This is a genomic window from Cellulomonas sp. NPDC089187 (assembly GCF_040685135.1).
GTDB lineage: Bacteria > Actinomycetota > Actinomycetes > Actinomycetales > Cellulomonadaceae > Cellulomonas.
Genome location: NZ_JBFBHI010000004.1, coordinates 339826 through 397496, shown reverse-complemented (window position 1 = coordinate 397496; position 57671 = coordinate 339826). Strand labels below are relative to the sequence as shown.

Sequence of the window (57671 nt, the reverse complement as noted above, 5' to 3'; positions counted from 1 at the left end):
CCGCCAGCCGCGCAGCCGGGTCGTCCAGTGCTGCCAGCGCCCGGGCCAGCGGGGTGTCCGAGCCGAGCACCTCGGCCCGCACCTCCACCGCCAGTGCGCCCTGCGCCGGGGCGGGGACCATCACATCCATCGGCAGCGCCTCGCTGATCGCGTCCAGTCGTCCCAGTCGGGACAGTCCGGCGCGGGCCAGCACCACGGCGTCCAGATCGGCGGCCTCGCCCAGCGCCCTGGCCAACCGGGTGTCGACATTCCCGCGGATGTCGACCACCCGCAGGTCCGGTCGGGCGGCGAGCAGCTGCGCGGCGCGACGCGGGGAGCCGGTGCCGACGCTCGCCCCCTCCGGCAGGGTGGCCAGGGTCAGACCGTCCCGGGCACACAGCGCATCGCGCGGGTCCTCGCGCGGCGGCACGGCGGCGATCACCAGGCCGTCAGCGGCGGCGGTGGGCAGGTCCTTGAAGGAGTGCACCGCGACATCGCAGCGGTCGCCCAGCAGGGCGTCACGCAGCGCGGTGACGAACACTCCGGTGCCGCCCAGGCTGGTCAGCGACCCGGTGAGGCGATCTCCGTCGGTGCGGATGCGCACCAGCTCATGCGGCCCGGCACCCAACCGGGTCAGGGCGTCCGCCACATGGCCGGTCTGGGTGAGGGCGAGCTGGGACGCACGGGTTCCGACCCGGAGCGAGGGGGGCATGACGCCAGTCTCGGTCACCGGCTGCTCCTTGTCGAAGCCGCTGCCGGGCCCGGGTCGGGCAGCTCGGTGAGGTCCGCGGCGGCCTGTCGGGCATCCGGGATCACCGACGCCAGACCGTTCCCGGCCACCCAGGCACCGGCCACTGCCAGACCCGGCACCTGCACCACGGCGGCCCGGACTCGGCGCACGGTCTCCCGGTGTGCGGCGCTGGGCACCGGCAGCCCTTGACGCCAGGTCACCCGGGCCGAGGCGCGCAGCGCGGAGCGGTCCAGCGGCACGCCGAGGATCGCGCTCGCGTCGCGCAGCGCCAGATCGGTCAGGCCGTCCAGGTCGGCAGGGACCGCGGGGGCACCCTCACCGGCGCGGCCGTAGGACAGTCGCACCACATGCCGTCCCGGCCCGGCGGCGCGCGCCAGCCAGCCCCACTTGGCGGTGGCATGGGTCAGGGCCTTGGCCTGGATACCGGGCACGTCCTTGGCGACCAGCACGCCGGTTCCGCGCGGGTGATCGTCCAGCTCCGGGGCGTTCAGCACCAGGGTGGCCAGCACGATGTCCGCCCCGGGGTCGGTGTGCAGCCCGGCCAGCTCCGGTGCCACGTCGGTCAGCAGGTCGGTGGCAGCGGGGGTGGCCACCACCAGACGCGGTGCGGTCAACGTGCCCGCGGCGGTCTGCACCCGGAACCGTGCGGCACCGGCGGCCCGCCGCACCCCGGTCACTGTGGACTCGCAGCGCAGCTCGCCGCCGTTGAGGCGCAGATCCTCGGCCAGGGCGTCGACCAGCACATGCAGCCCACCCGCCAGGCTGTTCACCGCGGACCCGGCGGGGGCATTCGCCCGCAGTGCGCGGACAGCCGCACTCAGCGCGCCCTCGGTGCGGACGGCGGCGACCAGTCCGGGGGCGACCGCATCGGCGGCGATCGAGTCCGGCTCGGCGGCATGCACCCCGGCGACCACCGGCCGCACCAGACGGTCCAGCACCCGACGCCCCATCCGGGCGCGCACCAGGTCGCCCAGCGTGGTCACCTCACCCGCGGGCCGCAGACCGTGACGTGCGGGCAGCACCCGGTCCATCGCGGCGCGCAGCGACCCGGCCCAGCCTAGAGTGCGGCGTACGTCGGCGGCGAAGGGATGTGCCGGGATGCCCAACAGCCCGGTGCGGGGCAGCGGACCGGCGCCCCGGGGCAGTCGCACCCAGGCCCCGTAGGGCTCCGGGTGGACGACGCGGCCGGTCAGCCCGAGTTCACCGGCCAGATCCGCCACCACACCGCCGCGGGTGGCGAAGGACTCCGCCCCGGCGTCCAGCATCAGCCCGTCGACCTCATGGCGACCCACCAGCCCGCCCGGGCTCCGCCAGCCCTCCAGCACCACGGTGCGCAGTCCGCTCTGCGCCAGATCACGGGCGGCGACCAGTCCGGCCACCCCGCCCCCGACCACGATCGCGTCCCAGTCATCGGCGGTCTGCGTCATCTGCGTGCTCCCTCTCGTGCCATGCACCCCGCGTCGTCATCGTCGAGGAGCCCGGGCCACTCTCCCGCGTCGGTGCGCCGGTCGGGAGGGACCCAGGGCCTGTCAGTCCTCGATGCTGTGGATCAGCGAGACGACCCGGGTGAGGACATCCGGATCGGTGGTGGGCGGCACCCCGTGGCCCAGGTTCACCACGTGACCCGGGGCGACCGCGCCGCGGGCGACGACATCGCGGACGTGCGCCTCCAGCACCGGCCACGGTGCGGCCAGCAGCGCGGGGTCGATGTTGCCCTGCACCGGCACCCGACCATCCAGCCGGCGGACCGCCTCGTCCAGCGCGATCCGGTCGTCCACCCCGACCACGTCGGCACCGACATCGCGCATCGCGGCCAGCAGCTCACCGGTCCCGGTGCCGAAGTGCACCCGCGGCACCCCCAGGTCGGCGACGTGGCTCAGTGTCCGGTGCGAGGCCGGAGCCACCGAGCGCAGGTAGTTGTCCAGCGACAGCGACCCGGCCCAGGAGTCGAAGAGCTGCACCGCACTCGCCCCGGCCAGCACCTGTGCCCGCAGGAACCGGCCCGCGACATCCGCCGCCCACGCGGTCAGCCGGGCCCAGGTCTGCGGGTCACCGTGCATCAGCGCGCGCGCCGCCAGGTGATCGCGGGAGGGTCGGCCCTCGACCAGGTACGCCGCCAACGTGAACGGTGCCCCAGCGAACCCGATCAGCGGGGTCGACCCCAGCTCGGCGACCGTGAGTCGCACCGCCTCGGTGATTGGTGCCAGGGCGTCCTCGTCCAGGGACTCCGCGGGGTGTTCGGTCACCAGCCGGTCCACCTCGGCGGCGGTGCGGTGGGCGGTGCCGAACACCGGGCCGACCCCGGGTTCGATCCGCACGTCCACCCCGGCCAGCTTCAACGGCACCACGATGTCGGAGAAGAAGATCCCGGCGTCGACGTCGTGTCGGCGCACCGGTTGCAGGGTGATCTCCGCGGCCAGCGGCGGGGTCAGGCAGGCCTCCAGCATCGCGGTGCCAGCGCGGGACTCCCGGTACTCCGGCAGTGAGCGCCCGGCCTGACGCATGAACCAGACCGGACGACGACGCGGCGTGCGCGCGCGGTAGGCGTCGATCAGGGGGGAGGTGGCGGTCCGGCCGTCAACCAGCGGATGGGTCGAGGGCAGCCCGGTCCCGTCGGGGAGGCTGGGCAGGGGACGTGACGGAGTCGACAGCGCGGAGATTGGTCCGGTCCTTTCCTGGAGTGATTCAATCGTAGCCGTGGTGCTGCTCTCCCTGGCGGCGAGCCATCACGACCTCGATCTGTCCGTGCTGGAGCGGCTGTCCGCTGACGCGCATGCGGTGGGTCGGGACGTCGTGAGTGGACTCGCGCCCATCTCCGGTGCAGTGGTCCTGGCGACCTGCAACCGGTTCGAGCTGTACCTGGATGTCGACGACACCGCCGATCCGGAGGTGGTCGACGGGGCTGCTGCCGCTGCCACCCGGGTGGTCGCCGAGCGCTCCGGATATCCCACCGAGCGGGTCGCCGAGGTGCTCAGCCCGGTCGCCGGGACCGCAGTGGCCGAGCACCTGTTCTCCGTCGCCTCCGGGCTGGAGTCCATGGTGGTGGGGGAGCGGGAGATCGCCGGGCAGGTGCGTCGCGCGCTGACCTCCGCCCGCCGGGACGGCACCACCACCTCCGCACTGGAAGGGCTGTTCCAGGCCGCGTCGCGCACCTCCCGCACGGTGGGCTCGCAGACCGGACTCGGTGCGGCGGGACGCTCCGTGGTCGGGGTGGCGCTCGATCTGGTCGAGCCCACGCTGCCGGACTGGTCCACGGTGCGCTGCCTGCTGATCGGCACCGGCTCCTACGCTGGGGCCAGCCTCGCGGCGGTCAAGGCCCGGGGCTGCACCGACATCACCGTCTACTCCGCCAGCGGCCGGGCCGGGCAGTTCGCCGCCGACCGCGGGGTGGATGCCGCCACCAGTGACCTGGCCGGGGCGCTGGCCGGGATTGATCTGGTGGTCGCCTGTTCCGGTGCGGCTGGGTCGCTGCTGGACGCCGACACCGTGCGCCGGGCCACCGCCGGTCCGCTAGCCGTGGTCGACCTGGCGTTGCAGCACGATGTCGACCCGGAGGTCGGCACCCTGCCCGGTGTGACCCTGGTCGGTCTGGCCACCGTTGCGGAGCACGCCCCGGAGGGCACCTCGGACACCGTGGTGGCCGCCCGTCGGATCGTCGCCCAGGAGGTCCGGACCTTCGAGGCGGATCTGCGCACCCGGGACTGGGACCCGCCGGTGGTGGCCGAGCGTCGCCGGGTGATGGGCGAGTTGGCCACGGTCAGCGCCGCCCTGTCCCCAGGGTCCGCCCGGGCGCTGCGTCGCCGGGTCCGCACTGCCCTGCACAAGCCCACCGTCCGGGCCCGCACCGCCGCCCGGGTCGGGGACACCGCGACCTACGCCGCCGGGTTGGCGGAGTTGGCGGCGATCGACGTGCCGTCCCTGGTCAGCGGGGCGGGCGCGGGGGCAGCGGTTCTGGGCTGAGCCCGACCGCGTTCAGCGCTCCAGTCGACCGACCAGCTCCGCCGCCAGCCCGGTGTAGCTCCCCGGGGTCAGCTCGGCCAGCCGGGCTGCGACCTCCTCCGGCAACCCCAGTCCGGCGATGAACTCCCGCATGTCCGCCGCGGTGAGTCGACGACCCCGGGTCAGCTCCTTGAGCCGCTCGTAGGGGTTCTCCATCCCGGTCACCCCGGCCACCGCGGCGGCGCGCATGGCGGACTGCACCGGCTCGCCGAGCACCTCCCAGTTCTGGTCCAGCTCGGCGGCCAGCAGCTCGTGGTTCACCGACAGCGCCGCCAGTCCGCGCCGCACGTTGTCCACCGCGAGCAGTGAGTGCCCGAAGGCCGGGCCGATGTTCCGCTGGGTGGTGGAGTCGGTGAGGTCACGCTGCAACCGGCTGGTGACCAGCGTCGCGGACAGGGTGTCCAACAGCGCGCAGGACAGCTCCAGGTTGGCCTCGGCGTTCTCGAACCGGATCGGGTTCACCTTGTGCGGCATGGTCGACGATCCGGTCGCACCGGCCACCGGGATCTGCACGAACACCCCGCGGGAGATGTAGGTCCACACGTCAGTGGCCAGGTTGTGCAGCACTCGGTTGAACCGGGCGATGTCTGCGTAGAGCTCGGCCTGCCAGTCGTGCGACTCGATCTGGGTGGTCAGCGGGTTCCAGGTCAGGCCCAGGTGCTCCACGAACGTCCGGGACACCTCCGGCCAGTCCGCGCCCGGCACCGCGACCACATGCGCGCCGTAGGTGCCGGTCGCCCCGTTGAGCTTGCCCAGGTATTCGGCGTGCTCGATCCGGCGCAGCTGCCGACCCAGCCGGTGGGCCAGCACCGCCAGCTCCTTGCCGAGGGTGGTCGGGGTGGCGGGCTGGCCGTGGGTGAGCGCCAGCATCGGCACCTCAGCGTGCTCGCGGGCCAGCTCGGCCACCTGGTCGACCAGGGCGCTGGCGGCAGGCAGCCACACCTGACGGACCGCGCCCTGCACCATCAGCGCGTAGGACAGGTTGTTGATGTCCTCGCTGGTGCAGCAGAAGTGCACCAGCTCGCCGAGGGCGGGCAGTGCGGTGCCCTCCGCTGCGACCAGTCGCCGCTTGAGGAAGTACTCCACTGCCTTCACGTCGTGCACGGTGGTGCGCTCGATCTCGGCCAGCTCGGCGATCTCCGCTGCCCCGAAGTCCGTGACCACCGCGCGTAGGTAGGCCCGCTCGTCGTCGCTGAGCACGGGGGCACCGGGCACCACCTGGTGCGTGGTCAGGTGGATCAGCCACTCGACCTCGACGTGGATCCGCTCCCGGTTCAGCGCCCCCTCGGACAGGTGGTCGACCAGCGGGGCGACGGTGGGGCGGTACCGGCCGTCCAGCGGGCCGAGGGCAAGGGCCGGGGTGACCGACGCGAGGCTGACGCGGGGCGCGGGGGACTCCTGTGGCATGCCCGCATCCTTCCACGACCGGACGAACGGACGATTTCCCCCAGATTCCTCAGACTGCCTCTCCGAGAGTCGATCAGCACGACACAGCACACCTGGGGGGATGTCGAGATGGTGGGTCTTCTGACCCGGCGGGCGGATGCCGGGAAAGCGCTTGACCAGGGCACGGATGTGGGCCGGGAATTGCGCGCCCTCGACGAGGTGGTGCGCACCCTGGAACGTCAGGCGTCGACCAGCGGCACCCGCGCACTGTTGGACGTGATCCGGATTGGTCTGGGCTTTGACTACGCGTCGCTGTGGCGGCGGGATGCCGCGCGCGGGGTGCTGGTGTTCGGTGAGCAGTGCGGGGAGCTGTCCGCCGAGCTGACCCGAATGTCGCCCTCGTTCTCGATGCCCCAGGGGGTGGGGCTGTGCGGCCTGGCCTGGCAGCAGGACAGTGTGCTGCCGGTGGCCGATCTGCAGGAGCACCCGCCGAACTGCGCCCGGGGCGAGGTCTTCCTGTCCGCCGGTGCGCGCGGGGCGATGACGATGCCGCTGTGGCGGGACGGGCAGGTGATCGCGGTGATCGAGTTGCTGTCCCGGGACCGGCGCGGTGAGGGCCCGGAACAGGTGGCGGTGCTGGACATCCTGGCGCGCACCGTGTCGCAGGCGTTGACTGCCCGGCATGCCGCCCGGGAGATCGAGCAGGTCGCTTTGGACCAGCGCGCCGTGACCACCTCGGTGACCAAGGTCGGCGCGTGCCACGACGAGGAGACTGCGCTGCGCACCGCCCTGGACACCGTCCGGGAGGAGTTCGGCTGGGAGTACGGGTCGTACTGGGCGGTGGACCGGCAGGCGCGGGTGCTGCGGTTCGTGGTGGAGTCCGGCAGTGCGGGGGAGGAGTTCCGTGCGGTCACCCTGGCGGCGAGCTTCGCGGAGGGGGTCGGGCTGGCCGGTCGTGCCTGGCGCAGCCGTGATCTGGTGTTCGTCAAGGACCTCGGAGAGCTCAGCGACTGTGTGCGGGCACCCGCTGCTCAGCGTGCCGGGGTGCGCTCCGGGGTGTGCCTGCCGGTGATCGTCGGGGACGAGGTGGTGGGCACGATGGACTTCTTCACCACCGAGACCATCGAGCTGAGTGAGAGCCGACGTGGGTCGCTGCGCAATGTGGTGCGGCTGGTCTCGCAGCGGCTGGACATCCTGCGGGCCGCCAGTCGGGACCGGGTGGCCGCCGAGGCGCTGCTGAGCAGTGTGGCGAGGCTGTCCGAGAGCGCGGGGGAGGCGTTGGCGGTGGCGGAGGAGGCGGTGACCCAGACCGCGGCGATGGCCGACCAGGTTCGGGTGCTGGAGGCGTCCTCGGCGGCGGTGGGTGACGTGATCCGGGTGATCTCCACCATCGCGGACCAGACCAACCTGCTGGCCCTGAACGCCACCATCGAGGCGGCGCGGGCCGGTCAGGCCGGTCGTGGATTCGCCGTGGTGGCCACCGAGGTGAAGGAGCTGGCCGGGGGCACCTCCGCCGCGACCAGCCGGGTGGAGCAGCAGGTGGCCGACATCCAGGCGAACACCACCGCGGTGGCCGCCGGGATCGAGTCGGTCAGCAGCACGATCCGGCGGATGGACGAGGTCCAGGCCCGGATCGGCGAGGTGCTGGACGAGCAGCGCGAGATGGCGCGGGCGTTCCAGACCTCATGACGACTCCCGGTGGGCGGGTGTTCAGGGGGAACCCGCCCACCGGGAGTCGGTCAGTCCTTGCGGGACTCCGGGATCAGCACCGACAGCACAAAGCTGACGACGGACACGATCAGCGCGCCGATCACGGCAGTGCCGAAGGAGTCGATCCGCAGACCCCAGTCGGTCTGCTCGGTGATCCACGCGGTGAGCATCAGCATCAGGGCGTTCACCACCAGGGTGAACAGCCCCAGGGTGAGGATGTAGAGCGGGATGCTGATCACCTGCACGATCGGCTTGACGATGGCGTTCACGATCCCGAACACCAGCGCCACCAACAAGATGATCCCGATCCGCCCACCGGTGGTGGTGGCGCCGATGATCTCCATCCCGGACAGCAGGATCTCGGCCAGCCAGAGAGCCACACCGCTGATCAGCACGCGCACGACGAATCTCATGACCCGATGGTGCCATTCTGTGGGGTGTGAAGCACGTGCGATTGCGTCCCGCCCTGTCCACTCTGCCGCCTTACGTGCCCGGCGCTCGGGTGCCGGTCGGGGCGGCCGCCTTCAAGCTCTCCTCCAATGAGAACCCGTACCCGCCGCTGCCCTCGGTGGTGGCGGCGATCGCGGATGGGGCGGTGGATGTGAACCGTTACCCGGATATGTACGCCACCGAGCTGACCGAGGCAGTGGCCGCGCATCTGGGTGTCCAGCCGGATCAGGTGGTGGCGGGCACCGGGTCGGTGGCGGTGCTGAGCCACATCCTGTCCGCGTTCTGCGATGCCGGGGACCAGGTGGTGTACCCGTGGCGGTCCTTCGAGGCGTATCCCATCGCGGTGACCCTGGCCGGTGCGCAGTCGGTGCAGGTGCCGGTGCAGGCCGACGGTCGGCTCGATCTGCCGGCGATGGCTGCGGCGGTGACCGACCGGACCCGGGTGGTGCTGGTCTGCACCCCGAACAACCCGACCGGACCTGCGGTGCGCGCCGATGAGCTGGAGACGTTCCTGGCCGCCGTCCCGTCGGATGTGCTGGTGGTGCTGGACGAGGCCTATGTGGAGTTCGTGCGTGACCCGCAGGCCCCCGACGGTCCGACCGTGCTGGCCGCACACCCGAATGTGGTGCTGCTGCGCACCTTCTCCAAGGCGTACGGCCTGGCCGGGTTGCGGGTGGGCTTCGCGGTGGCCGATGCCCGACTGGCCGCGGGGATCCGGTCCGCGTCGACGCCCTTCGGGGTGTCGCATCTGGCGCAGTTGGCCGGGGTGGCCTCGCTGCGGGCGACCGACGAGCTGCTGGACCGGGTGGACCGGATCGTCGCCGAGCGCACCCGCCTGCTGACCGGGCTGCGGGAGCAGGGGTGGCAGGTGCCGGACTCGCAGGCGAACTTTGTTTGGTTGCCGCTGGGTGACGACGCGATGCGCTTCGCGCAGCAGGCGACGGCCGCCGGTGTGCTGGTGCGGCCGTTCGCCGGTGACGGGGTGCGGGTGAGTGTCGGCGAGCCGGAGGCCACCGATGTCGTTCTGCGGGTCACGGGCGACTTCGGTCGTTAACATCGCCTGCGTAACCGTTACGCTGCGCAGCACCGGGACGAATCGTCGGTTATGCCGATTTGCCGCTGATCGCCCCACCCTGGCTCCGTAGCAGGGGGACGGCGATGAAGGGTGATCTGGTGTCCGACGTAGTGGAGTGGCCTGCGCCACCGGACGATTTCGGCGATCCGTCCGATGCTGATCTGATCAGGCTGCTGCTGGTCGAGGATGACGACGGTGACGCGATGCTGGTCGCCGAGCATCTGGAGGACGCCGGGCTGTCCGTGCAGACCGCCCGCGCCCGTACCCTGACCGACGCGGTCGACCGGTTAGACGTTGACTGTGTGTTGCTCGACCTCGGCCTGCCGGACGCTCACGGCATGGACGCGCTACGCACGCTGTTGGAGGCCGGTGCCCCCGCCGTGGTGGTGCTGACCGGCCGCACCGACACCGACTCCGGGTTGCAGGCGGTGGCCGCCGGTGCGCAGGACTACCTGGTCAAGGGCGAGGTCGACGGTGCGCTGCTCGGCCGTTCGATCCGGTATGCCGTGCAGCGTCGACAGCTCCAGGCCGCCGACCGGGAACTCGACCGCTCCCGAATCCAGGCCGAGGAGACGGTCCGGTTTGAGCGGGCCTTGCTGCCGCGCCCGGCCATCGATGACACCCGGCTAGAGGTCCTGGTCGGCTATCGCGCGGGCCGGGCCGGAGTGCTCGGCGGTGACTTCTACGACGTGGTGCAGCTGGCGGACGGCAGTGTGCTGGCCCTGGTTGGTGATGTCTGCGGGCACGGCCCGGACGAGGCGGCGCTCGGGGCGGTGCTGCGGACCGCTTGGCGGACCCTGGTGCTGGCCGAGACCCCGGTGGACGAGCTTTTCCCCCTGCTGGAACGCGTGTTGATCTCCGAACGCGGCCGGCCGGAGATCTTCACCACCGCCTCGATGATCCGGGTCGCCCCGGACCGTCGCAGTGTGGACCTCTACCTGGCCGGACACCCGGTGCCGCTGCTGCTCGGTGAGGCCGGTGCACCGTCGACCCTGCTGCCCACCGAGCAGCGCGGACGGGCGCTCGGTATCCCGCTGACCGGAGACTGGGACGCGGCGCATCTGGACCTCGGCGACCGGTGGCGGCTGATGATGTACACCGACGGCGTGTTGGAGGCCACCATCGCCGGGCGGGGATCGCAGCGGATCGGCAAAGAGGGGCTGCTCACGGTGGTGGACGAGGCGTTGGCCGCGGCACCGACCGATCTGGTCGAGGTGGTGCTGCGCGAGGTGCGGGCACTCCACGGTGGGGAACTCGTCGATGACACCGCCGTTGTCGTGCTCGGCTGGGACGGAGCGGTCGCGCAGTGAGAGACATCACCACCCTGCGCAGTCGCCTGCTGCGGGCGTTGACCACCGGCGGCGTCGTCCTGGCCCTGATCGTCGTCGGGTCCGGCTTCGCGGTGTACCAGATGATCGACCGTCAGGCGCAGGTCGCCGACCGGTTCTTCACCATCATCACCGAGGCGGAGAGCGCCTATACCCGGCTGGTGGACGCCGAGACCGCGGTGCGCGGCTATGCGATCACCGGGTCGGAGGTGACCTTGGAGCCGTACCAGCGCGTGGACGACGCCCTGGACACCTTCGCCGGGGTGGCGGAGAACCGCTCCGGTCGGATCACACCGATGGTGCAGGAGGCCGCGCAGCGCGCCTGGGACGTGGCGACCACCTGGGACCAGGACTTCGCGCAGCCGATCATCACGCAGGTCGAGGCGGAGGGTCCGGCGTCGGTCAGCGCGGTTCAGATCACCGTCGGCCAGGTGGGATTCGACCGCACCCGGGTCGCGGTGCAGGACTATCTGGACCTGCTGCGCGAGCGCCGTGCTGTCGCCGATGCGGAGCTGGAGCGCTGGACCCAACTGGTGGTGCTCGCGCTCTCCCTGCTTGCCATCGCCGCGGTGATCGCCGCGATCCTGCTCTGGCAGACCCTGCGCCGCTGGATCACTGAGCCGCTGAACGCCCTGGCCGAGGACACGCGTGCCGTGTCCTCCGGGGATCTGCACCACCGGGTGGAGACCACCGGACCGGGGGAGATCGCCGCGCTGGCCGAGGACGTCGAGCGCATGCGGCTCGGGCTGGTCGAGCAGCTGCAGTCGATCGAGGCCTCCCGTGCGGAGGTCGCCGCCGCGCACGAGCAGCTGTCCGAGCAGGCTGAGGAGCTGCGCCGGTCCAACCGTGACCTGGAGCAGTTCGCCTACGTCGCCTCGCACGACCTGCAGGAGCCGCTGCGCAAGGTCGCGAGCTTCACCCAGCTCTTGCAGAAGCGCTATGGCGGGCAGCTCGACGAGCGCGCGGACCAGTACATCGGCTTCGCGGTGGACGGTGCCAAGCGGATGCAGGCGCTGATCCAGGACCTGCTCGGCTTCTCCCGGGTGGGCCGAATCGGTGGTGAGGTCACCGAGGTGGCGATGTCCGGTGCCCTGGACGACGCGCTGGACAACCTGGGCAGTCTGATCGAGGACGCCGGTGCCACCGTCGAGGCGGAGGACCTGCCCACGGTGAGCGGCGAGCGCGGGCTACTGGTCCAGCTGTTGCAGAACCTGGTCGGCAACGCGGTGAAGTTCCGCGACCCGGACCGCGCCCCGGTGGTGCGCGTAAGCGCCCGGCGGGTCGGCGCGGAATGGGAGTTCGAGTGCCGGGACAACGGCATCGGCATCGACCCCCAGTACGCCGAGCGGGTGTTCGTCATCTTCCAGCGACTGCACCCCAAGGACGTGTACGGCGGCACCGGCATCGGGCTGGCGCTGTGCAAGAAGATCGTCGAGTACCACGGCGGTCGGATCTGGCTCGGGGACACCGACGGCGTGGGCACCAGCATCCGCTGGACCCTGCCCGCCGCGGACCCCGTGAACGACGTGCCGGCAGTGCCCGGCCAGGAGGAGTGAGCATGGCGGGCAAGGTCATTGACGTACTGCTGGTGGAGGACGACCCGGGCGACGTCCTGATGACCCAGGAGGCCTTCGAGCACAACAAGGTCGCCAACCGGCTGTCCGTGGTGGCCGACGGGGTCAGCGCGATGGAGTTCCTGCGCAAGGAGGGTGAGCACGCCGACGCCCCCACCCCGGACCTGGTGCTCCTCGACCTCAACCTGCCCAAGATGGACGGGCGCGAGGTGCTTGAGGCGCTCAAGAGCGATGAGGCGCTGCGCCGGATCCCGGTGGTGGTGCTGACCACCTCCGAGGCCGAGGAGGACGTGGTCCGTTCCTACTCTCTGCACGCCAACGCTTACGTCACCAAGCCGGTGGACTTCGACCGATTCATCGAGGTGGTCCGGCAGATCGACGAGTTCTTTGTCGAGGTGGTCCGACTCCCGTCCCGCTGACCTCCACACGGCCATCGAGGGCCGGGTTCGTGTCGCCCGGGCGACCACCATGGACCCGGCCCTCGGGCTTTCCCCCGCGGACCTGGGGGATGCCCGGCTCGTCGCATGAGGGGGCGCGCGCCACCCTGGTGGAACGCGGTTGTGGGAACTCCACAAGCGGTCGGAGTGAGTCTTGACGGCCCCCCGGACCACGGACCTACGGTTGCGTAGCCTACGGTGGCGTAGGTTGGACGACGTCCCGGACCCGGGACGCCGACGCAGGCGAAGGAGAACCGCGTGCACGACAGCGGACCGCTGACCGACGACGGGCTCGTCCAGTTGCTCACCCCCACCGGGGAGCGGGTGGACAACCCCGACTACAGCCCGCGGGTGGCCCACCTGGACGCCGACGCGCTGCGCGGCATGTGGCGGGACATGGTGCTGGTGCGGCGCTTCGACACCGAGGCCACCTCCCTCCAGCGGCAGGGTGAGCTCGGACTGTGGGTGCAGAGCCTCGGCCAGGAGGCCGCGCAGATCGGCTCCGGTCGCGCGCTGGCCCCGCAGGACTACGTCTTCCCGTCCTACCGCGAGCACGGCGTCGCCCACACCCGCGGCCTGGACCTGACTGAACTGCTCCGGCTGTTCCGCGGTGTCGACCATGGCGGCTGGAACCCGGCCGACCACAACTTCCACCTGTACACGCTGGTGATCGGCTCGCACACCCTGCACGCCACCGGCTACGCGATGGGTGTCCAGCGCGACGGCGCGGTCGGCACCGGGGACCCTGCGCGCGACACCGCCGTGGTCACCTACTTCGGCGACGGGGCCACCAGCCAGGGCGACGTCAACGAGGCGCTGGTGTTCTCCGCGGTGAACAACGCGCCGCTGGTGCTGTTCTGCCAGAACAACCAGTGGGCGATCTCCGAGTCGACCACCCGCCAGACCCGGGTGCCGCTGTCGCACCGTGGGCTCGGCTTCGGCGTGCCCAGCGTCCGGGTCGACGGCAACGACGTCCTGGCCTGCTACGCGGTGACGGCTGAGGCGCTGGAGCGGGCCCGGTCCGGCGGTGGCCCGACCTTCATCGAGGCCTTCACCTACCGGATGGGCGCGCACACCACCTCCGACGACCCGACGCGCTACCGGTCGGCCGCCGAGGAGGACTACTGGCGTCAGCGCGACCCGATCGACCGGCTGACCGCCTACCTCACCGGCATCGGCGAGCTGCCCGAGGACTTCCGCGCCGCCGTCGCCGCCGAGGCGGACGCCCTGGGCGAGCGCACCCGGACGTTCACCCGCGGGCTCGGTCGGCCCAGCACCGGCTCGATGTTCGAGCACGTCTACGCCACCCCGCACGCCATCGTCGACGCCGAGCGTCAGTGGTTCGAACGCTACGAGTCGTCCTTCTCCGGAGGTGCCCAGTGACCGCCCAGAAGCTCACCTTCGCCAAGGCGATCAACACCGGCCTGCGCCGGGCGATGGAGCGCGACCCGAAGGTCATGCTGATGGGCGAGGACATCGGCGCCCTCGGCGGTGTGTTCCGGGTGACCGACGGTCTGGCCAAGGACTTCGGCGACGACCGGGTGGTCGACACCCCGCTCGCCGAGTCCGGCATCATCGGCACCGCCATCGGCCTGGCCTTGCGCGGCTACCGCCCGGTGTGCGAGATCCAGTTCGACGGCTTCATCTTCCCGGGCTTCGACCAGATCACCACCCAGCTGGCCAAGATGCACTACCGCTCCCGCGGGCGGCTGAACCTGCCCGTGGTGATCCGGGTGCCCTTCGGCGGCGGCATCGGCGCGGTGGAGCATCACAGCGAGTCCCCGGAGGTGCTGTTCGCGCATACCGCCGGGCTGCGCGTGGTCAGCCCGGCCACCCCGGCCGACGCGCACGTGATGATCCAGCAGGCCATCGCCAGCCCGGACCCGGTGATGTTCTTCGAGCCGAAGGGCCGCTACTGGGAAAAGGGCGAGGTCGACACCGAGTCCGACCCGCTGGCCGCCGACTCCGTGCTGGACTCCGCCCGGATTCTGCGCCCCGGCACCGATGTCACCCTGGTCGCGCACGGCCCGACCGTGACCACCGCGCTCAAGGTCGCCGACGCCGCTGCCGCAGAAGGCCGTAGCGTCGAGGTGGTCGACCTGCGGGCCATCTCCCCGCTGGACGTCACCACGGTGGCCGAGTCCGTCCGTCGCACCGGCCGCTGCGTGGTCGTGCACGAGGCCCCGGTGCTCTACGGCACCGGCGCTGAGGTCGCCGCCCGCATCACCGAGGAGTGCTTCTACCACCTGGAGGCGCCGGTGCTCCGCGTCGGTGGCTTCCACACCCCCTACCCGGTGGCCAAACTGGAGCACGAGTACCTGCCCGGCCTCGACCGGGTGCTGGACGCCGTCGACCGCGTCCTCGCCCACTGAACTGCCCGCACCACAAGGAGAACCTGTGCCGTCCTACCAGCAGTTCAACCTCCCCGACGCCGGTGAGGGCCTGACCGAGGCCGAGATCGCTGCCTGGCACGTCGCCGTCGGTGACACCGTCACGGTCAACCAGACCATCGTCGAGGTGGAGACCGCCAAGTCGCTGGTGGACCTGCCCAGCCCGTACAGCGGTGTGGTCGTCGACCTGCTGGTCAGCGAGGGTGAGACCGTCGAGGTCGGCGTGCCGATCATCGTGGTGGACACCGATCCGCAGGGTGCCGGTGCGCCTTACGTGCGCGGCGGCGCTGCGGAGTCGGCGTCGGGCCCCGCGTCTGCCGCCGACGCCGGTGCTGGGGCTGCAGTGGCGGCCGGCGCGAATGCTGACTCGGGTGTCGCCGCTGGCTCTGGTGGCGATGCCGGTGGTGCGGTGCTGGTCGGCTACGGCACAGCCGAGGCTCCGAGCCGCCGCCGGGCGCGCTTCACCTCCGCCGAGGGCGACCCCGCGGTGGGTGCGCCATCGGCTGCTGACGGGACCGCTGCGGTGACCGCCGGCTCCGCCGCAGGCGCGTCGCCCGCTGGCGTGCACACCGGTCAGGGTGCTGCCGTGGCCTCGCCCGCTGGCAGCACGGGAACGACCGCCGGGCCGGGTGCCGTCGGGTTGGGTACCGCAGGACCGGGTGCCACGCTCGCGGCCAGCACCGGTGCCATCCCCACGTCGCCGCAGCCCACCCTGCACCGCGCCCTGGCCAAGCCCCCGGTCCGCAAGCTCGCCCGCGACCTCGGCGTCGACCTGGAGTCCGTGCAGCCCACCGGCCCCGGTGGCATCGTCACCCGCGAGGACGTGCTCGCGTACTCAGCGCAGGCTGAACCCCGCGGTCTGGCCACCTACCCCGGCGACGACCAGCCCTGGCTCGCCTCCGGCACCGTGTCCGCTGATGGCCGCCAGACCCGGGTCCCGGTGAAGTCCGTCCGCAAGCGCACCGCCGAGGCGATGGTGGCCAGCGCCTTCACCGCCCCGCACGTCACCGTCTTCCACACCGTCGACGTCACCCGCACCATGAAGCTGGTCGCCCGGCTGCGTGAAGAGCGCGAGTTCGCCGACGTGCGCGTCACCCCGCTGCTGATCACCGCCAAGGCCCTGCTGCTCGCTGTCCGCCGCCACCCGGAGATCAACGCCTCCTGGGACGAGGCCGCGCAGGAGATCGTCTACAAGCACTACGTGAACCTCGGCATCGCCGCCGCCACCCCGCGCGGCCTGGTCGTCCCCAACATCAAGGACGCTCACCGAATGGGCCTGCACGAGCTGGCCGAGGGCATCGCCGGGCTCACCTCCACCGCCCGCGCCGGCAAGACCTCACCCACCGACATGTCCGACGGCACCATCACCATCACCAACGTCGGCGTCTTCGGCATCGACACCGGCACCCCGATCCTCAACCCCGGCGAGGCCGCCATCCTGGCCTTCGGTGCGATCCGGCAGCAGCCGTGGGTGCACAAGGGCAAGATCAAGCCCCGCTACGTCACCCAGCTCGCACTGAGCTTCGATCACCGGTTGGTGGACGGGGAACTCGGGTCGCGGGTGCTGGCGGATGTGGCGGCGGTGCTGGGCGACCCGGCGCAGGGGCTGGTCTGGGGCTGACCCGGGGACAGCTGGTAGACGCACAGCATCATGATCAGCCCGTCACCCTGCGTGGTGGCGGGCTGGTTTGTGTTCAGCCGTCCAATCGCGCCGCGACATCCGCCGGGAACCCGCCGGTGGCGATCGGTCCCCACCGGGTCGGCGTGACGCGGATCAGCGACTTGCCTTGCACCCGCATCGCGGCGCGGTATTCGTCCCAGTCCGGGTGCTCACCGGCGATGCAGCGGTAGTAGTCGACCAGCGCGTCCTCGGCCTCGGGCATGTGCAGCACCTCAGCGTCGCCGTCGACCTGCACCCAGGCATCGCCGAAGTCGTCGGAGAGCACGCACACCGACACCTGGGGACGGCGCTCGGCGTTCACGGCCTTGGCGCGGCCGGGGTAGGTGGAGATGACGATCCGGCCCTGGTCGTCGACGCCGCCGGACACCGGGGAGATCTGCGGGCGACCGTCCGCGCGGGCGGTGACCAGCAGCAGGTGGTGCCGAGGCCGGACGAAGTCCAGCAGGGTCGGCAGGTCGACAGGCGTGGTGGAGGCGATGCTTCGGGCCATGTTCCGACAGTAGGTGAGGGCGGCGTATGCGGCTCAGGCGACCGGCCGGGCGATCCCGAGCAGGTCGGCGGTCAACGGGGCCAGCTCCAACGCGGCGGCCTGGTCGTGGTCGACCCAGACCGCCTCCTCGATCTCCGCGGTGGCGACCGCGCCGGTGACCCCGTCCAGGGCGTACACATGCGCGGTCACGCGGTAGCCGGGCTCATTCGCCGCCGGGGCGTCCCGCACGCCGAGCGGTCGCAGGTCGGTCACGGAGACGCGCAGCGACAGTTCCTCGCCGATCTCCCGCACCAGCGCGACATCGGGGGCCTCACCGGGCTCGATCTTGCCGCCCGCCTGCATGAACGCCGTGGTGCCGCGCTTGCGGACCAGCAGGTAGCGGCCCTGCTCGTCGGTGATCAGGGCGGCGGCGATGTGCAGAACAGGGGCATCGGTCACCGGACCATTGTCGTCCCCGCGCAGCACCACGTGGTCGAGCAGACGCAGGCCGCACAGCGCCGCACCGTCGACCAGATCGGCGATGAACGGCCCGTCGCGGCAGGGGTCGTCGTCGGCATGGCGATGGGCCAACGCGAAGGTCACCGCACCGCGGCGCAGCACCTCGGCCAACACCTCCCGCACCGGCGGACGGGCGGCATGTGCATGTGCGTCGGGCAGGACGCCGGAGCCCAGCACCCGGTTGGCGCGGTCCGCGGCGATCACCACCACCCGGTCGTCCGGCACTCCGGCGAGGAGCGGACCGGCGAGTCGGCGCACATCCGCGGGGCCGCGCACCGTGCGGCGGCGGTCGGTGGACGTGCCGAACCGGCGGGCCAGTGCCAGCGCTGCCGCGACCCGGGTGGCCTTGGCCGGGCCGACGCCGGGCACCGCGGCCAGGGTGGTGCTCTGCTGTGCGGCGAGTCCGGCGAGCCCGCCGTGCCGGTCCAGCAGTTCCCGGGCGCACTCCATCACCCCCGCTCCGGGTCGGCCGGAACCGAGCAGCAACGCCACCAGCTCCACATCGGAGAGTGCATCCGGCCCCAGGCGCAGCAGGCGTTCCCGTGGCCGGTCCCACGGGTCGATATCCGCCACCAACGAGGTCATGATCCGACGCTAGGCCGCGCCCCCGCCGGTCGAGGGGTTATCCACAGAGGCTTCTGCCGAGGGTGACTTGAGCCACCTCGGCCGCCCTCGACGGCCCGCCCGGGTCATGATGGGCAGGTGAGCATCGTCAGCCGTTCTGTGGCCGCCCCGTCCCGCCCTGCCCTCCCACGTCTCGCCGCCGCGCTCGCGGTGGCCCTCTGCGGCCTTGTGCTGATGGTGTGGGGTGCCCCCCACGCCACCGCGCACAACAGCCTGATCTCCAGCGATCCAGTCGATGGGTCGACCGTCGCCACCGCGCCGGAGCAGATCACCCTGGTGTTCAACGAGGCCGCCCAGGCGCTCGGCTCGGAGATTGTCGTCACCGATCCGAACGGGGTCACGGTCAGCGAGGGCGCACCGCAGCTGGCCGACGCCACCGTGAGTCAGCCGCTGGCCGGTGACCTGCCCGCGGGGGTGTACACCGTCACCTGGCGGGTGACCTCTGCGGACGGCCATCCCATCGACGGCAGCCTCACCTTCACCGCGCAGGCCGCCACCGCCGTGGGTGTTGACCCGGGTGCGGAGGCCAGCCCCGAGGTGACCACGCAGGCCACCCAGGTGCCCGAGCCCATCTCCGAGGCGACGGTGGACGTCACCCCTGCGCCGGACGCGATGGCCCAGGATGAGGATGCCGGTCTGGCCGCCGGGGTGATCCTCGCCATTGTGGTGGGTGCGCTGGCGGTGGTCGCCGCAGTGGTCGTCATCGTGATCGAACGCCGCAAGTCGAAGGCCGCCCAGGACAAGTGAGCACCACCGCGGGGACCGCGACGCGCCCCACCTCCACCTTCGGCGTCACCCGGATCGCCGCACTGGCCGTCGCCGGCGTCGCCGCAGTGCTGATCGGCATCGCCTTCAGCGGAGCCGCCGACCCGGTGCTGCTGCGCGACCCCGGGGCGCTGGTGCGGTGGGGTCTGCCGGTGGCGAGCACGCTCAGCGAGCTGGCCGCGTCGCTCACCCTCGGTGGACTGGTCCTGCTGGCCACCGTCCTGCCTCGCCGGGCGGACACCACGGTGGTGCGCGCCGCCTCCGGGGTGACGGCCGCCGCGGCCGCCGCGTGGACGCTGATCGCGGTGGTCGAGCTGGTGCTCACCTACGCGAATGTCGCCGGACTGTCACCCACCGACCCGGCCTTCGGCGCGGAGCTCGGGCAATTCGTGACGAACTTCGAGCTGGGACGGGTGCTGCTGACCGCGGTGATCGCCGCCGGGATCGTCACCGCGCTGTCCCTGCTGGTGACCTCCCCGGTGGGGGCCGCCTGGACCGCGCTGTTGGTGCTGGTCGCCCTGTGGCAGACCGCGCAGACCGGGCACGCCGCCGGAGCCGCCTCGCATGACCTGGCGACCTCGTCGATGTTCCTGCACCTGGTGGGTGCGGCCCTGTGGATCGGGGTGCTGGCCGCGATGGCCCCGCTGGCACACCGCCTCGGCCGTGACCTGGCCCCCACGGTCGCGCGATTCAGCGTGATCGCCGGGTGGTGCTTTGCGCTGGTCGCCGTCTCCGGCATCGTCAACTCGCTGATCCGCCTGGGCAGCTGGTCGGACCTCGGCACCCGCTACGGCCTGCTGCTGCTCGCCAAGATCGGACTGTTCGGAGTGCTCGGGCTGCTCGGGTTGATGCACCGCCGCGCCGTCGTGGCCAAGCTCTCCGGCAATGACGGGCCGGTCGCCGGACTGTTCTGGCGGCTGGTGCTGGTCGAGCTCGCGGTGATGGGCGCGGTCTCCGGTGTCGCGGTGGCGCTGAGTTCTACCGCCCCGCCGGTGCCGGACGACCCGATCGCCGACCCGACCCCCGCGGAGATCGTCACCGGTCACGCCCTGCCACCCGAACCGACCACGCTGTCCTGGGTCACCCAGTGGCGCTGGGACGTGCTGCTGGCCAGCGCCGCCGTCGCCGGGATCATCACCTACCTGCGCTGGGTGATCCGGCTGCGCAGGCGCGGCGACGACTGGCCCTGGCCCCGCACGCTCAGCTGGGTCGCCGGGATGCTGGTCTTCTTCTGGACCACCTCCGGTGGACCGGCGATGTACGGGCACATCCTGTTCAGCGCCCACATGGTCCAGCACATGCTGCTGGCGATGGTGATCCCGGTGCTGCTCGCGCTGTCCGCACCGGTCACCCTCGCCCTGCGCGCCCTGCCCTCGCGCGGGTCGGCCCGGCCCGGACAGGCCCGCGGCACCGACACCTCCCGCGGGCCACGTGAGTGGCTGCTCGGACTGGTGCACAGCCGATGGGGCAGCTTCTTCGCCAACCCGCTGGTCGCCGCGGTGAACTTTGCCGGGTCGATGATCGTCTTCTACTACACCGGCATCTTCGAGTGGGCGCTGACCTCCAGCATCGGCCACTACGCGATGGTGCTGCACTTCTCCCTGGCCGGGTACCTGTTCGCCAACGCCCTAGTCGGCATCGACCCCGGCCCCAAGCGACCCGGCTACCCGCAGCGTCTGCTGCTGCTGTTCGCCACCATGGCCTTCCACGCGTTCTTCGGCGTCGCCCTGGTCACCGGCGAGGTGCTGCTGGTCCCCGACTGGTTCGGCAACCTCGGCCGTCCCTGGGGACCGAGCGCCCTGGACGACCAGCAGCGCGGTGGCGGCGTCGCCTGGGGCATCGGCGAGCTGCCCACCCTGGCGCTGGCCATCGGCGTCGCCCTGGCCTGGTCCCGCGACGACGAGCGCACCGCGCGCCGCCGGGACCGGAAGGTGGACCGAGACGGGGATGCAGAGCTGGACGCGTACAACGCGATGCTGGCGGGACTGGCGGAGCGGGACGAGCAGCCGCGCCCGTGATACACCGGTGCGCATGCCGACCCCCTTCCACGACCTCGATGCCTACATCGCCCTGCCCCGGCTCTCCGGCCTCCAGCTCTCCCCGGATGGCACCCGCCTGGTCACGACGGTGTCCACCCTCGACCCCCAGCGCACTAAGCACGTCAGCGCGCTGTGGGAGGTCGACCCATCCGGTGCCGCGCCTGCCCGCCGCCTGACCCGTTCAGCCAAGGGCGAGTCCGCCGCGCGGTTCACCGCCGACGGCGACCTGCTGTTCACCTCCGCCCGTCCGGACCCGGAGTCGACGGATGACGATGCCCCGTCGGCGCTGTGGCTGCTGCCCGCCGCCGGTGGCGAAGCCCGGGTGCTGGCGACTCGGCACGCCGGGATCGACGGGGTGCTGACCGCCGATGCCGCGCCGGTTGCCGCGATCCTGTCCGAGGTGCTGCCCTCCGCCGTTGACGAGGCGGATGACGACCGGCTGCGCAGGCTGCGCAAGGACCACAAGGTCGCGGCGATCCTGCACGACTCGTACCCGGTGCGGTACTGGGATCACGACCTCGGCCCGTCGGTGCCGCACCTGTTCACCCTCGACAGCTCGACCGAGGACCGTGCGGAGTTGCGCGACGTTACCCCGGACCCGGGGATCGGCCTGCGGCACCAGGACGCCGTGCTCAGCGCGGACGGTCGCACCGCAGTCACCAGCTGGACCGTCCCTGGCCCGAAGGGCGCGCTGCGGCAGATCCTGGTCCGGATCGACCTGAGCACCGGTGAGCGGAACACCCTGGTCGACGACCCGGCTGCGGACCTGTCCTCCGCGGCGATCTCCCCGGACGGCGCACTGGTCGCCTACCTGCGCGAGACGGTGTCCACCCCGCACCAGGCCCCACGGGTCGAGCTGTGGCTGACCGACCTGGACGCCACCGGTGAGCCGCGCCGGCTGGCCGCCGACTGGGATCGCTGGCCGGGGCACCTGACCTGGACGCGGGACGGTGCCGGGCTGTTGATCGAGGCGGATGACCTCGGTCGGGGACCGGTCTTCCACCTGGATCTGGCCACCGAGGCGATCACCCGGGTCACCGCCGACGACGCCGTGTTCACCGACCTGCAGCTCAGCCCGGACGGTCGGACGCTGTACGCGCTGCGGTCGTCCTACCTGGCCCCGGCGCACCCGGTGCGGATCGACCTGGCGGGCGCGCTGGCCTCCGGGCCGGTCGAGGCGGTGGCCCTGCCCGCCCCGGCGCCGCTGCCCGAGCTGCCCGGCACGCTCACCGAGGTCACCGCCACCGCTGAGGACGGGTCGGCGCTGCGCTCCTGGCTGGTGCTGCCGGAGGGGGCGGACGCGACCACTCCTGCACCGCTGCTGCTGTGGATCCACGGCGGTCCGCTCGGCTCCTGGAACACCTGGTCCTGGCGGTGGAACCCGTGGATCCTCGCCGCCCGAGGCTATGCGGTGCTGCTGCCCGACCCGGCGCTGTCCACCGGGTACGGCCAGGACTTCATCCAGCGTGGCTGGGGTGCCTGGGGTGCGGCACCGTTCACCGACCTGATGGCGCTGACCGACGTGGCGGTCGCCCGGTCCGACATCGACGAGACCCGCACCGCGGCGATGGGCGGGTCCTTCGGTGGGTACATGGCCAACTGGGTGGCGGGGCACACCGACCGGTTCCGCGGGATCGTCACGCATGCCAGCCTGTGGGCGCTCGACCAGTTCGGGCCGACCACGGATGACTCGTTCTACTGGGCGCGGGAGATGACCCCGCAGATGGCGCTGGACAACTCCCCCCACCTGTCGGTGGAGCAGATCGTCACCCCGATGCTGGTCATCCACGGCGACAAGGACTACCGGGTGCCGATCGGTGAAGGGCTGCGCCTGTGGTACGAGCTGCTGTCCCGCTCCGGGCTGCCTGCGGACGACCAGGGCCGGACCCCGCACCGGTTCCTGTACTTCCCGGACGAGAACCACTGGATTCTCACCCCGCAGCACGCGAAGGTCTGGTACCAGGTGGTCGAGCGCTTCCTGGCCGAGCACGTGCTGGGGCTGACCGGTGAGGAGCTGCCGACCCTGCCGGAGGAGCTGGGCTGAGGCGACCGGGGGTGCGCGGTATTCCGCCGCGCACCCCCGAGCCGTCAGTACCCGTAGCTGAAGACCAGCTCGTCGCCCGTGATCTCGATGGTCCCGCTGAAGCTCAGGTTGGAGGTCTCCGAGAACGGGTCGCCGACCGCGGTGCTGTAGGTCTCCTCCGCGTAGGTGCCCGAGGCGGTGGCCTTCCCGCCCCGTGCGGACACGGTGAAGCTGGTGTCGCTGCGCCAGCTCGGCTCGAAGCTGTAGGTGGGTGCCTCGTCCATCGTCCAGGTCAGGTCGTTGACGGTGCGCCACTCCCACGCCTGGTTCGGGCAGTTCCTCGGGGCCAGGTCGGCCTGGGCCAGGCAGCCGTTGAGGTACTCGTCCACGACCCGCTTGGCCTCGGTCTCGAACTCGGCGTTCGGGCTCAGCGCCACCTCGTCCAGCGTGGTCCAGGCATCCCCGTAGACCACGGCGGTGGCGGTGGACGACTCCATCCAGGTGCTCTCCGGCAGGGACACCGTGTACTCGCCGGGCAACACCGTCACGGTGGAGGCCTCCAACGTCACGGTTTGGCCGTTCACCACGACCTCCTCGGTGTCGTAGAGGCTGGTGCTCAGCGAGCCCAGGGGCGCGTCGATGATCCGCCACTGGTCGAAGAACACCCCGGTGCGTCCAGTCTTCTCCAGCAGCACGCTGCCGGTGACCGACCGGTCGCCCTGGGTGAACTCCACCGACACTGAGGCGGTCGAGCCGTAGGTGGTGGTGCTGCGCACGCGCATGTCCTGCGGGCGGGACTCGGCGGCCCCGTAGATCTCGTCGGTGAGCAGCGCCTGGTCCGCCGGGCTCAGATCCAGGTCCGCCATCGCGAGGGCGTCACTGGCCGAGCCCTGCTCCAGCGCATCGAAGAACTCCTGCGCCTGGGCACCGGGGCCGTACACCCGGGAGTTGATCTGCGCGATGGTGATCACACCGGCCACCAGCAGGACGACGACCGCGCCCACACTGCTGACCGCCCAGATCACCCGGCGGCGGATCTTCCGCTGACGTTCGGGGTCCATCGGCACCGCGGGCTGACCGTAGGGCGCCTGCGGGGCGAAGGTCGGCGCGGCCCCGTCGACCGGCATCGTCGGCATCGGCGCGCTGGCACCGGGCTGCTCTGCGGTGACGCCAAGCTGCTCTGCGGTGACGCCTGGCTGCCCTGCGGCGACACCGCTGTGCGCGGTGGTGACACCGGGGTGCCCGGGCGCGCTGCCGGGGAACGCGCTCTGCGGAGCCGGGCTCATGTCGGCGATCGGGCTGGCCTGCGCTGCCGGGTCCCCGCCGACGAAGGCCTCTTGGGGCGCCGAGACCGGACCAGTGAACGCGGTCGGCACCACCAGCCGCCCGAGCGAGGCCTGGGCGCGCGGTGACAGCATCCGCAGCACCGGCAGCGCCACGTACCGAGCGCCGAGCTCGACCACCATCGCCCACGCTGCCATCGCGAGGAACCACCACGGTCCGATCAGCACCAGCACGTTGACCGAACCGCCGATGCCGAACACGCCCAGGTTGCCCCCGACGCTGGCCACGCTCAGCACGGTGAGCAGCACGGCAGCCCCGGCGTACACCGCCGGAGTGACCCACACCCGCGACCAGGTCGTCACCGGTCGCCGCACCGCCAGGGTGAAGGCCGCGGCCAGCACCGACACCAGGGCGAGCAGGACGATCAGCAGCACGACCCACCAGGACAGGTTCGCGTTGAACAGCGTGCCGACCGTGGTCATGGAGCTGTTCATGCCCATGCCCCCGCCGGTTCCGCTGAGCAGCAGACCGCCGCCGAACAGCACACCGACCGCCCACAGCCACCCGTTCAGCCCGATCAACGGCAGTGCGGCCAGGCTGCGGGCATCCTGAATCCCGGCCATGACCACGGTCACGACGAACAGCACGATCGCGGGGATGAGGAGCTGCACACTGAGGGCGCTGAGCCCGGCGCGCACACCGAACCCGTGCCGGGGGCGCAGGCCGATCCGGTCCAGGTGTAGGCGACCGCGGCGACCGAGCACGTCCCCGATCGCGGAGGCGAGCGCACCGACGATCAGGGCACCGAGGAACAGGTCGACGCCGAGCCCGCTGAGGGTCATGCCCTCCAGGGACACCCGGGCGACCAGGGCGATCACGGTGGCGATCACCGCGAGGAATCCTCCGGTAAACCCGGCAGTGATCCAACGCTGGGCCGGGGTGGCGGGCATCCGCGCGAATCGACGCTGGAGCAGTGCCATCGCGGCGACGGCGGCAAGAATCACCAGCAGCATGGACAGCGACAGCATCCGGCCCGAGCCGGACGCCTCAGCACTGAAGCCCAGTGCCGACGTCGACGCCGACAGGTGCACTCCGCCGAACAGTCCCATCCCGGCCAGGATCGGCGGCCCGGCGATCACGGAGGTCCAGGGCATCCCGTCCACCACGAGCAGGCAGAGCAGGACTTGGACCAGACCGAACACCAGCGCGATCAGGTACCCAGCACCGGCCCGCGCCGCAGCGACGCCGATCAAGGAGCCCCATGCGGTCGCCGGGCGGGCGGGCAGCGCCGCGGCCGGACCGGGTGCACCGGGTGCTGCCTGCCCCGTCGAGTCACCAGACAGCGCGGCCGGGCCGCTCATGCCGGGCTGGGCGGGGTCCGGGTAGGCCGGGACGAATCCTGGCAGCGTCGGTTCACCCCATTCGGGGGAACGAGGGCCGGTGGGCGGCAATGGTGAGGACATCGACTCTCCTGATCAGGACGAACGGGAGTCGGGCACAGTCCACCCTCCCCCTTGGTGCCAGGCCGGACCTTACTGACCGAGAGGTGCCGTGAGCCGCTGACCGGGGGCTCCGGCGGCCCGACCGGGTGCCCGGCGCGCGCGATTGAGGGCATCAGAGGTGTGTCGAGGGGGTTCTCCAGGAGCGCGGAGGTTGGACAACCTGACGGTTGCGCACGTCGATGGTTGCGTGTGCCCGGTGGATGACCGGTCGGGAACGCTAGGGGACCGGATGCGGTTGACTTCTCCCGTGACCCAGTCGACCAGCCGCCTGCCCCGCGTCCGCGCCTCTGCACTCCTGGGCCGGGGGTGGCTCAACACCGGCGGTGCCCAGATCACGCTGGCCGATCTGCGCGGCAAGATCGTGTTGCTCGACTTCTGGACCTTCTGCTGCATCAACTGCCTGCACGTGCTGGACGAGCTGCGGGAGTTGGAGGAGCAGCACCGTGACGTGCTGACGATCATCGGCGTGCACTCGCCCAAGTTCGCGCACGAGGCCGACCCGGATGCGCTGGCCGCCGCCGTGGAGCGCTATGAGGTGCACCACCCGGTGCTGGACGACCCGGAGCTGGTCACCTGGTCGGCATACACCGCCCGGGCCTGGCCCACGCTGGTGGTCATCGACCCGGAGGGCTACATCGTCGCGCAGATGGCCGGTGAGGGGCATCTGAGCAACCTGACCGTGCTGGTTGAGGAGCTGATCGCCGAGCACGAGGCGAAGGGCACCCTGCACCGCGGGGGCGGCGTGTACGTGCCGCCGGAGCCGGCGGCGGGCACACTGCGGTTCCCGGCCAAGGCGGTGCAGCTGCCGTCGGGGAACTTGCTGGTCGCCGACGCCGGTCACCACTCCCTGGCGGAGCTGGCCGCTGACGGGGAGACCCTGGTGCGGCGGATCGGCACCGGTGAGCGTGGCCTAGTCGACGGTGACGCGGGCACCGCCCGGTTCTCCGAGCCCAACGGGCTGACCCTGCTGCCGCCGTCGGTGGCCGAGCAGGCGGGCTACGACGTGCTGGTCGCGGACACCGTCAACCATGCGCTGCGCGGGGTTCGCCTCGCCGACGGCACGGTGACCACGGTGGCCGGCACCGGCACGCAGTACCTGGTCGGTGAGCCCACCGTGCCCGCCCCATTGCCCGGGCAGCCGGAGCTGTGGCGGGTGGACGGTGCGCCGCGCGATCCACGCACCGTGCCGCTGTCCTCGCCGTGGGACGTGGTGTGGGTTCCGGCGACCGGCACCGCGCTGGTGGCGATGGCGGGCAATCACCAGCTGTGGGCCTTCGACCCGGTGCGCCCGGCGATCGAGCCGGTGGCGGGGACGATGAACGAGGGGTTGGAGGACGGCGACCCGGCCGGTGCGTGGTTCGCGCAGCCCTCGGGTCTGAGCCTCGGCCCGGACGGTCAGGTGTGGCTCGCCGACGCGGAGACCTCGGCACTGCGTCACCTGGACCTGCACGATGCTGACGATTCCTTCGGTGGCCCGGCTGATGCCTGGACTCCGATCACGGTCGGCACGGCGGTGGGTTCCGGCCTCTACGACTTCGGCCACCGCGACGGTGCCGCCGACCAGGCACTGCTCCAACACCCGCTCGGCGTCGCCGCGCTGCCGGACGGCTCGGTGCTGATCGCGGACACCTACAACGGGGCACTGCGCCGCTGGGCCCCGGACGGGCAGGTGTCGACGCTGGCCACCGGCCTGGCTGAGCCGAGCGGCATCGTCGTGTTGCCGGCACAGGACGGTGACCTGACCGTGCTGGTGGTCGAGTCGGCGGCGCATCGCCTGACCCGGATCGCCCTGCCGTCGACGTTGGCGGGGGAGATCCTGGACGCGGGCGCGCACCGCACCGCACGACCCGCCACCGACATTGCCCCGGGCACCCTGTCCCTGGATGTGGTGTTCACCCCGGCCGCGGGGCAGAAGTACGACGACCGCTACGGCCCGTCCACCCAACTGACGGTGTCCAGTTCCCCGCCGGAGTTGCTGCTGGATGGCGAGGGCCGGGACATTCCGCTCACCCGGACGCTGCGGATCAACCCAGAGATCACCGAAGGGGTGCTGCACATCACCGCCCGGGCCGCGTCCTGCGACGCCGACCCTGCCATCGAGTTCCCCGCCTGCCACCTGAACTCCCAGGAGTGGGGTGTACCGGTGCGGGTGGTGGCCGGTGCGGTGACACAGTTGAGCCTGCCGCTGCACGGCTGAGTCAGGCGCCGCCCAGCACCGCCAGCGATATCAGGGTGTGCAGGGTGGCATCCACCGTGCGGTCGTATTTGGGCAGGGTGCTCTCCACGGTGATCACCCACTCGCCCTCGTGCAGCTCGATCCGGCGCACATCGGGCAGGTGCGCCCCGCTGGACCCGCCCCGGGCCACCGCCGCCCACTGTTCGCCCTCCGGATTGCCGGTCAGCTCCCGGTGCACCGCCCAGGCCGATCCGCCCATCGCCTCGCTGATCGCCGGTGCCAGTGCGCACAGCCGGCCGAGCCGGTGCGACCCGGAGCGGGACAGGGCAGTGACCGCGGCGGAGACGGTACGGCCCAGCACGGTGGCCGGGTCGTCGGAGCGGTACTGCCGTGAGCGTTGCGCCGCATGCGCCCGCTTGGCGTGGTACTGCGCCGCATCGGCCCGGCGGAACAGCGACCGGGTGGTTGGACGGCTGCCCAGTGATCCCCGCACCGAGGACGCGATCCCGTAGGACAGGGACGCGCCGTGCGGCAACGGCACCTCCGCCACGGCCGACTCCATCACCCGGGCCACCGTCGCCCGCGGAGTGTCCTGGGTGACCAGGCAGAACTCGTCGCCGCCGATCCTAGCCACCGTCGACCCGGGCAGCCCCGCTCCGGCCCGCCGTAGCACCCCGGCCACCGCGCGCAGCAGATCGTCGCCCGCGTCGTGACCCAGGTCGTCGTTCACCCGCTTCAACCCGTCCACATCGCACATCACCACGCAGGTCTCCTGCCCGGAGGCCAGCGCCTGGTGGGCGGCCTCGTCGGCGACGCGCCGGGTGCTCAACCCGGTGAGGGCGTCATCGGAGACCAGGTGCCGGACCTGCTCGGCCAGATCGGTGCGGGCGATGGCGGCCCCGGCCAGCGCACCGACCAGCTCAGCGCGGGCGGCGTCATCCGGGGTGAACGGGGTGGGCCGGCGCAGCAGCACTGCGCCCCAGAGCTCGTCGTTGACCCGCACCGGTGCGACCAGCCGCGGTGGGGTGCGACCGGAGGCGGGCAGTAGCAGGGTCTCCCCGGTGCGGCGCAGCTCGCGCAGCACGTCCCCATCGAGCGCGGTGAAGTCGTCCACCGGGTCACCCGCGATCACGGCCTGGACGTCGTGTTCCCACCGCAGCACGGTGCGGGAACCGTCGACCAGGGTGCCGATCGTGTCGAGTGCGATCTGGTGGACCTCCTCCGGCACGGCGACGCCGGCCAGCCGGTGGGCCAGCAGGGCGAGCGCGCGCACGGGGTCGGTCATCGCCCCATCATCGTGGCTGAACAGGACGCGCACACCTGCGCGTCCTGCAGATCGAGGGTGCCTTAGACGAGCGCGGGTTCGCGGGTGGGCGTGCTGACCTGGTTCGGGTCTGCGCCGACCGCTCGGAGCACGAAGGCCACCGTCGACTCGATGGCCTGCTCCCGGGCGGGCTCGTCGGTGGGCAGGGTGCGGGTCAGGCAGGCGTTGACCAGCGCGACGGAGGTGCCGAGGTCCTGGGCGGGGAAGGCACCGGAGTCGATGCCGGCGGCCAGAATCCGGCGCAGCACCTGCTCCAGCATGATGACGTGCTCGCGCATGCGCTGCTGAGTACCCCGGGACAGCACCGAACGCAGGTCGGTGCCACTGACCAGGTGGTAGTCACGCTTCAGCCGGGACTGCGCGCGGATGTAGCTGCGCAGCTTCTGGGTCGGGTCGTCGATCCCGGCCAGCTCCTCCTCCAGCGCGACCACGTACTGCTCGGTCTCATGCATGATGAAGCCGAGCAGCATCGCCTCCTTGTCGGCGAAGTGGTTGTAGACCGCCGTGCGGCCGATTCCCGCCGCCGCAGCGATGTCCGCCAGCGTGATCGCATCGAACCCCCGCTCGCCCATCAGCTCGGAGAGCGCAGCGAAGAGTTTCAACCGGGTCTGCTCCCGGTGCTCGTGCAGGGATCCGCCGATGATCTTGGGCATGCTGACATTCTCGCACGAAGTGTCAGCACCCGCGTCATCCGAGGTGGCGCGCCCCGAGTGCGGCGAAGAGCTCGCGGTTGGCGCGGAACGCTTCCCGGGATTCGGCGACCACGGCGGCGCGCTGCTCGGCGGTGAGGGGGAGAGCGTCCATGCGTTCGCGGTAGACATCCTTGAACGGCTTGATCCGGTCGATCTGCGCGAAGCGGTAGAAGGAGAGAGCCTCCTCCGGGACGCCGTAGTGCCGCTGCACCATCCGCGCGATCACCTGACCGCCGGACAGGTCCCCGAGGTAGCGGGTGTACGCGTGGGCCACGTAGCCGGGCAGGCCGCCGGAGCGGATGCGTGCGACATAGGTGGTGGTGGCCGGGTGCGCGGCCATGTCCGGGCGGTCGGCCCACTCCGGTCCGACCAGTGCGGCCAGGTCGGCGGCCAGTGAGGGAGTGCGGCGCAGCTCCTCGAACACGATGCTGGCACCGATCGGGTCGGTGCTCAGCTGATCGCCAACCTCTTCCAGCGCCTGGTACACCGGCACCAGCTGGGCGGCCAGATCGGCGTAGGCCGCGGCGCTCAGCTCACCGGCGAGGAGTCGGTCGATGAAGGGCATCGACTCGGCGGCCTGGTGGTCGTCCCGGGTGCTCGCGCGCAGCAGCGCGGACAGCGGTGCACCGTCACAGGTGGGGTCGACGGTGGGTCGGGGGGCGGTGGTGGTCATCGGTGCTCCTCGGGCGGGTGGGAAGTGACGCGACGTCAGCATCGCAGAAGAACTTAGGTTTGCCTACCCTTCGGTGCGCCCTCTCTTGCGCGGCGAATCGGCCGATTCGACCGGGTGGTCCACGGCAGCCTCCCTCGTGGGACCGAGCCGGGGTGACCCGAGTGGTCGCTGCCATCGGTTCGACGCGAAAAGCTCACGGCAGGGCACCGTTTTGCCCCCAGGCCTCGTGCTCGGAGTACTCACGTACTGCGGTCGCTACCCGTGCACACCCCACCAATTCGCCCCGATTCGCCGTCCAGAGCCGGAAACGGATGATTCGCTGCGCAAACGAACCCGACCCCTGTCCGGACGTGAGCCATGACGTTTTGTCACTCCACCTTGCTCGATCACTCTCTCGACGCCATCGCGTCGCGCGAGAGCGTGGTCATCCTGGGCCGACCCCTCTCCGGCCGCACGACACTGCTGCACGCGATCGCCCAGCACCTGCGCGAGGCTGGTCACGAGCCGGTGTTCGTCCGAGGCGTGCCCGGCCTGGAATCCGCACTGTCCGCCTTGGACTTGGCGCAGGTGTCGGGCGCGCCGCCCAAGGGCCAGGAATCCCTCCTAGGGGCGGCCTACAACGCCCTGGTCGACCGACTGCGTCAGCACGACCAAGCCCTGCTGGTCGATGACCTCGATGACCTCGACGCGGCCTCGCTGGCCCTGTTGCAGCACGCCGCTGCACGCACCCGTGTGCCGGTGGTCGCCACCGGGCAGAGCCGGGGCCGGGTACGGGCGGATCTGCCGTTCCCGACCGCGCTGCGGTTGGACATGCGGCCGTTGACCTTCGAGGACTGCGCCGAGCTGATGGCCGATGTCCTCGGCGGTGCCGTCGAGTCCGCCACCGTCGCACGGTTGATGACCAAGACCGCCGGGCTGCCCGGGCTGATGGTGCGCTTCGCCTCCGCAGCCCGCCGGGCCGGCAAGCTGATCGAGCGCGGCGGCGTCTGGCAGGGCACCTCGGATCTGTGGAGCCCGGGCATCTCCCGAGTGGTCTCCGCCTTTGTGGCCGGACTCCCGGAGCCGCTGGTCACCGCAGCGACCCGACTGGCCCAGGCCGGTGCGGTCGACATCGAGAATGCCCGAACCCTGGTGGGTGAAGACGCCCTGCTGGAGCTGGAGGACCGGCGGCTGATCGAGGTCGCCGCGCCCGTGGAGGGCCACAGCTCGGTGGCGTTGAGCCCGCCGCTGCTGGCCCAATACCTCCAGCGCGAGGTCTCACCCCTGGCCCGCGCGCTGTCCACCCCGGATGAGGGCTGGGCGACCGATCTGCGTGGCCAGCTGACCGGCACCCCGTCGGTGACCCCGCTGCCCGCCAGCGAAGCCGCGCTGATCCAGGAGCGGCAGCGCGCCGAACACGCCGCCGCCCAGGCCGCGTGGGAGATCGATCGCAGCCCCGACCACGCCCGCGAGCTGCTGGACGTGATGATCAGCCGCGGCGTGGACCGCCGGGAGATCGTCGACGTGCTCGAGCGCACGGACCTGTCCGGCGCGGACGACAGCACCATCCTGCGCTACCTGGACACGGTGGCCCGGTGGCGCGCCTGGGTGGACAACGACCTGCCCGCCGCCATCGAGGCGTTGCAGGACGCTGCCGGGGACGGTGCCTCCGAGCAGGTGCGCACCGCACTGCTCACGCTGGGTCGGCATCTGGAGTCGGTCGGTGCGCAGCCGCCCACCGACGACGCGCCGCACCGTGGCGAGCGTGTGGTGCCCGATCCACTGGTCACCTCCACGCCCGACGACTCGGTCGCCCCAGCGCTCGCCGCGGTGATCGAAGGTGATGGGCCGCGTGCCTTGGCCGCGCTGGCCGACCTGCCGGAGACCACCGACGGGCACACGCTGGCGGTGCGCCGGACCCTCGAGGTGCAGGCCATCGCGCTCGGCGGCGACCTCGACGCAGTGGTGGCCAAGGCCAGCGCCTACCGCGACGCCGCGGTCACGGCTCTGGAGCCCTTCGGCATCGCGATGCACTCGCACGAGGCCGCCAAGGGGCTGTTCTTCCAGGGGCGCTACGGCGAGGCCGAGGCCGTGCTGGACGAGGCGCTGACCATCGGTGTGCCGCCGTTCCCGCACATGCCGTTGCACGTGGCCAACCTGACCATGTTCGCCGTGCTTCAGGCGCGGCGCGGTCGCTTCGACCTGGCCGAGGCCACGCAGCGGCAGGCCGAACGGTTCGGGGTGGTGCACTCCTATTCGCTGCTCGGGTCGACGGCCTGGTCGCGGGCGTACATCGATGCGCTGCGGGACGGCGACGAGACCTTGGACGCGCTGTGGGAGTCCGGTCTGGAACTGGAACGTCGCGGGTTCTTGCCCGCCGCGCTCGCGGTATGGACGCTTGCGGTGGCACCGTGGAATGCCGAGCGGCTGGTGCACATCCGCGAGGTCGCCGGTCGGGTCTCGGGTGATCTGTTCACCCCGATGATCAGCTACCACCAGGCCCTCACCGAGAACCGCTCCGAGGCGCTGGAGAAGGCCTACCAGGAGCTGCGCGCGCACGGCCGGCCGTTCTTCGCCGGGGTCGCTGCCCGGGCGATGGCCGCGGTGCATCGGCACGACGAGGTACTCGCCGAGTTCTGGCGGGCCCGTGCCAACGACTTGGCCGAGGAGGTCGGGTGCGCCGCACTTGACCTCGCACCCGGCCGCTCGCTCCGGGCGGCGGTCACGCCCCGGGAGCAGGACATCCTCCGGCTCGTGGTTGCCGGACGCAGTAATGCGGAGATCGCGGCGAGTTGCTTCCTGAGCGTTCGCACGGTCGAGAACCACGTCCATCGGATCATTCGCAAGCTCGGCGTATCCAGCCGAGCTGAACTCGGGGAGGTGTGGAAGTGAGCAGCATGGTCAAGTCGACCGAGGAGCTCATGACTCCGGCTGAGGTCGCCGCTGTTTTCGGCGTCCAGGCCAAGACGGTGGCGGCCTGGGCGCGTGCCGGACGGTTGGACGCTGTCCGGACGTTGGGCGGTCACCGTCGGTACCGGCGCTCGGATGTGGAGCAGCTGTTGGGTCCGCGTGCCCAGCAGAGCGACACCACACCGCGGGTGCCGACGCAGCGCCAGTCGCCACTGCGCTGAGCACACGGCGTGTGACGCCACCAGCATGACCGGGTACCGCAGACCCACCTCTAGCCGACGCGCAAGGCCGGACCGAGCCCCTGACGGTCCGGCCTTTCGCGTGTCCGGGGCGCGCGGCGACTACCGTGCGGCCCATGACATCAGCCGAAGAATCGAACCGTCCCTACCTGCCTGCCGAGCCGGACGAGAAGGACTGGACGTGGGTGCTGCGGGATCGATGCCCGGACTGTGGCTTCGGTGCCGCCGATGTGCGCTTCGACCAGCTCGCCGGCACCGTCCGTGACCTGATCCCGCGCTACCGGGCGGCTCTGGGGCGCCCTGCCGCCACCGTGCGACCGAGCCCCCAGGTGTGGTCGGTGCTCGAGTACGGCGCCCACGTGCGCGATGTGCACCGGGTCTTCGCCGAGCGGCTCGCGCTGATGCTGTCCCTCGACGACCCGCTATTCGCGAACTGGGACCAGGACGCGACCGCCCGCGAGGACCGGTACGACCTGCAGGACCCGGGCCAGGTTGCCGAGGAGCTCACGGACGCGGCGGAGGCCTGGGCCGCTGCGCTGGATCGGGTGCGGGCCGATCAGTGGGAGCGCACCGGGCGCCGATCGAACGGGTCGGTGTTCACGGTCGAGACGTTGGGCCAGTACTACCTGCACGATGTGGTTCACCACCTGCGCGACATCGCGGCGTGACCCCCCAGACACGCCGTCGACCGGCGTGTCTTATGCGTGTTGTCCACAGATTTTGTCCACAGGGATGTGGACGGGTTGGTGTCGAAGCCAGTCGAGCTGTGGACAGCGTGTGGATAACGAGGTGGTGGTCCCCAGATGACAAAGTGGGACTTGCCAGGGGACGGGTCATGGGGTGTAAGTTCCGCGGCCGCATCGCACTCGGTGGCCTCACGCGCATCTACGCAGGTCACCGCGGGTTTCCGGCGGGCAGCACCGCTGTGAACGGGCTGTGTGGTGCAGCAGAGGACCCCAGTTGACGCCGCCCTGGCATCGGGAGTATGGGCAGCCTCCAGCGGCATGCCAAACTGTGCACAACTCGCGTGACGCCCGAGTCGCCGAGGCGTCACCAATGGGACTGATCGCCCGGAAATGGACGACCGGGGCGAGAGTTATCCACAGCGATATGCACAGTGTGGGTAATGCCAGGGGATGACGGCGCGAGTGTGCAGGTCACGGACCTGTGACCGGTGTGGATCTCGCGCGCAGGTAGCCTCGCTCGGAATCGTGATCGCTGGCGGGAGGGTCGGATGCAGCGCAGGCGGGTGGTCGTCCGCGGCCGAGTGCAGGGGGTCGGCTTCCGCTGGTCCGCGCATGCCGAGGCCGAGCGCCTCGGTCTGAGCGGATGGGTCGCCAACCGAGACGACGGCAGTGTCGAGGCCGTCATCGAGGAGCCTGCCGACGCTGTTGCCCGCATGGTCGAGTGGCTGGGCACGGGGCCGCGTGCGGCTCGGGTGGACACGGTCGACATCCAGCATGAAGAGCCGGAGGGCGTCACGGGCTTCGGTGTCCGGGCGTGACGGCACCGACCGGGGTCAGCGTCCCCGATCCCACCGCGCCTGCGACCGCTGAACCGACCCCCCAGCCCAGCGTCGGACCCACGAGCTCACCGGCCCCGACCGACGGGCCTGCCCCCACCTCCACCGCGCAACCAACCACCCAGCCCGCACCCGACCCGACAGCAGTCGTGCCCACCGAGCAGCCGACCGTCGGTCCCTCGTCATCCCCCGAGTCCACCCCCACCCAGCCCAGCCCGGAGCCGACCACGACCAGCGTCGTCCCCAGCACTCCCGGGTGGCTGAGTCGCCCGGCGGCCGCAGATTCCGCGTTGCCCTGGGGGATGGTGCTAGTGGCGGTCCTGATCCTGGCCGCCGCAGCGGTGGGGGTGGTGTGGCTGTGGCGCAATACCGGCGTGGTCGAACGGTTGCGGGCGCGTGCTGCACACGATGGCCCGTCCGACGACGTCGAGCCCGCATCGCGGACCGCCGAGATCGCGGTGGTGCCCGCGGACGCGGCGACCGCGGTGCTGCCCGCGGTGGTGCCCACCGGTGGATCCCCCACTCCGCAGGGCCCGGCCACGCCTCCCGCCCGAGCGGGCACCGCCACCGAGCGTGCCGCCGCGGATGAGACCGTGCGCTTCCTGATCCAACTGGGCGAGGCGATGGTGGACACCAGCTCCCCGATCGCCCAGGTCAACGGCACCCTGCAACGGATCGCCGCGGTCAACGGGCTGCCCGGCACCGCCGTGGTGACCTTCCCGACGGCGTTGATGGTGTCGGTTCCGGACGGGCAGACCGTGCGCACGGCGGTCGCCACCGCAGGGGGCCGCGCGCTGCGTCTGGACCAGGTCGCCGATGTCCTGGACCTGGCACAGGCGGCGGTGCGAGGCGCGGTGCGACCCGCCGAGGGTCTCGACACGCTGCGGTCGATCCTGGATTCCCCAGCACCGTCCACCGGGCGACGGCGTGCCCTCGGATACGTCGTGGTCGCGGCCGGGCTGTCCCTGGTGCTCGGCGGCGGGTGGCTGGATGTGCTGCTGTCGGCGGTGCTCGGTGGGGTGGTGTCCGTGGTGACCCGCCTGACCCGTCGCATGCCGCCGGTGTACCAGGGCCTGCTCACCGGCGCGTGCGCGTTCCTGGTGGCGGTGCCGGTGTTCCTGCTGGTGCGGACCGGGCTGCCGGTGGGGCTGCTCGCACCGCTGGTCGGGCCGCTGGTGACCTTCCTGCCCGGTGCGCTCCTGACCACCGGCGTCATCGATTTGGCCACCCGGCAGATGATCGCGGGGTCGGCCCGGCTGGCCGCGGGCGTCATGCAGTTGGTGCTCCTGGCCCTCGGGATCACCGCGGCGGCCGGTCTGGTCGGTGTGCCGGCCACGGAGCTGAGCTCGGGCGGGGGTCATCCGTTGGGCTGGGCGGCACCCTGGATCGGTGTGCTGGTCTACGCCGTGGGTGTGGTGCTGAACAACGACGCCCGCACCGAGACGCTGCCGTGGATCACGCTGGTGCTGGTGGTCGCCTACGCCGGGCAGGTGCTCGGTGGCCTGCTGCTGGGCGCGTCAGTGTCGTCGTTCGTGGGGGCGCTGGCGATGACCCCGGTGGCGATGGTCGCGGCCACCCGGCGCAGCGGACCGCCGTTCCTGGTGACCTTCCTGCCCGGATTCTGGGTCCTGGTGCCCGGTGCGTTGGGACTGGTTGGCGTCACCTCCGCGCTGGGGGCGGTCACCGATCAGGCGATCACCACCATCGTCACCACCGGGGTGTCCATGGTCGCGATCTGCCTGGGTGTGTTGGCCGGACTGGCGTTGGGGTCGGGGCTGCAACGGCGGCTGGCCCCGGATGTGCCGCCGCTGATCTGAACGGTCGGTCAGGGCCGCAGGTCAGCCAACTCGCCCCGTAGGTTGGCCCCCGCGCGCTCGGCCCACAGCCGTCGCCCTCGCTCGGTGCGGTACAGCGTCGGCAGCGCGAGCAGCTGCTCCAGCACCGCCGCCCGTCCAACCCGGAACTGCTCCTCGGGCACGGTCGCGTACTCCGCACGGATCTGACGGCGGTACTCGTCGTAGCGCTTGGGTTCGGCACCGAGGATCGCCAGATCGGCGTCGCTCACCAGGGCGGCCACCGGATCGGCTGGGTCAGGATCGTGGTGGGCGGTCATCAGGATCAGCTCCGCCACCCGGGGATCGTCCAGCACCTCCACGGCCAGGGCAGCCGAGGCCTGCTCGTCACCGGGGGTGCTGCCGTCGTGCACGGCGTCGTGGAACCACAGGGCCAGCTCGGCGGTCCGCGTGAGCTCGGGGCGGTCCGCCAGCAGGTCCAGGGCCGTCAGGCACTCCGCCAGATGCCGGGCATCGTGATAGGTCCGGTGCGGCTCACGCCAGCGCACCAGCAGATCGTCCACCGGCGTGAAATCCTCCGGGCGTCGATCCAGCCAGCGACGGCGCAGACCCTTCAACAGCGGCCGATCCCGTCCGCGCACCCGCAGCCCGGAACCGATCAAGCGCCGGGTGAGCTCCCCGCCGCTGAGGGGTGTGGCCCCGGCCTCGACCACCTCCCGATGCCGCGCAGCCGGGATGTCGTAATGATCAAGGTCGAAGGCGCGCCGACCGATCCCGAGCGCTCCGGCGAAGGCGTGCAACTCGGCCACCGACGTGTCGGAGACCAGATGCGACCACAGGGTGTCGTGGGCGGGCCAGACCGGCGGGTCGACAAGGATCACCGGGCGATCCTAGGGACTCAGGACGCGCGGTTGCGTGCCACCAGGGTGGACCAGTCGAAGGTCACCCGGGTCGGGTCGTCGGGCTGGAACAGGATCGGCACACTCATCCCGATCTGGAACTGCGGGGTGTAGATCGCGCTCGGTGCCTCGCGGGACACACTGGTGTGCTCGATGCCGGTGGCGAGGTCGGTGAACCGGACGGTGAAGTCGATCACCGGCCGATCGCCCGAGGTGCCACCCGTGGGCCGGAACCCCTGGATGACCGCGGTGGTCGGGCGTCCGTTGCGGACTCGGCGGCCACTGGTCGCGCGGATGATCAGGAAGCACAGTCCGAGTCCGGCCGCGACGGCGAGGAGGGTCCACATGGCGTTCAGGGTAGTGGGCTGAGCATCCGGGTCCGGAAAACCCCTCGACCGCGCCCCCGCACCGATCTACCGTGGGCTCGGCTCACCCGGAGCCCCGCCCACCCGGGCGGACACAGAGAGTGCGATGCCTGATGCCGGTCCTCGTCCCGACGAGCGCTGCCCGCTTGTCCGACGACCCCACACTGGACCTCAGCAAGGAGCATCACCGTGTTCGATCTTCGCCTCTTCTCCATCCGTGAGTCCGGCCACCGGATTCACAACCCGCTGACCGAACGGCAGCTCGCCGACTTCGGTCGTTCCCTCCAGCTGCGACCGGGCAGCCGGGTGCTCGACCTGGCGTCCGGGTCGGGTGAGCTGCTTGCCACCTGGGCGCGCGACCACGACATCTCCGGCGTGGGCGTGGAGCTCAACCCGGACTTTGTGGCCTCCGCCCGGGCGCGGGCCCACGAGCTCGGCGTGGGCGACCGCGTGTGGTTCGTGGAGTCCGACGCCGCCGGGTATGTCAGCGACGAGCCGGTCGACCTCGCGGCATGCGTGGGCGCGACCTGGATCGGTGGCGGCGTGCCCGGCACCGTGGAGCTGCTGCGACGCAGCCTCACGCCCGGCGGGATGCTGCTGATCGGCGAGCCGTACTGGCGCACGGTGCCGACCGACGCGGCGGCGTTGCAGGCCTGCGGCGTCGAGTCGGCGGCGGACTACCTGACACTGCCCGGCCTGCTCGGCTCCTTCGGGGAGCTGGGCTACGACGTGGTCCAGATGGTCTGCGCGACCGAGTCCACCTGGGACGGCTACATGGCACCGCAGTGGTTGGCGATGCGCCGGTGGGCGGATGCGAACCCGGGCCACGAGCTGCACGACCAGGTGCGTGAGCTGCTGGCCACTGAGCCGGCCGACTACGTGCTGGGTGCCCGGGCGCACTTCGGCTGGGGGGTGTTCGCGCTGATCGCGCGCTGACCTGGGAATGACGAAGGCCCGGACCATCTGGTCCGGGCCTTCGATCTGAGCGGATGACGGGAATCGAACCCGCGCTATCAGCTTGGGAAGCTGAAGTTCTACCATTGAACTACATCCGCGTGGCGTGCATCCCCAGTGTAACGGGTTCGCGCGGCGGGTGGGAGCACCCCCGACACCGAAGGCCCCGGAGCACGCAGCTCCGGGGCCTTCGACCGTGGTGGATCAGAGGGTGACGGCGACCTTCACCGTGCTGCCGGCCGCGGCGTAGGGCACCGTCCGGCCCTCGATCGGCTCACCGTCCACGGACACCGAGGCGCGGGCGCCGGGGGTGCCGGAGTTGGTGACGGCGATCTCGTACCGGGCGCCGCGGATGGTGCGGGTGACGGTGAACGAGGGCACATCCGGGCCGATCTGCGGGTCGACGGTCAGGCCGTCGTAGTCCGGGCGGACGCCGAGCAGGTACTGGCTGACCGCGACGAAGTTCCACGCGGCGGTGCCGGTGAGCCAGGAGTTCTTGGCCTCACCGTGCCGGACCGCCTCCTTACCGGCGATCATCTGGGCGTAGACGTAGGGCTCCAGGCGGTGCACCTCGGAGATGTCCTCGCGGTAGGCCGGAGTGATCCGCTGGTAGTAGTCGAATGCCCGGGCCCCGTTGCCGACGATGGTCTCGCCGATGATCACCCACGGGTTGTTGTGGCAGAAGATGCCACCGTTCTCCTTGTAGCCCGGCGGGTAGGTGGAGACCTCGCCCAACTCGATCTGGTAGCTGGTGTACGCCGGGTGCTGGAGCACCATGCCGTGGTCGGTGGCCAGATGCCGATTGACCGACTCCAGGGCGCGGACGGCCTCGGACTCCGGGTTGGCCGGGTTCTGCGGGTCGATGCCGATGCCGCCCATCACGGCGAAGCCCTGCGGCTCGATCCAGATCTTGCCCTCGGGCTTGGCGTCGGTGCCGATCGGGTTGCCGAAGAAGTCGTACGCCCGCAGGAACCACTCGCCGTCCCAGCCGTGGGCCAGCACCGCGGCGCGCATCTGGCCGACAGCATCCCGCGCAGCGGCGGCGACCTCGGGCAGGCCACGGCGCTCGGCCAGCTCGGCGTACTCCGGGCCGATGGCGGCGAACATCGCGGCGATGAACACCGACTCCGCGACACCACCGGACTGGTTCTCCGTGGTCTGGAAGGACTCACCCGGCTCGGTGCTGAAGCAGTTGAGGTTCAGGCAGTCGTTCCAGTCGGCGCGGCCGATCAGCGGCAGACCGTGCGGCCCCCGGTTGTTCACGGTGAAGTCGAAAGACCGGGTCAGATGCTCGAACAGCGGCACCTCGGAGCCGGGCTGGTTGTCGAAGGGCACCGGCTCGTCGAGGATCGCCCAGTCGCCGGTCTCCTTGATGTACGCCGCCACGCCGAGGATCAGCCACAGCGGGTCGTCGTTGAAGCCGGAGCCGATGTCGTTGTTCCCGCGCTTGGTCAGCGGCTGGTACTGGTGGTACGCCGACCCGTCCGGGAACTGGGTGGAGGCGATGTCGATGATCCGCTCACGTGCCCGCTCCGGGACCAGGTGCACGAACCCGAGCAGGTCCTGGTTGGAGTCGCGGAAGCCCATGCCGCGGCCGATCCCGGTCTCGAAGTACGACGCCGACCGGGACATGTTGAAGGTCACCATGCACTGGTACTGGTTCCAGATGTTGACCATCCGGTCCAGCTTCTCGTCGCCGGAGCTGACGGTGTAGCTGCCGAGCATGTCGGCCCAGTAGCTGCGCAGCCGGTCGAAGGCGGCCTCGGTCTGTTCGGTGGTGGCGTAGCGGGAGAGCAGGCCGTGGGCGCGCTCGCGGTTGATCAGCTGCTTGTCGCTGCCGGGGGCCCACTTGGTGTCGTGCTCGTTCTCGATGTAGCCGAGCACGTAGGTCAGCGACCGGGACTCGCCCGGGGCCAGGGTGACCTCGACCTGGTGCGAGCCGATCGGGTACCAGCCGGAGGCGACCGAGTCGGTGGACTTCCCGGCGCGGGGCACGGCGGCCTCGCCCAGGCCGTTCCACGGTCCGACGAAGCTGTCCCGGTCGGTGTCGAAGCCGGTGGCGCGGGTGTTCACGGCGTACACCGCGTAGTGGTCGCGGCGCTCGCGGTACTCGGTCTTGTGGAAGATCGCGGAGCCGTGCGGGCCGTCCAGCTCGACCTCGACCTCGGCCAGCGACAGGTTGCGCTGGTAGTTGGTCTGGTCGTCCTGGGCGTTCCAGAGGCAGAACTCCACGAAGGAGAACAGCTGCACGGTCTTGGGTGCGTCGGAGTCGTTGGTCAGGGTGACCTGCTGGATCTCCGCGTTCTCGTCGACGGGGACGAAGAACAGGGTGTCGACGGTCAGACCGCCACGGGAGCCGGTGATCCGGGAGTAGCCCAGTCCGTGCCGTGCCTCGAAGTGATCCAGCTCGGCCTTGACCGGCAGCCAGCCCGGGGTCCACACGTCGCCGCCGTCGTTGACGTAGAAGTACCGGCCGCCGTCGTCGGTGGGGATGTTGTTGTAGCGGTACCGGGTCAGGCGGCGCATCTTCGCGTCGCGGTAGAAGGAGTAGCCGCCCGCGGTGTGCGAGATCAGCGAGAAGAACTCCTGCGAGCCCAGGTAGTTGATCCAGGGGTACGGGGTGTGCGGCGTCGTGATGACGTACTCGCGTGCCTCGTCGTCGAAGTGGCCGAACCGCATCGTTGCGCCTTCCAGGTCTGGGTGCTGACTGCCGGTGCGGGAGCGCTCCCACGCACCCACAGCGGCCAGCGTAACGCACCGTCGAATCGCTTCCCTGGGTCCCGCCCCTCGCGATCCCCTCTGCGCTTGCCCGCCCACCGAGGAGTCAGTTTCTGAGGCGACTCGGGCGATATGCGGCTCAGAAACTGACTCCTCGGCGGGGCCCGGGCGCTCAGGAGGAGAGCGCGGGGGGAGGGCTCGGGGTCCGGCCGGTACCGTGGACCCGTGCTGCTCTCTGATCGCGATATCCGTGCCGAACTCGACGCCGGGCGGGTGGTCCTGGACCCCACCACGCCGGAGATGGTGCAGCCGTCCAGTGTGGACGTGCGACTCGACCGGTTCTTCCGGCTGTTCGACAACCACCGCTACGCGATGATCGACCCCTCCGTGGAGCAGCCCGATCTGACCCGGCTAGTCGAGGTCGACCCGAAGGAGCCCTTCGTCCTGCACCCGGGGGAGTTCGTCCTCGGGTCGACCTTTGAGGAGGTGACCCTGCCGGAGGACATCGCCGCCCGGTTGGAGGGCAAGTCCTCGCTGGGTCGGCTCGGGCTGCTCACCCACTCCACCGCCGGGTTCATCGACCCGGGCTTCAGCGGGCACGTGACCCTGGAACTGTCGAATGTCGCGACGCTGCCGATCACGCTGTGGCCCGGGATGAAGATCGGCCAGATGTGCTTCTTCCGGCTGAGCTCCCCGGCGGAGCGACCCTACGGCTCCGGTGCCACGGGGTCGCGGTACCAGGGTCAGCGTGGACCGACCGCCTCCCGGTCCTGGCAGAACTTCCACCGCACGCAGGTCTGAGATGACCCCCTGGCCGCAGCTGACTGGGTGGCCGGAGGGCTCGCCGGTGCCGGGTCGTCATCTGTTGCTGCTCCCGGACGGGGTGGCACCTGACGAGGTCGAGGTGCTGGCGATCAGCCGGTTCTCCGCGGCCCGGTGGGAGCGCCCGCCCCGGGTGCCGAGCACTCGCCGGGAGACCGGTGCGCAGGCCACCCCGGGGGTGCTCCGACTCGGACGGCTGTCCACGGTGACCGGGCCCTTCGCCGCCAATCCCGCGCTGGTCAGTCGACTCGGTGCGTCGGCGGATCTGGTCACGGCGTGGCCGGTCGACGTCCCACGGGAACGGGTGGACACCCCCGCGCTCGGCGGTGACCGGGACGGACTGCGTCGGGCGTTCGGCGGGCAGCAGCCGGTCCGTGAGGAGGGGCGGGTGCTGCGCTGGCTGGTCGATGTCGCACGACGGCTCGGCGGTGCCATCCGCACCGACACCGGCGTGGTGTTGGCGCCGGAGATGGATGCCGCCCTGGACCTGACCGTGTTCAGCGACCGATGGGTGGAGCCGGACACTGTGCTGGCCGCTGCCCGCCGGATCGCGCCGCAGGCCCAGGCCGACACCCCGGAGGTCTCACCCGAGCGTCTGGGCACTGTCGCGCACACCGGGCGGGTGCTGGTCGAGCGCCCGGACGGCGGCATCGGCATCGACGACCCGGACGAGCGCCGTCGGTTGCATGCCGAGGCGGATGCCTTCGACGCGTGGATGGTGCAGAACCCGCCAGTGGCCGAGGGATTCGGGGTGCTGATCGACCTGGGCGCTGACGGTGCGGTGTCAGTGCGCGCCGAATCCGAGGGTGACCTGCCCCTGGTGCTGCACGGCCTGAGCTGGACCGCCGGTGAGGTGGTTGCCTACCGGGTGACCTGGGAACCTCCGGAGCTGGAGGAGCTGGAGGCGGAACACCCGTCGCTGGTGCACCGGGTGGCCCGTGGTCGGGCGGCGCAGGTGGTCCGGTCCATCGCCCGCGAGGTGCAGGCGGATGTCGGCGGCGAGGTCGCGGATATGGCCGGGTTCCTGGTCGATCCCGCGGAGCTCTGATCCGGGCCTGCTCGTCGTGGTTCTCACGCTCGGCGGCCCGGACGCGCGGGGTCGACCAGCGCGAGTACGCGCTCAGCGGTGGCGGCTGGGCCCTCGTCCCCGGTGATCACCAGGTCCGTCGCCCACCGACGCGGGTGCGGGTCCGCCCACCACTGCGCGAGGAAGTCGTGCCCGTCACGGACCCACTCGGTGCCCTTGTCCGCACGGCAGCGCTCCCGGAGGACCGGCAGGCCCAGATCGGCATCCTTATGCGGGAGGAGCATCACGACATGCGGCGCGGTGGCCAGTGCTGCCTGGACGGTAGCTCGATGGGCGGCCTGCGTGTAGGTGGTGTGACCCGCGCCGAGGGCCAGCACTCCGCCGTCGGCGGCGTCGACCAGAGCGGTGACGGCATGGGCGCGAGCCGGTTCCCACTCGTACTCGGCTGCGAGTCGTCCGACAGTCGTGATCCGGTCCCGCAGCCGGTCGAGGGTCCAGCCCTGCTCGGCGTAGAACTGCTCGCCGTGCTCGTCCGCGTCCCAGAACGGCACGTCGAGCGCGGCGGCGACCGCTGCGCCCACGGTCGACTTCCCGGTCCCCGCCGGGCCGATCAGCACCAGGGCGGGCGGCATAGCGGCGACCCTACCGCCGTCGTCCCCGCGCCCGGTCCACCGCCTTCATGAGCTCGACCAGCAGGAACACCACGATGGCCAGCCCCGCCGTGAGCGCCCACTGCCGCGGACCGATGGGCGCGGAGTCGAACCAGCTGTGCATGAAGGGCGCGTAGGTGAACACCAGCTGGAACACGACCAGTGCACCAGTGGCCAGCCAGACCACCGGGTTCCCGCGCAGCACCCGCGCGGTCAGGCTGCTGTTGTTCAGGAACCGGCACGAGAACAGGTAGGCCAGCTGGCCGAGGGCGAGCATGGTGACCGCGGTGGTCTGGGCGACGGCGTTCGGGGAGCCGGAGTTCCGCTCGACGAAGTAGACGGCCAGGGTGGCCCCACCGATCAGCACGGAGGCGGTGATCACCTCGGTGAGCGAATCCCGGGAGAGGACGGAGCCGCCCGGTGTGCGCGGGGGACGGCTCATCACATCCGGCTCGGCGGGCTCGTAGGCGAGCGCCAGGGACAGGGTGATGGCGGTGACCAGGTTGACCCAGAGGATCTGCACCGGGGCCAGCGGCAGGGACAGCCCGAAGAGCACCGCCACCAGGATCACCAGCGACTGCGCGCCGTTGGTGGGCAGCAGGAAGACCACGGATTTGCGGATGTTGTCGTAGATCCGACGCCCCTCCTCCACCGCGCGCTCGATGGTGGCGAAGTTGTCATCGGCGAGGACGATCTCGGCGGCCTCCTTGGTGGCCTCGGTGCCCTTGATGCCCATCGCGATGCCGACGTCGGCCCGGGTGAGGGCGGGGGCGTCGTTCACGCCGTCACCGGTCATGGCGACGACCTCGCCGTGGCCCTGGAGGGCGCGGACGATGCGCAGCTTGTGCTCGGGGCTGGTGCGGGCGTAGACGTCGACCTCGCGGACCCGGGCGGAGAGCTGGTCGCCGGTCATCTCCTCCAGCTCGGCGCCGGTGAGCGCGTTCACCTCGCCCTCGGCGGAGGCGATGCCCAGTTCCCGGGCGATGGCGGTGGCGGTGCCGACGTGGTCGCCGGTGATCATCTTGACCCGGATGCCCGCGCGGTGGCAGTCGGCGATCGCCTGCACGGCCTCCGGTCGCGGCGGGTCCACGATGCCGAGTACGCCGAGGAACACCAGGTCGTCGGCGACATCCTGCGGGTCGAGGTCGGTGGCGTCATCCGCGGCGGGACGCTCGGCGGCGGCGAGGGTGCGCAGGCCCTGCCCGGCCAGGTCGTCGATCACGGCGTCCCAGTGCGCCAGGTCGAGCGGTTCGGGGGTGCCGTCTGCGCCGAGCTGGTGGGTGCAGCGGTCCAGCAGTCGGTCGGGGGCGCCCACCACCCGGTAGACCCTTCCGTCGTCGTCGGCGTCCAGGGTGGCCATGTACTTGGTGGCGGACTCGAAGGGCAGCACCGCCAGCCGTTCGATGCCGGAGAGGTCGACGCCGGATTTGCGGGTCAGTGTGGCGACCGCGCCCTCGGTGGGCTGGCCCACTACCCGCCACTGATCGCCGTCCTGGACCACGCGGGCGTCATTGCAGGAACCGGCGGCGCGGATCAGACGGCGCAGGTCGACCAGCGCCGAGGGCTCGACCGTGGTGTCGTCCCGGGTGAGGTGGCCCTGCGGGGCATAGCCCAGGCCGTGCACCGCGTACAGCCCGCCGCGGGTGACCACTGAGCGGACGGTCATCTCATTGGTGGTCAGGGTGCCGGTCTTGTCCGAGCAGATCGTGGTGACCGACCCCAGCGCCTCCACCGAGGTCAGCTTGCGGGTGATCGCGTGGCGTCGGGCCATCTGCTGGACGCCGAGCGCCAGGGTCACGGTGACCAGAGCTGGCAATCCCTCGGGCACGGCAGCCACCGCGAAGCCGATCGCAGCGGAGACCAGATCCGGCAGCGCGAAGTCGTGCACCACCCGGCCGATCACCAGCATCACCGCGGCCATCACCAGGATGCCGATCGACAGGGCCCGGCCGAAGGCACCGAGCTGGCGGGTCAACGGGGTGTCGAGGTGGTCCACCCCGGCGACCAGCGCCTGGATCCGACCGATCTCGGTATCGCCGCCGGTGGCGACCACCACGCCGATCCCGGTGCCGGTGGCGACCAGGGTGCCGGAGTAGAGCATCGAGGAGCGGTCGCCGATCCCGGCGCGGGCATCCACGGCGCGCGGGTCCTTGGCGGCCGGCACGGACTCACCGGTGAGCGCGGCCTCGTCCACCTGCAGGCCGGTGGCGGACAGCAGGCGCAGGTCGGCGGGCACCCGGTCGCCGGAGCGGACCCGGACCACATCGCCGGGGACCAGTGTCTCGGCGTCGATCACCTGCCACTGCCCGTCCCGGCGGGCCTGCGCGTCGAGGGACAGCATGGTGCGGATGCCGTCCAGAGCCTTCTCCGCTTGACCCTCCTGGATGAAGCCGACCAGCCCGTTGATGACGGCCACCGCCAGGATCACCGTGAAGTCGATCCAATCGCCGAGGATCGCCTTCAGCACCGCTGACGCCAGCAGGATGTAGATCAGGATGTCGTCGAAGTGCCCGGCCAGGCGGCGGATCACGCTCGGGCGCGGGGGTGCGGGCAACCGGTTCGGGCCGGACGCGGCCAGTCGCGCGATGGCATCGGTGTCGGTCAGGCCGCCTTCGTGGGCGTGCAGTCGGGCCAGGACCGCAGTGGGCGACTCGGCGTAGGGGGTCTGTGGGGCGGCGGTGTCGACGGACATATGACCTTCTGCTGTCGGCTGCGTGCGCGGGTCTGGTGTCGATCGTCGCAGCCGCCGACGGGCGCGGACTGGGACGTGGGATGGGAAATTCACCCGCTCCGGATGCGAAGACACCGGGGCACTGCCCAGACTGGTCGCCCACTCCGGGCTCGGCAAGCCTGGATTCCGCGGATCGAGGGGGCGCAGATGGGTCAGCTGGACGAGGCAGTGGACCAGCAGGACGGGTACCAGGGCGACGAGGACGCACGGTGGACCTCGGTGAGCAACCCCCGCAGAGTACGAATCTGACCGGTTAGGGGTGGTTTCGCTCACGTTGTGCGGGCGATTCGATGCGGTCTGAGTGGGATCTGGGTCCCTGTGTAGTCGCCTACCTCGCGCTATATGAGTAGTTTCGCCGTATGGCAGACGAGGTGGCGCTGCACGCGGAGACTGTGAAGACCGTGGTGGAGTACCTACGGTCCGGGATCAGCGTGAACGTGGTGGGGATGCGGACGTCCGGGCGCAGCGGGGTGCTGCGTCGGGTCGTGGAGCTGTTGGCGGACGATGGCGTCTCCGCCGTGACGGTCAGTGGCGTGGCCGCGCTGGCCGATCGACCGCTGGCGGCGTTGGGTGTCGGCGGTGTCGAGGTGCCGAACTCGCCCACGGGTGGCTCGCTCTCCGCGGCGGTGACCGCGCTGGAACGCCGGATCACTGCGCGCCCGTCCGTGCTGGTGATCGACGATGTCGAGGCGGTCGACCAGGTCAGTGCCGGGGTGGTCGCCGCGGTGCGTCGCCGGGTGCCGGTGCCGGTGCTGGCCGCCAGTCGCCCTGCTGGTCGCCGACAGCTGGAGACCACGCTGATCACCGCGGATCTGGCCCCTGCGGCGCGGGTGGTGCTGCCGCCGATGCGCTACGACGCGGTGCATCGCCTGGTGCACGAGATGCTGCCCGGTGCGGTCGAGCCCTCCGCGCTGGCGCGGATCGCCACCAAGTCCGGTGGGCTGCCCGGTCTGGTTGCGGCGCTGGTGGACACCGGTCGCCGCACCGGCCGGCTGGTCCGTCGGGACAACCTCTGGGTGGTGCGTGGCGGGCTGTGGGACCCGTCGCTGGCGCAGGCGGTGGAGCCGCTGCTGGCCGAGCTGGATGAGTCCGGTCTGGACGCCCTGACCCTGCTGTCTTACGCCGGGACATTGGACTTCGATCTGGCGCGGACCGTGGTCCCCTGGCCGGTGCTGACCGGTCTGGATGACGCCGGTCTGATCCAGGTGCTTGAGGGTGGCCCGCAGCCGGCCATCGGGGTGTTCCCTCCGCTGGTCGCCGAGTACTTGCGCAACGAGTCCAGCTCGATCCGCCGGGTGCAGGCCACTGAGGAGCTGTCGCGGCTGCTCGGCGAGCAGACCTCCTGGCGTCCGGTGCCGTCGACGGTCTCCCGGGTGGCTGCCCTGAGCGGCACCGAGACCGTGATGGGCCGACGCTTCGCCGAGTACTGGCAGGTCGAGGTCGAGCTGCGACGGACCGCGTGGCGCGCCGACCCCTCCGCGGTGAATGCGGTGCCGCTGATGATCGCGCTGCTCAGTTTGCAGGCCAGCCCGGAGGAGACCGACGCGGTGGTGGCGGGCACCCGTCCCACGCCGGAGAACCCGCGCGCCGAGGCGCTGCTGGTGGTCTGGCACGCCGTCGATCTGGGGTTGCGGCGCGGCGTCCCGGCGGAGGCGGATCGACTGCTGACCGAGGCGCTGCCGGACTTCCCGGAGTTCACCGGTGTGCTCCAGGCCACCCGGGCGCACCTGCACCTGGTGACCGCGGGGCTGCCCGATACCGACTTGCTGCATCCGGACGTGGTGGGGGAGGACCCACTCAACCTGGAGGCGCTGCGGGCGGCTCGGGCGGAGGCCCTGGTGGCCGGCGGGCGGATCACCGAGGCGATGGCGGAGATCGCGGGCTCCGACCCGGTGGATGAGCGCTTCCGGCTCAGCAACCAGTTGAGCACCACGCTGGCGACGATGCTGGACGGTCGTCCGGAAGAGGCGATCAGTCAGGCACTGTCCGATGCCCAGGAGGCTCGGGCGGCGCTGGACCCCGGTTCGTACCAGGCTCACGCCTATGTCGCCGTGCTCGGTCTGACCATGGTCGGCCGCCTGGATGAGGTCGACACGCTGCTGTCCTCAGTGCTGAGCCTGCCGAACAACCAGACATTGCAGGCGCACTTCCGCAACGGGGTGCTGACCCTGGCCGCGGTGGTGGCGTCGTTCCAGGGCCGGGTGAATTACGCCCAAGGGTTGGCGCAGCAGGCCGAGGCGCTGGGCGCACCGCGGGGGCCGTACCCAGCGATGGCACCGGATATGGCGACGCTGTTGATCCGCGGGCCGGGGGCGGAGTCCGCGGATGCGCTGTGGACGATGGTCGAGGAGCGGATGGCGGCCGGAATGGCGGTCGCGGCGGTGACCATCGCGGTGGCGTCGCTGGAGCGTCAGCCGGATGTGGCCCGTGCGCACTGGTTGGCGGAGCAGGTCAAGGACGTCGAGGCGGTGTTCGTGCAGCGGCTCGCGGCCTACTGTCAGGCGGTCGGCTCCCAGGACCCGGATGCGCTGGCGGCATGCGCCAAGGCGTTGAACGAGGCGGATCTGCGGCTGTACTCGACCCGCGCCGGGGTGACTCGTGCGCTGGCCTTGCGCCAGAACGGGGAGTTCGATGCGGCGGCCGCACAGGCTGAGCAGTCCTGGAATGAGGCCGCGTTGTACGCGGCGGATATGCGCGGCCTGTTCGCCCCGCTGTCCAAGGCGGTGGATCTGACCTCGCGCGAGCGGGAGATCGCGGTGATGGTCTCTGAGGGGATGCAGACCGCGGAGATCGCCACCTCGCTGGTGCTGAGCGTGCGCACGGTGGAGAACCACCTGCTGAACGCCTTCCGCAAGGTCGGCGTGGACAACCGCGAGGCGCTGGCCCGGGCGGTCGACACCTGGGCGTCCTCCGGGGCGGCCTGAGTCTCAGCCGCGCAGCCGGGACAGGATCTCCCGGGCGTGTTCCAGTGCGCCCTCGTCCCGGCTGCCGGCCACCGCGTTGTAGTACATGCCGTCGCCGACGAGTTGGATGACGTGCGCCAGCGCCGGGTCACCGAGTTCGGTCAGCAGCGCGTGGTACCAGGCGGCCCGCAGGTCGTCGAGCACGGAGTCGTGCTCACCGGCCTCTTCGGACAGGCGGGCGGCGGCGATCAGCGCCCGGTCCAGTGCGCCACCGGATGAGGTGGACTCCACCAGGTAGTAGTCCGCTGCGCCCTCGGGTGCGGCGGTCATCGCGGCCAGGTCGGCCTCGCCCAGGGCCCGGAGTCGTTCCCGCTGTCCGGCCTCCAGCGCCGCCTTGTTGGGGAAGTGGTAGAGCAGTCCGCCCTTGGAGACGCCCGCGGCCGCTGCCACCGCGTCGAGGGTGGCGGCGCGGCTGCCGTGGTCGATCAGCACCTGCTCGAAGGCGTCCAGCAGGCGGTCACGGGTGCTCGCGGCGTCGGGCATGGGATGACCGTACCGGGGTCGTGGACTGTACCGTCCAGACGGTACAGTTGATACCCGGTCGAGAGCCGCCGGGACGAGGCAGAGCGCGACCGATCCCGATGACGACTCCACTGGAAAGGCCGTGCCCTGATGTCCGCGCTCCTCGCCCCGCCGCAGGCGACCCGCACCACCCGCCCCTGGGCAGCACTGGCGGTGCTGATGCTCCCGGTGCTGCTGATCTCGGTGGACAACACCGTGCTGAGCTTCGCGCTCCCGGCGATCACCACCGCGCTCGGTGCCTCGGGCGGGCAACTGCTGTGGATCGTGGACGCCTACCCGCTGATGCTGGCCGGTCTGCTGGTACCCATGGGCTCGCTGGGCGACCGGATCGGCCGACGCCGACTGCTGCTGGTCGGGGCGACCGGCTTTGCTCTGGTGTCGCTGCTGGCCGCCTGGGCACCCACCCCCCCGCTGCTGATCGCGGCCCGGGCGCTGCTCGGCGTGTTCGGCGCGACCCTGATGCCCTCCACGCTGTCCCTGTTGCGCAATGTCTTCACCGACCGTGCCCAGCGCCGATTGGCCATCGCCATCTGGGCGGCGGGCTTCGCGGCCGGTGGAGCGCTGGGGCCGATCGTCGGCGGGTTCCTGCTCACGCACTTCTGGTGGGGGTCGGTGTTCTTGCTGAACACCCCGCTGCTGCTGGTGCTGATCCCGCTGGCGCTCTGGCTGGTGCCGGAGTCTCGCGACCCGCACCCTGGCCCGGTGGATGTGCCGAGCATCCTGCTGTCCCTGGTCACGATGCTGCCGCTGGTGCACGCGATCATCGAGGTCGGCGAGCACGGGGTCAGTGCCCGGACGTTCCTGGGGGTGGCGGTCGGACTGGTCGCCGGGTGGGCCTTCGTGCGGCGGCAGCGCCGGTTGACCACACCGATGCTGGACGTGTCGCTGTTCACGCGGGCGACCTTCAGCGGGGCGGTGTGCGCGAATCTGCTGTCGATCATGGGCTTCAGCGGGCTGCTGGTGGTGGTCTCGCAGTTCCTCCAGCTGGTGCTCGGGATGTCCCCGATGGACGCCGGTCTGGTGCTGCTGCCCGGACTGGTCGCCTCAGTGATCGCCGGACTGGTGGCGGTCACGCTGGTGCGCTACATCCGGCCGGGCATGCTGATCGGCGGATCGTTCCTGCTGGCGGCGCTCGGGTACCTGCTGGCCAGTCGGGTCGGCACCGATCCCACGGCGGGCACCATCGCGGTGGCCTTTGTGGTGATGGCCCTGGGTGTCGGACTGGCGGAGACCTTGACCAATGACGAGATCGTCGCGTCGGTCCCAGCGGAGAAGGCCGGTGCCGCCTCGGCGGTGTCCGAGACCGCCTACGAGCTGGGCACCACGCTGGGTGTGGCGGTGCTCGGCTCGGTGCTGAACGCCACCTACCGGGCGCGAGTCGTGGTGCCTGACTCGATGACCGTCGACCAGGGCCACGCCGCGGGGGAGACCCTGGCCGGTGCGGTCCGGGTCGCCGGGGAGGTCGACGCCAGCACCGGACAGACCCTGCTCGACTCGGCCCGTGCGGCCTTCGATCTGGGTATGCAGCGATCCGCGCTGGTCGGGATCGGGGTGGCGGTCGCGGCGGCGGCGGTGTCCTTCGTGACGCTGCGCAAGGCGACCGGGCAGGACCCGCAGGAGTAGGGGCAGCGGGCTCGGTCGGGAACCCCGGGCGGCGGCGCGGGCTCGGCGGGACAGCCGCTGGCGCGGGGGCTCGACCCGGCGCGTCGGCGTCCCGGAGGTCTAGGCCCCGCGCACCCGCCCGGCCAGCAGCACCGCGATATCCGCCACCTCCGGCACCCCCACGTCGGCCCGGTCCACCGGCTCGGCCGCGGCCACCCCGTCCTGCAGCATCACCGTGCAGAACGGGCAGGCCGTGGCGACGGTGCCCGCGCCGGTGCCGATCGCCTCCTGCGCCCGGGCGGTGCCGATCCGGGTGCCGATCGACTCCTCGATCCACATCCGCGCCCCGCCCGCTCCGCAGCAGAACGAGCGCTCGCGGTTGCGGGGCATCTCGGTCAGCTGGGCACCGGCGGCGGCCAGCAGCTCGCGTGGCGGGGCGTAGATCTGGTTGTGCCGGCCCAGGTAGCAGGGGTCGTGGTACGTGACCTCGCCCAGTTCCGGAGCATCGTCCACCGGCACCAGTCGACCCTCACCCACCAAGCGGTTGAGGAGCTCGGTGTGGTGCACCACGTCGTAGTGCCCGCCCAGCTGCGGGTACTCCCGGGCCAGGGTGTTGAAGCAGTGCGCGCAGCTGACCACCACGGCCCGCGCCCCGGCCTGGTTCAGCGTCTCGACATTGGCCGAGGCGAGCATCTGGAACAGCACCTCGTTGCCCGCCCGGCGTGCCGGGTCGCCGGTGCAGCCCTCGCCGTCGCCGAGCACCGCGAAGGACACCCCGGCGGTGTGCAGCAACTCGGCCACCGCGCGGGTGGTGCGCATGGCCTTCTCCTCGAAGGAGCCCGCACAGCCGACCCAGAACAGGTAGTCGACGTCAGCCGCCGACTCCACATCAGCGCCGACTACCGGCACGTCGAAGGGCAGCCCCTTGGCCCAGTTCAACCGCTGCCGAGCGGGCAGACCCCACGGGTTGCCGCGCCGCTCCAGCTTGGTGAACATCCCGGCCAGCTCCGCGGGGAAGGCCGACTCCATCAGGGTCTGGTAGCGGCGGATGTCGACGATGGTGTCCACGTGCTCGATGTCCACCGGGCACTGCTGCACACAGGCACCGCAGGTGGTGCAGGCCCACAGAGCATCGGCGTCGATCACCCCGGAGGCGACCAGGTCCACGTCGACGTGTCCGGAGTCGGTCCCGGCGGTCAGGTAGGGGGCGGTGGCGGCGGCCTGATCGCGTAGGCCCATCACCACCCGCTTGGGGGACAGCGGCTTCCCGGTCGCCCAGGCCGGGCACTGGTCCTGACAGCGCCCGCATTCGGTGCAGGTGGCCACATCCAGCAGCTGCTTCCAGCTCAGGTCCTCCACCGCCTTGGCACCCAGCCGGGCGTCCTCCGGCAGCGACTCCAGCGCCGCGACGTCCAGCGGTGCGCCCTCGACTCGGATCGGCTCCACGGGACCGAGCGCGACGCGGCCGTCGGCGTCTTTGCGGGCATAGACGTTCACCACGGCGAGGAACCGGTGCCAGGCGATGCCCATCGTCGGGCGGCTACCCACCACGACGAACCAGACCATCGACACCAGGATCTTCACCGTGGCGCACAGCACCACGGCGGTCTCCAGCGTGGTGGTGGACGCCCCGGACAGCAGTGAGCCGATCCACGCGGTGGTCGGGAAGTGCAGAGCCGACCCACCGTCGAGCGCGTACTCCAGTCCGCGCAGCGCCAGCACGGCCAGCACCACCAGCAGCACCGTCGCCTCGACCACCGCCGCCTGACCGGTGCGCGACCCGAAGAATCGGGACCGTCGTGCCTCGGGCTCGGGGGTGCCCCGGCGCGGTGTGATCCGCAGCCGCAGCCCGATCAGCGCCAGGATTCCGGCGAATGAGAGCCAGGCGATGGCCTCGGTCAGCCACTCCCAGGGCAGCAGGTGACCGAGCACCGGCAGGGTCCAGCGCGGATAGACGACCTGGCCGTACCCGGTGACCAGCGTGAAGAACAGGATGGGGAAGCTGACCATCACGGTCCAGTGCGCGATCCGCACCACCGGTGTGTGCTGGAACCGGCCGTGTCCGAGCATCTCCCGCAGGACCAGCCCGGTCCGCCGCGCCACCGGCCCGGAACGTCCGGGGGCGGGTCGACCCATCGTGATCGCGCGGGTCAGGCGGATCGCCCCGCGAATGAAGACCACGATCCCGACCACGGTGGCGAGCACCACCAGGGTCAGGCAGATCAGGCGCAGGGCGGTCACCGCATGAGGCTAGCCCGCACTCGGCGGCGATGACGGGACGGCCGACCCAGAACTCGGCCCGGCGTGAGAGCGCAGTGCCCACGCCTGACATCGTTCGACTACTCAACCACGTGCAACCCGTGACTTTTTCGGCGAATGAGATTACTCAATCACGTCGCGAGCGAGGTGTTCCGCACCAAGCTGTTCACGATCTGCCATCCCTCTGCCACACCGTCCATCACCGACGGCGGCCGGATGGCGCAACGCCGCGGGGCACGGCTCGAGGGGACCCTGCGATGACGAGTCGGGTAGGGAACGATGAGCACTTCGCGCTGGTTCGAGGGCCGGTGGGCACGGAGCCCCCGACGGTCCGCGGCGCTGGTCACCGTGGCCGCGCTCGCCCTGACCGGTCTGGGCGTCTCTCCGGCCTCGGCCGAGGGTGAGATCGGCTCTGCGACCGGTCTGACCCTCAAAGTCACCGCCGACGGCACCGCGAATAAGGACGGCTCCTGGGACAGCTCCGATCAGCCGGGCTACGACTCCTCGCCGACCAACGGCATCGTCCGCACCCACGACTACGTGACCTATCAGTGGGGCTACTCCGTCGCCACCGCCGGTGACGTCACCCTGGTGCAGACCCTGCCCGACGGAATGGGCTGGGTCACCGCCGCGTCGACCGGTCTGTGCGCGGAGGGTGCCGGTGCGGTCTCCGCCGACCGCCGCACCCTCAGCTGTACCCGTGCGGGTCAGGCCACCGGTGCCAGCACGATGTCCGTGCAGGCCGAGGTGCTGTACGCGGCCCACGGCCAGCAGCTCAGCTCCGTGCTGTCCTCCGCCGGTGCACCGGACAGCGCCCCGGCCACGGTCACCGCCTCGGCCACCCCCAAGGTCAGCCTGGGCGTGCGCGGCGGTTCGAACGGCTACTACGAGCGGGGCGGCGTTGCTGGGTACACCTTCTGGTACCAGATCCACCTCTACCAGGAGGTCGACCCGATCCGTGGCGTCCGGGGCAGCGAAGCCCTCGCCGACGGTTTCACCATGACCCTGGACCCGTCGACGATCAGCCCGAGCGCGATCCTGCACTCCTGCCCCTCCGGCAACGCGCAGAACATCGGCGGCTATCAGGTCTACGACCGGATCAACGGCAGCAACCAGACCGCCGCCAACTCGGTCCCGCAGCGTGGCGACTGGAGCTGCGCACAGGACACCCCGGGTGGTCCGATCACGGTCACCGTGCACAATGCGATCACCGACCTGCGCAGCTACCCCACGCACTACTCCAACGGGTCCGCTCTCAGCTCCACGATGGCCCTGATCTCCGGCAACGAGCTGTTCACCTGGCTGCCCGCCACGGAGTACACCGAGGCCCGCGCGCTGAACATGCAGACCAGCGGCTTTGACCCCGAGTCGGTCTCCGGCCAGTCAAACTTCGGCACCGGCTACGCGAAGGGCCAGGAGCCCGGGGCCGCACCGATCACCAATGTCAACAACGTCACGGTGACCATCCCGCTCACCGAGGGTGTGGTGCCCCGGCTCAGCTACACCTGGGACCCGGTCGGCAACCCGTGGAACATGAACAACCCGATCCCGGCAGGGGCGAGCAGCACCTCCGCGGGCGACGCGCCGTTGGCCCCCGGCGACAGCATCCGGTACGGCGGGTACATCACCAACCAGTCCACCTCCGGCATCCCGGGGACGAACATCGGCACCTGCGTGGTGTGGGACGAGTCGATCCTCAGCATCGGCGACAGCCCACAGTTCTACTCCCAGCGCGGTCACGTGGCCATGGAGTACGCCCACCTCGACGTGAGCACCGACGCCGCACGCAAGAGCTACGACTGCGGCCAGGCCGCGGACGGTGCCGTCGGGTGGTCGACGACCGTCGCCGGTGCCGGAGGGGCCGACCAGGTCAACGCGATGCGGGTCTCCTACAGCAACCTCGCCGCCGGTGTTTCCAACTACCTGGGCGTGGTCCTCACCCGGACCGACAAGACGCTGCCCGACAGCACTCCGCTGCCGGTGTTCTGGCAGCTGCGGTCGACCCAGTCCGGTCTGGCCCAGTCGACCTTCAACCCGGACACCCTGGCGGGGAACCTCCTCGGTGCTCGGGCCAAGAGCATCGCCACCACCGTCGCCGCCGACCTGAGCTGGGACACCGCCTCCGGCGCGCCCGGAACCCCCCGCACGCTCACGGTGCAGCCCGGGCTGTCCCACCCGGACGCCACCGCCAGCGACGTGTCGGTCACCGTCACCCTGCCCGCCGGAGTGACCCCGGTGGAGGGTTCCTGGAATGACGACCTGACGCCCACCGCGGTGACGAACGCTGACGGCAGCACCACGCTGACCTTCGCGCTCGGCGACCTGACCGGCGAGGACATCGCCCCGGTGACCTTTGACGTCAACATCTCGGCTCGGCTGGCCATGCCGACCTCGGTGACCGCCACCGCCGTGATCGCGTCGGTCAGCGACTTCCGCCCGGTCAGCTATCGCACCAGCACCGCCACCCTCGGGGTGAATGCGGCCAAGGTGTTCGCGGTCGCCAAGACCGGTTCGACCGTGACCGCCACCCCCGGTGTCCCGGTCACCTACACCGTCTCCTGGCTGAACGGTCTGGAGGCGGGGGTCGGCACCGGTGCCCTGGTGGACGTGCTGCCCTTCGACGGGGACGGTCGTGGCACCGACGCGCTGACCGGCATCGCGCTGACCGATCTGGACGTCGACGCCGATATGGCGGTGCGGGTGCAGTTCACCACTGCCGACCCGGCCGACACCCTGGATGCGGTCAAGGCCGACCCCTCGGGTGAGACGGTCATCGGCTGGGCCGAGTGGCCCACCGACGGCAGCGTGCCTGCCGGGGTGACCGCCCTGCGGTTCCTCACCGGCGACATCGAGCCCGGCATGGGTG

42 protein-coding genes and 1 tRNA gene (2 of these 43 only partly in view) are annotated in these 57671 nt (G+C 71.2%); 24 read left to right on the top strand and 19 right to left on the bottom strand.

All coding sequences use genetic code 11. From position 1 onward, the window contains the following. From hemC to hemE, 3 genes are all read right to left on the bottom strand, one after another. Positions 1-691 carry the 5' portion of a hydroxymethylbilane synthase gene (gene hemC / locus AB0N78_RS13075; protein ID WP_363390856.1) on the bottom strand. Its footprint begins 305 nt before the window's first position, so 691 of the gene's 996 nt are visible here — the first part of the coding sequence; the start codon lies at positions 689-691; its stop codon lies off the left edge, out of view. A gap of 14 nt (positions 692-705) precedes the next feature. After that, on the bottom strand, positions 706-2157 hold the full coding sequence (locus AB0N78_RS13070) for an FAD-dependent oxidoreductase (protein ID WP_363390853.1): 1452 nt from the start codon (positions 2155-2157) through the stop codon (positions 706-708). A gap of 102 nt (positions 2158-2259) precedes the next feature. Then, the gene (gene hemE / locus AB0N78_RS13065) at positions 2260-3360 is read right to left on the bottom strand and encodes a uroporphyrinogen decarboxylase (protein ID WP_363391479.1); all 1101 of its coding nucleotides are present in this window, start codon (positions 3358-3360) and stop codon (positions 2260-2262) included. 67 nt (positions 3361-3427) lie between these two features. On the opposite strand from hemE, the gene AB0N78_RS13060 reads away from it, so the two are divergent. Next, positions 3428-4690 carry a glutamyl-tRNA reductase gene (locus AB0N78_RS13060; protein WP_363390850.1) on the top strand — a complete coding sequence of 421 codons (1263 nt, stop codon included), beginning with the start codon at positions 3428-3430 and terminating at the stop codon, positions 4688-4690. 12 nt (positions 4691-4702) lie between these two features. Here the strand turns inward: AB0N78_RS13060 and purB are convergent, their stop codons facing one another. Beyond that, positions 4703-6136, bottom strand: coding sequence for an adenylosuccinate lyase (purB, locus tag AB0N78_RS13055; RefSeq protein WP_363390847.1), 1434 nt, complete (start codon positions 6134-6136; stop codon positions 4703-4705). A 108-nt stretch (positions 6137-6244) separates the two neighbouring features. Here purB and AB0N78_RS13050 point away from each other — a divergent pair, with 108 nt between their 5' ends. Further along, entirely contained in the window at positions 6245-7804 is a 1560-nt protein-coding gene (locus AB0N78_RS13050) for a GAF domain-containing protein (RefSeq protein ID WP_363390844.1), read from the top strand. A gap of 50 nt (positions 7805-7854) precedes the next feature. Here the strand turns inward: AB0N78_RS13050 and AB0N78_RS13045 are convergent, their stop codons facing one another. After that, positions 7855-8238: a phage holin family protein gene (locus tag AB0N78_RS13045; RefSeq protein ID WP_363390841.1), complete on the bottom strand. Its 384-nt coding sequence runs from the start codon at positions 8236-8238 to the stop codon at positions 7855-7857. Between the two features lie 26 nt (positions 8239-8264). On the opposite strand from AB0N78_RS13045, the gene hisC reads away from it, so the two are divergent. From hisC to AB0N78_RS13010, 7 genes are all read left to right on the top strand, one after another. After that, positions 8265-9329, top strand: coding sequence for a histidinol-phosphate transaminase (hisC, locus tag AB0N78_RS13040; protein WP_363390838.1), 1065 nt, complete (start codon positions 8265-8267; stop codon positions 9327-9329). 119 nt (positions 9330-9448) lie between these two features. Continuing rightward, entirely contained in the window at positions 9449-10660 is a 1212-nt protein-coding gene (locus tag AB0N78_RS13035; protein ID WP_363390836.1) for a fused response regulator/phosphatase, read from the top strand. Then, entirely contained in the window at positions 10657-12234 is a 1578-nt protein-coding gene (locus AB0N78_RS13030) for an ATP-binding protein (protein WP_363390834.1), read from the top strand. Before AB0N78_RS13035 ends, AB0N78_RS13030 begins: the two co-directional genes overlap by 4 nt. Before the next feature lie 2 nt (positions 12235-12236). Next, positions 12237-12671, top strand: a complete 435-nt coding sequence (locus tag AB0N78_RS13025) for a response regulator (RefSeq protein WP_363390831.1) — start codon at positions 12237-12239, stop codon at positions 12669-12671. Positions 12672-12947: 276 nt separating this feature from the next. Next, positions 12948-14072, top strand: a complete 1125-nt coding sequence (gene pdhA / locus AB0N78_RS13020) for a pyruvate dehydrogenase (acetyl-transferring) E1 component subunit alpha (protein ID WP_363390829.1) — start codon at positions 12948-12950, stop codon at positions 14070-14072. Next, a complete protein-coding gene (locus AB0N78_RS13015) occupies positions 14069-15061 on the top strand; it encodes an alpha-ketoacid dehydrogenase subunit beta (RefSeq protein WP_363390826.1) in 993 nt (330 codons plus the stop codon). The genes pdhA and AB0N78_RS13015 overlap by 4 nt, the downstream gene beginning before the upstream one ends. Before the next feature lie 25 nt (positions 15062-15086). After that, the gene (locus tag AB0N78_RS13010; protein ID WP_363390824.1) at positions 15087-16700 is read left to right on the top strand and encodes a dihydrolipoamide acetyltransferase family protein; all 1614 of its coding nucleotides are present in this window, start codon (positions 15087-15089) and stop codon (positions 16698-16700) included. A 73-nt stretch (positions 16701-16773) separates the two neighbouring features. Here the strand turns inward: AB0N78_RS13010 and AB0N78_RS13005 are convergent, their stop codons facing one another. Continuing rightward, complete coding sequence (locus tag AB0N78_RS13005; RefSeq protein WP_363390821.1) at positions 16774-17250, bottom strand: PPOX class F420-dependent oxidoreductase; 477 nt, start codon at positions 17248-17250, stop codon at positions 16774-16776. 33 nt (positions 17251-17283) lie between these two features. Next, positions 17284-18333 carry a UPF0758 domain-containing protein gene (locus tag AB0N78_RS13000; RefSeq protein WP_363390819.1) on the bottom strand — a complete coding sequence of 350 codons (1050 nt, stop codon included), beginning with the start codon at positions 18331-18333 and terminating at the stop codon, positions 17284-17286. A gap of 117 nt (positions 18334-18450) precedes the next feature. Between AB0N78_RS13000 and AB0N78_RS12995 the strand changes: the two genes are divergently transcribed. From AB0N78_RS12995 to AB0N78_RS12985, 3 genes are read left to right on the top strand one after another with little or no spacing between them, the layout of a single operon-like run. Then, positions 18451-19119, top strand: a complete 669-nt coding sequence (locus tag AB0N78_RS12995; RefSeq protein WP_363390816.1) for a copper resistance CopC family protein — start codon at positions 18451-18453, stop codon at positions 19117-19119. Then, complete coding sequence (locus AB0N78_RS12990; protein WP_363390813.1) at positions 19116-21155, top strand: cytochrome c oxidase assembly protein; 2040 nt, start codon at positions 19116-19118, stop codon at positions 21153-21155. The genes AB0N78_RS12995 and AB0N78_RS12990 overlap by 4 nt, the downstream gene beginning before the upstream one ends. A gap of 13 nt (positions 21156-21168) precedes the next feature. After that, a complete protein-coding gene (locus tag AB0N78_RS12985; protein WP_363390810.1) occupies positions 21169-23220 on the top strand; it encodes a S9 family peptidase in 2052 nt (683 codons plus the stop codon). 44 nt (positions 23221-23264) lie between these two features. On the opposite strand, the gene AB0N78_RS12980 is transcribed toward AB0N78_RS12985, so the two are convergent. Then, positions 23265-25946, bottom strand: coding sequence for a hypothetical protein (locus AB0N78_RS12980; RefSeq protein ID WP_363390807.1), 2682 nt, complete (start codon positions 25944-25946; stop codon positions 23265-23267). 268 nt (positions 25947-26214) lie between these two features. Here AB0N78_RS12980 and AB0N78_RS12975 point away from each other — a divergent pair, with 268 nt between their 5' ends. Further along, a complete protein-coding gene (locus AB0N78_RS12975) occupies positions 26215-28182 on the top strand; it encodes an NHL domain-containing thioredoxin family protein (RefSeq protein WP_363390804.1) in 1968 nt (655 codons plus the stop codon). Between the two features lies 1 nt (position 28183). On the opposite strand, the gene AB0N78_RS12970 is transcribed toward AB0N78_RS12975, so the two are convergent. From AB0N78_RS12970 to AB0N78_RS12960, 3 genes are all read right to left on the bottom strand, one after another. Further along, complete coding sequence (locus tag AB0N78_RS12970) at positions 28184-29446, bottom strand: sensor domain-containing diguanylate cyclase (protein WP_363390801.1); 1263 nt, start codon at positions 29444-29446, stop codon at positions 28184-28186. Between the two features lie 62 nt (positions 29447-29508). Beyond that, positions 29509-30138, bottom strand: coding sequence for a TetR/AcrR family transcriptional regulator (locus AB0N78_RS12965; RefSeq protein WP_363390798.1), 630 nt, complete (start codon positions 30136-30138; stop codon positions 29509-29511). A 34-nt stretch (positions 30139-30172) separates the two neighbouring features. Continuing rightward, positions 30173-30850 carry a biliverdin-producing heme oxygenase gene (locus AB0N78_RS12960; RefSeq protein ID WP_363390795.1) on the bottom strand — a complete coding sequence of 226 codons (678 nt, stop codon included), beginning with the start codon at positions 30848-30850 and terminating at the stop codon, positions 30173-30175. 357 nt (positions 30851-31207) lie between these two features. Between AB0N78_RS12960 and AB0N78_RS12955 the strand changes: the two genes are divergently transcribed. From AB0N78_RS12955 to AB0N78_RS12935, 5 genes are all read left to right on the top strand, one after another. Then, positions 31208-33721, top strand: coding sequence for a LuxR C-terminal-related transcriptional regulator (locus AB0N78_RS12955; protein ID WP_363390792.1), 2514 nt, complete (start codon positions 31208-31210; stop codon positions 33719-33721). A 5-nt stretch (positions 33722-33726) separates the two neighbouring features. Continuing rightward, entirely contained in the window at positions 33727-33960 is a 234-nt protein-coding gene (locus AB0N78_RS12950) for a BldC family transcriptional regulator (RefSeq protein ID WP_363391476.1), read from the top strand. A 134-nt stretch (positions 33961-34094) separates the two neighbouring features. Next, positions 34095-34646, top strand: a complete 552-nt coding sequence (locus AB0N78_RS12945; RefSeq protein ID WP_363390789.1) for a DinB family protein — start codon at positions 34095-34097, stop codon at positions 34644-34646. Between the two features lie 566 nt (positions 34647-35212). Continuing rightward, the gene (locus AB0N78_RS12940; protein WP_363390786.1) at positions 35213-35482 is read left to right on the top strand and encodes an acylphosphatase; all 270 of its coding nucleotides are present in this window, start codon (positions 35213-35215) and stop codon (positions 35480-35482) included. A gap of 167 nt (positions 35483-35649) precedes the next feature. Next, positions 35650-37317: a threonine/serine exporter family protein gene (locus tag AB0N78_RS12935; RefSeq protein WP_363390783.1), complete on the top strand. Its 1668-nt coding sequence runs from the start codon at positions 35650-35652 to the stop codon at positions 37315-37317. 8 nt (positions 37318-37325) lie between these two features. Here the strand turns inward: AB0N78_RS12935 and AB0N78_RS12930 are convergent, their stop codons facing one another. Then, a complete protein-coding gene (locus tag AB0N78_RS12930; RefSeq protein ID WP_363390780.1) occupies positions 37326-38174 on the bottom strand; it encodes a DUF4031 domain-containing protein in 849 nt (282 codons plus the stop codon). Positions 38175-38191: 17 nt separating this feature from the next. Beyond that, on the bottom strand, positions 38192-38539 hold the full coding sequence (locus AB0N78_RS12925; protein WP_363390777.1) for a DUF3592 domain-containing protein: 348 nt from the start codon (positions 38537-38539) through the stop codon (positions 38192-38194). Positions 38540-38746: 207 nt separating this feature from the next. On the opposite strand from AB0N78_RS12925, the gene AB0N78_RS12920 reads away from it, so the two are divergent. After that, the gene (locus AB0N78_RS12920; RefSeq protein ID WP_363390774.1) at positions 38747-39493 is read left to right on the top strand and encodes a methyltransferase domain-containing protein; all 747 of its coding nucleotides are present in this window, start codon (positions 38747-38749) and stop codon (positions 39491-39493) included. A gap of 48 nt (positions 39494-39541) precedes the next feature. Here AB0N78_RS12920 and AB0N78_RS12915 read toward each other — a convergent pair. Together AB0N78_RS12915 and AB0N78_RS12910 are read right to left on the bottom strand one after the other, a co-directional pair. Then, positions 39542-39612: transfer RNA gene (locus AB0N78_RS12915), tRNA-Gly, on the bottom strand. 103 nt (positions 39613-39715) lie between these two features. Next, positions 39716-42250: a glycosyl transferase gene (locus tag AB0N78_RS12910; RefSeq protein WP_363390771.1), complete on the bottom strand. Its 2535-nt coding sequence runs from the start codon at positions 42248-42250 to the stop codon at positions 39716-39718. Between the two features lie 204 nt (positions 42251-42454). Between AB0N78_RS12910 and dcd the strand changes: the two genes are divergently transcribed. Both dcd and AB0N78_RS12900 read left to right on the top strand, forming a co-directional pair. Beyond that, positions 42455-43030: a dCTP deaminase gene (gene dcd, locus AB0N78_RS12905; RefSeq protein WP_363390768.1), complete on the top strand. Its 576-nt coding sequence runs from the start codon at positions 42455-42457 to the stop codon at positions 43028-43030. A gap of 1 nt (position 43031) precedes the next feature. After that, on the top strand, positions 43032-44099 hold the full coding sequence (locus tag AB0N78_RS12900) for a hypothetical protein (RefSeq protein WP_363390765.1): 1068 nt from the start codon (positions 43032-43034) through the stop codon (positions 44097-44099). A 23-nt stretch (positions 44100-44122) separates the two neighbouring features. Here AB0N78_RS12900 and AB0N78_RS12895 read toward each other — a convergent pair whose 3' ends face one another. Beyond that, positions 44123-44710 (bottom strand): shikimate kinase, encoded by a 588-nt coding sequence (locus tag AB0N78_RS12895; RefSeq protein WP_363390762.1) that lies wholly within the window; start codon positions 44708-44710, stop codon positions 44123-44125. 10 nt (positions 44711-44720) lie between these two features. Then, positions 44721-47420 carry an HAD-IC family P-type ATPase gene (locus AB0N78_RS12890; RefSeq protein ID WP_363390760.1) on the bottom strand — a complete coding sequence of 900 codons (2700 nt, stop codon included), beginning with the start codon at positions 47418-47420 and terminating at the stop codon, positions 44721-44723. A 398-nt stretch (positions 47421-47818) separates the two neighbouring features. Between AB0N78_RS12890 and AB0N78_RS12885 the strand changes: the two genes are divergently transcribed. Beyond that, the gene (locus AB0N78_RS12885; RefSeq protein ID WP_363390757.1) at positions 47819-50383 is read left to right on the top strand and encodes a LuxR C-terminal-related transcriptional regulator; all 2565 of its coding nucleotides are present in this window, start codon (positions 47819-47821) and stop codon (positions 50381-50383) included. A 3-nt stretch (positions 50384-50386) separates the two neighbouring features. Here AB0N78_RS12885 and AB0N78_RS12880 read toward each other — a convergent pair whose 3' ends face one another. Next, positions 50387-50905, bottom strand: coding sequence for a TetR family transcriptional regulator (locus AB0N78_RS12880; protein WP_363390754.1), 519 nt, complete (start codon positions 50903-50905; stop codon positions 50387-50389). A gap of 129 nt (positions 50906-51034) precedes the next feature. Between AB0N78_RS12880 and AB0N78_RS12875 the strand changes: the two genes are divergently transcribed. Beyond that, complete coding sequence (locus AB0N78_RS12875; RefSeq protein ID WP_363390751.1) at positions 51035-52567, top strand: MFS transporter; 1533 nt, start codon at positions 51035-51037, stop codon at positions 52565-52567. Between the two features lie 99 nt (positions 52568-52666). On the opposite strand, the gene AB0N78_RS12870 is transcribed toward AB0N78_RS12875, so the two are convergent. Then, positions 52667-54787: a (Fe-S)-binding protein gene (locus AB0N78_RS12870; RefSeq protein ID WP_363390749.1), complete on the bottom strand. Its 2121-nt coding sequence runs from the start codon at positions 54785-54787 to the stop codon at positions 52667-52669. Between the two features lie 297 nt (positions 54788-55084). Here AB0N78_RS12870 and AB0N78_RS12865 point away from each other — a divergent pair, with 297 nt between their 5' ends. Continuing rightward, a protein-coding gene (locus AB0N78_RS12865) for a tandem-95 repeat protein (RefSeq protein WP_363390746.1) crosses the window boundary here: on the top strand, positions 55085-57671 show its 5' portion. The gene runs 2243 nt beyond the window's last position; the window shows 2587 of its 4830 coding nt (coding positions 1-2587); the start codon lies at positions 55085-55087; its stop codon lies beyond the right edge, outside the window.

Coding starts and splice junctions, on each gene's coding strand:
- AB0N78_RS12925 (WP_363390777.1), bottom strand. CDS start 38,539: ATGTGGACCCTCCTCGCCGTCGCGGCCGGACTCGGACTGTGCTTCCTG.
- AB0N78_RS12945 (WP_363390789.1), top strand. CDS start 34,095: ATGACATCAGCCGAAGAATCGAACCGTCCCTACCTGCCTGCCGAGCCG.
- AB0N78_RS12875 (WP_363390751.1), top strand. CDS start 51,035: ATGTCCGCGCTCCTCGCCCCGCCGCAGGCGACCCGCACCACCCGCCCC.
- AB0N78_RS12900 (WP_363390765.1), top strand. CDS start 43,032: ATGACCCCCTGGCCGCAGCTGACTGGGTGGCCGGAGGGCTCGCCGGTG.
- AB0N78_RS13000 (WP_363390819.1), bottom strand. CDS start 18,333: ATGACCTCGTTGGTGGCGGATATCGACCCGTGGGACCGGCCACGGGAA.
- AB0N78_RS13025 (WP_363390831.1), top strand. CDS start 12,237: ATGGCGGGCAAGGTCATTGACGTACTGCTGGTGGAGGACGACCCGGGC.
- AB0N78_RS12975 (WP_363390804.1), top strand. CDS start 26,215: ATGCGGTTGACTTCTCCCGTGACCCAGTCGACCAGCCGCCTGCCCCGC.
- AB0N78_RS12890 (WP_363390760.1), bottom strand. CDS start 47,420: ATGTCCGTCGACACCGCCGCCCCACAGACCCCCTACGCCGAGTCGCCC.
- purB (WP_363390847.1), bottom strand. CDS start 6,136: ATGCCACAGGAGTCCCCCGCGCCCCGCGTCAGCCTCGCGTCGGTCACC.
- AB0N78_RS12940 (WP_363390786.1), top strand. CDS start 35,213: ATGCAGCGCAGGCGGGTGGTCGTCCGCGGCCGAGTGCAGGGGGTCGGC.
- AB0N78_RS13005 (WP_363390821.1), bottom strand. CDS start 17,250: ATGGCCCGAAGCATCGCCTCCACCACGCCTGTCGACCTGCCGACCCTG.
- AB0N78_RS12970 (WP_363390801.1), bottom strand. CDS start 29,446: ATGACCGACCCCGTGCGCGCGCTCGCCCTGCTGGCCCACCGGCTGGCC.
- AB0N78_RS12985 (WP_363390810.1), top strand. CDS start 21,169: ATGCCGACCCCCTTCCACGACCTCGATGCCTACATCGCCCTGCCCCGG.
- AB0N78_RS12980 (WP_363390807.1), bottom strand. CDS start 25,946: ATGTCCTCACCATTGCCGCCCACCGGCCCTCGTTCCCCCGAATGGGGT.
- AB0N78_RS13050 (WP_363390844.1), top strand. CDS start 6,245: ATGGTGGGTCTTCTGACCCGGCGGGCGGATGCCGGGAAAGCGCTTGAC.
- AB0N78_RS13070 (WP_363390853.1), bottom strand. CDS start 2,157: ATGACGCAGACCGCCGATGACTGGGACGCGATCGTGGTCGGGGGCGGG.
- AB0N78_RS12955 (WP_363390792.1), top strand. CDS start 31,208: ATGACGTTTTGTCACTCCACCTTGCTCGATCACTCTCTCGACGCCATC.
- AB0N78_RS13045 (WP_363390841.1), bottom strand. CDS start 8,238: ATGAGATTCGTCGTGCGCGTGCTGATCAGCGGTGTGGCTCTCTGGCTG.
- AB0N78_RS12950 (WP_363391476.1), top strand. CDS start 33,727: ATGGTCAAGTCGACCGAGGAGCTCATGACTCCGGCTGAGGTCGCCGCT.
- AB0N78_RS12880 (WP_363390754.1), bottom strand. CDS start 50,905: ATGCCCGACGCCGCGAGCACCCGTGACCGCCTGCTGGACGCCTTCGAG.
- AB0N78_RS12960 (WP_363390795.1), bottom strand. CDS start 30,850: ATGACCACCACCGCCCCCCGACCCACCGTCGACCCCACCTGTGACGGT.
- AB0N78_RS12965 (WP_363390798.1), bottom strand. CDS start 30,138: ATGCCCAAGATCATCGGCGGATCCCTGCACGAGCACCGGGAGCAGACC.
- AB0N78_RS12895 (WP_363390762.1), bottom strand. CDS start 44,710: ATGCCGCCCGCCCTGGTGCTGATCGGCCCGGCGGGGACCGGGAAGTCG.
- AB0N78_RS12885 (WP_363390757.1), top strand. CDS start 47,819: ATGGCAGACGAGGTGGCGCTGCACGCGGAGACTGTGAAGACCGTGGTG.